Here is a 57,671-nt window from a genome sequence, read left to right as displayed (position 1 = left end):
GTAGCACCACCGCCGGTTTTGTATTAGCTATCAGCTTAAGTGTACCTGCTTAAAAAAACATTTTGTTTGTAACGGAGCGCCGGCTGTCGCCGGCGTTTGTTTTTTGAACCATCATATGCAAAAACGTGTCATCATTTTATGTTATCGTAAAATCATCCATATCCGGTCGATTAAGCAATGGGATAAGCTGGTTTTTGAAAGCACCTACCTGGAATTTAAAATGCAGGCCCAGAACTTTAGCCAGGGAACAGCCTATACTTCCTATGCCGAATTGTTAAGGAATGTGCCCAATGCCCAGCGTTTAACGGGTATGGTTACCCCATCGGTTACCGGTTATATTCAGCAGCTTGGCGGTATTATGCCCGATATTTTAAATAATGTTGGCCGGCGGTTCCTTACATTCAGCAGGTTTCAGCTGGAGATCATCAATTCGGATATTGATGATAAGGATAAACACCAGGTCGCGGTAAATTTTTATTCCGAACCGTTGTTTTGGCATGATACCATAGATAATTACCTGCTCATATCCGCTCAACAGGCCGAAAATCAGTTAAATGTCGAAAATAATTGCATATCTACCAACCTTATGCAATTGCAGCCGTATATAAACATAACTTCATTGCAATATCACAATTAACATGGAAAAGATCTCACCGGGACAAATACATTTAGCCGACCAAAGAGGTTTCACGAAAACCGCAACCCTGCGGCGTTACAGTAGTTTCAATTATGATAACTATTTTAACGAGCATCGTAAACCCTTTGGCCGGTTGGAGGTATGGAATGATGAAATGCTGGCGGGTGGTAGTTCAATTGATGTAGCTGTCGAAAACTCCGGCTGGTTTGTTTTAATGCCGGTAACCGGCGAAGTATTGTTAAAAAGGGCAAATGGAGATATCCGCCTGATTGATGTTGGAGAGGTGTTTGCAGGTTATACAATTGCGGGTGAGCGTCTTGAATTAACTAATCTTTATAAAAGCGATTGGATCAATTACATTTATTTGCAGTTAAAGGATGATGAGGTTATAAATCTACCCCACGACGCAGTTTTTAAATTTGATATTACCAACAGACAAAATGAACTGATCGACCTGGTCCCCACCAGCGGAATGCATCCGTTTCGATTGCATGCAGGGGTATTTGGCGGGAGGGCTGATGCGCTTTATCAACTTCAAAACAATAGATCGTTGTTTTACGCATTTGTGCTTGCCGGGGCTTTTGAGCTGCAGGGCCGCCTGATGCATGAGCGCGACGGATTGGCGTTATGGCAGTTGGAAGAGGCTGACATGGAAGCATTAAGCAACAACGCGGTGATTGTGATATTGGAAGTATTAAAATAAATCGCCTGTTGTAGAGACGCATTATAGGCGCCTTCCGTAATAATATACAGCCGGCTCCGTGCAAAAGGGGTACCTCATTAATTTTAACGAGGTACCTGACTAATCAAGATGTTTCTCGTTTAAATTGCCATACCACCCGATGCTTCAATACGCTGGCCATTAACCCAACGCGCATCTTCGGTGCAAAGGAAAGCTACTACGCCGCCGATATCTTCCGCAACGCCCGGTCTGCCTAAGGCTGTGATACTGCTTACCATTTTTTGGGTTTCTTCGCTGTTGCGCAAATGGCCGCCGCCAAAATCAGTCATGATGGCGCCTGGGGCAACCACATTGGCCCTGATACCTCTTCCGCCAAGTTCTTTAGCCAGGTAACGGGTGAAAATTTCTACCGCGCCTTTCATAGATGCATAGGCCGAAGAACGAGGAACCGATACCCTCGTCAATCCGGATGATACGTTGACAATCCCACCGCCATCGGCCATCAACGGGATCAGTTTTTGAGTTAAAAAGTATACGCCTTTAAAGTGCACGTTCAACAAATCATCAAAAAATTCCTCGGTAACATCGCTAATGGCGCTGTAACCGCCTTGCCCGGCATTATTAATTAAAAAGTCGATATGATCGGTGCCAAATTTATCCGTCAAAACTTCACGCAGTTTTTCGGTAAATGCATCAAAGCTTTTAATTACTCCGGTATTGAGTTGCAATGCTGCTGCCTTTGCGCCGCTTTGTTCTACAAGGTTAACTACCTTAGCCGCCTCCTCTGCATTAGTATTGTAGGTTATAATAACATCTATTCCTTTTTTGGCAAGCCTTAAGGCCATGTCCCTGCCTAAGCCACGGCTGCCGCCGGTTACCACGGCAATTTTATTTCTGTTTTCCATTTTCTTTTTTGTTTTGATACAAAAGTAAAACAGATTGGAGGGGAGGCGTTTTAATAAATCAATCCATTATTTACAAAATTCAAATAATGGTTAAAATATCGGCGCTTTTAATAATCGTACAACAGTGGTTTAAATCTTTTAGCCAGGTATCCGGTAGCTTTTTGCGGGTCAATATCGGCTATAATTACACCGGTTGTTCCATAAGCCTGGTAAACCACGCACGTACCATCCGGCGCTATAACTGAGCTTGCCGATTCCGGGTAAAGCGAACCATAATTAGAACTGGCAAAATAGATGGTATTTTCCAGCGCCCGCATCATCATGGCTTTTTCGTAATAAGGGTTTGCCATACTGCCCCATTCGGTAAGCAATACCCCTTCAGTATTACTGCCCGAAAAATGAGGGTGGAAAACAATGTGCGCGCCATTGCGCGCCGCCCATCTTACCGATTCGGGATAGCGAAAACCCTCGTGGCAAATGGTAATGCCAAATTTTAAGCCATTTACTTCAAAAATATTTCGTTGGGTGCCCGGCACCCAAATGGCGTCTTCGGAAGGGTCTAACTGGTTTTTAGTTTGATATCCAAGTACCTTGCCGGTTTGGGATATTACATGTGCAATGTTTAAAAGCCCGTCTTCGCTGTACCAATCCATAGGCATAATTACCGCTATATTATTTTCGGCGGCAATCTTGCATACCTCATCCAGTGCCGATTGCAGTATCTCCGGCGATGTTGGTTCCGGATCGGTTATCATACCCGGATATCCAGGTATATATGATTCAGGGAAACAGATAACCTCTGCCTGTTGTGATGCTGCATCTTTAATCAACTTTTCGGCTTGTTGCAGACCATCATTAATTGATTTCGGAAAAGGCGGGGTGGCAATTGCTATTTTCATGCGGTGTTAATCTGTATGCTAAATTAAATGATTGCTTTTATCTGTGGTTAATATTTATCCCCTCATGTGTCACTTTTTTATTTCAACCCATGCTTGGCCGATATTTATAAAATTATCATTGTACATTTGTAAAGGAGATCCTCTCCAAACTCAATAAATCATCATTCACACTACTTAACGTTTACTACTATGATTGAAACTAAAGCGTATGCCGCGCAAGATGAAAATACACCGCTTGCCCCCTGGACTTTTGAGAGGCGCGAAGTGGGTGCTCATGACGTGCAGTTTGATATTTTATACTGCGGCGTTTGCCACTCCGATTTGCACCAGATCAAAAACGACTGGTTCCCCGGTATTTTTCCTATGGTTCCCGGACATGAAATTGTTGGCCGCGTAGTTAAAGTTGGCGAGCATGTAAAAGGTTTTAAAGTTGGCGACCTTGCCGCTACCGGCTGTTTGGTTGACTCATGTCGTACATGCGAAAACTGTAAACGCGACCTTGAGCAATATTGCCTTAATGGCAACTCACAAACTTATAATGGCCTTGAACAGGATCATAAAACACCTACTTATGGTGGTTACTCAAACACCATTGTTGTTAATGAGGATTTTGTGCTGCACCTTAAGGAAGGAGTTGACCTCGCCGCCGTTGCCCCGTTGTTATGCGCCGGCATCACAACCTACTCGCCGCTAAGACACTGGAAAGTAGGCAAAGGCCATAAGCTTGCCGTGCTTGGCTTAGGCGGCTTAGGCCATATGGCGGTTAAATTTGGTGTTGCCTTTGGCGCCGATGTTACGGTATTAAGTACATCGCCTAAGAAAGAAGAAGACGCTAAAAAATTAGGTGCTCACCACTTTGTGGTAACTACCGATCCAAAACAGGTTGAAGCAGCTAAAAACTCCTTCGATTTTATTTTGGATACCGTATCGGCCGAGCATGACTTTAACATGTACCTGTCGTTATTACGTACCGATGGTGTTCATATCTGCGTAGGTGTTCCCCCTAAACCGGCTGAGATTGCTGCGTTCAGTTTATTGGGTGGCCGTAAAAGTTTAGCCGGTTCGGGTATTGGTGGTATCAAAGAAACCCAGGAAATGCTTGATTTCTGTGCCGAAAATAACATCGTTTCGGATATTGAAATGATCGATATCAAGGATATTCACACTGCTTATGACCGTATGGAAAAAGGCGATGTGCGTTACAGGTTTGTAATTGATATGGCTACGTTGTAAAGTAATTTATAATTGATAACAGAAGGCCGTGCGGGAGCATGGCCTTTTTACTATAGTCATATTTACACCCTTCAAAAGTCGCTTTAGCCCCCTGCATACGAACGAGCACCGGTTTAATTTTGATATAAAAAATATAACCACTGATATTATGAGAAACTTAGTATTGTTTATGCACATTTCACTCGACGGTATGGTTGCCCGCACTGATGGCGCTATGGACTGGATCAAAGTGAGCAATGAGCTGTTTGAGTATGCCAACGCCCGCACACAGGTAGCTGACACCGCCCTGTATGGCCGTAAAACTTTTGAAATGATGGATGCCTACTGGCCAACAGCAGCCGATGGGCCAAACCCCTCAAAACATGATATTGAACACGCTACATGGTATAATAATACACTTAAGTATGTAGTGTCTGAAAATGCTGCCGGGCAAAATACCGATAAGATTAGATTTATCAGTGACGATGTAAAGGCGCGGATTTCAGACCTCAAAAAACAGGAAGGCGGCGAGATCATCATGTTCGGCAGCCCCGGCCTTGCCCGTTATTTGATGCAGGAAGGGTTGATTGATGAATTTTGGCTGTTTATAAACCCGATAGTGCTTGGCGCCGGTGTTCCGTTGTTTCCTAATGCGGAAATAAAACTTAAACTGGAAAAAAGCACAACTTTTGCCGATGGTGTTCTCGGGGTGCATTATATAAAAGAGTAGTGTTTTGCAGGTAGATATCTTACAGTTATAAAAAAAACTGCAACCCGAGGCAACGCCTTTGCTAAAATGGTAGTAATCATTATGTACACAAACATATTACTACATGAAATTACTATCAAAGCTAACAGCAGCGGCCCTTGTGACAGGAGCACTGTTTTTTTCAAATACGGTAAAAGCGCAAACCACTCCTGCAAATGCGTTCCGTTTAGGTTTAGGAATTGAAACCGGCTTGCCTACAGGTGTAGCAAAAATTGGCACTACTTTTACATTAGGTGGTACAGCCCGTTTGCAATATGGTATAAGCAATAGTTTTGCGCTTACTTATACTATGGGCGGGTATCATTTTTTTCAGAAAGAAAATCCTGCTACGGGTAAACGCTATCCAAGCTATGGCGAAATTCCTATTAAATTTGGTTTCAAAGAGTTTTTTGTACCAAGTGTATATGTTGCCGGCGAAGCTGGTATCGCTTACGAAAAACTGGAGCATGGCTGGGGCCCGCACAGGCTTGATCTTTCGCCTGGTATAGGCTGGGCCAATAAAACCTGGGATGTAAGTGTACGCTATGAAAACTTTTCGGGTGCTAACCAGGATCATTTTGGTATGGTTGGCCTGCGTTTAGCCTACGGGTTTGCTTTATAATTTCGCACTTAATGTAACGATTAACTAATATGAACTAACAAACACCCGGGTTACCCAGGTTATGTTAGGTTGACTGGCCCTCTTTCGGTTATTACCGGAGGAGGGTTTTTGTTTATTTTCGGGTTGACAGCTAATTATTTTATCCTGATTTTAGGAACGAGAAACCTAACCCGTTTTTTTACTAAATATCACAAGTTTTGCAGCTAACAGAAGATCAGATATACACTCTCGCACCTGATGAAGCTTCAAAAAAAGCAGGTCGTGATTTGGCTAACCCGATCAAATGGGTAAGCAAAGGGATTAGTGAAGAAGCCCTTTGGGGCGAATGCCAGGGCAGCGGCAGCAAACCTTACCAAACTCAAGTTGATCTTGGCGCTATCGCCTTTAAATGTTCATGCCCCAGTCGTAAATTTCCATGTAAGCATGGCTTAGGCTTAATGCTTTTATGTGCGAGGCAACCAGGCTTATTTGCCAAATCAACAATGCCTGCCTGGGTAAGCGACTGGATAAACAAACGAGCCGAAAAAGAAGAAAAAAAAGTTGAAAAGGCGGCCGAAAAACCTGTAGATGAAAACGCGCAGGCTAAACGTGTACAGGCACGGAAACAAAAAGTAAGCGCAGGGATAGCCGAACTAATGGTTTGGATTAAAGATATTGTACGCGGCGGAATTTTAACCGTCCCCGAAAAAACGCCGGCTTACTGGGATAATATGGCCCGCCGTATGGTTGATGCCCAGGCATCGGGATTGGCTGGTATGGTAAGGAACCTTGGTGCTACCAACTTTTGGAACGACGGCTGGCAAAGTGGCTTTATAGATAAATTACTCCAATTATATTTAGTTGCAGCGGGGTACAATAACATTCAAAATATTGACCCGGATTTGCAGCAGGATTTATGCACTGTCATAGGTTTCACCACCAACCAGGAAGAGCTGCGGGCGCAAACAGGTGTAAGAGATACCTGGCTTGTTATTGGAAAGGAAAGTCACGATGAGCAGCAACTGACCATTGAACAAAACTGGCTTTACGGTTTAAAAACCAACAGTTATGCGCTGGTGCTGCAATTTACGGTTAAAGGGCAGTTCCCGCCGCTTAACTTTTCGCCGGGGATGTACCTGGATGCTACCCTGGTGTATTTCCCGTCGGCCCTGCCGTATCGTGCTATCGTTAAGGATTATAATATCATAAGGCAAATCGATAACGTTAATATAAAAACATTTACAGGCTGGCAGCAAGTTGCCGGTTATGAAACCATACTAAACAGTCGTTTGCCATTTCGCAATGAAATGCCCGTTGTTATAGCATCGCTAACACCGGTTGTTTACCAAAAGCAATGGTGGCTGCAGGATAGCGAAGGCTGCCTCTGTAAAATATCGGCAAGTTATACCAACATCTGGCAACTGATTGCCATAAGCGGAGGCGACCCGGTAAACATGGCCGTCATCGGTAGAGAAAATGAATATCGCCCGATTGGCGTTTGGCATCAAAATAATTACAAAAGTATCTGATGAAGGCCTGGGAAAGTATCATAAACACCGCAATGCTGGGTACTGATAAACCTACACCTGCTATTGCTGATTTGCCGGAAGAAGTAGCCCTGATCGCTAATGCGATAGAGGCCTCAGCAGGCTTAGATAAAGAAGAACGCTACCTGCAAAAGGCTGCTGTGATCTATAATTACAGGCAATCGGGTTTTGTGCCCTTTCAAAAAAATGATCTGCCGGCTAATAAAGCGCTTGCAGAAACAAAACCGTACTGTGCACCCGAAGCTGCCGGGGTTTTGAACGCCATATTGGGCGAGGAGAACGATCAATTACTACAATTGTGGTTAATGCAATGCTGCAAATCAGGGCAATTACTATTGCTTGATGTGTTGCCGGTCGTATTTGAAAAAGCACAAAAGGAGATGGCATTACGCAAAGTTGTTATTGAATGCAGCGGTAACAGGGGAGTTTGGCTTAGCAAAATGAACCCTGCGTGGAACTGGTTTACTACTATAGCCGATGAGGAACTATGGCAAATGGGTACGCCAGCCCAGCGTTCAGAAATATTGAAAAGCTTAAGACTGAGTGAGCCCGCCAAAGCTTTAGAATGGCTGCAGCAAACGTGGGAGCAGGAGAATGCAGCCGGTAAATTGGAATTGCTTAAAGCCATGAAAGTGAATAGTAATGTTAATGACCTGCCATGGTTGGAGGGCTTGCTCAACGAAAAAGGGCAAAAGGTTAAAGATGAAGCTTTGGCCCTGCTCAAAAGTATTTCTGGTTCGTCGGTTGTTAAACAGTATCAGCAGTTGCTACGTGAATCTGTATCGCTAAAAAAAGAAAAGGCCTTATTAGGTTTAACTACTAAAACTTCCATCCAAATAAAACTTCCCGCCGTAGTTGACGAAAGCATCTACAAATCGGGCATCGAAAAATTATCGGGGCCTAAAAGTACGGTAACTGACGAAAACTATGTTATTTATCAGCTCATCAGCAGCGTGCCGCCGGCGTTTTGGGAAGATCAGTTTGAAGCAACGCCCATTCAGATAGTTGAATATTTTGAACAATATGCACCTGCTATGGTACCGGCTTTGGCCAATGCGGTAGCAAAGTTTAGGCAAAAGAATTGGGTGCCGTTTTTTCTCGGGCAAAGTATGTTCTACCCGGATTTTGTTGAAATGCTAAGCGGCAGGGAACAGGAAAAATACCTGCTGAAAGCCTTGAGCAGTGATCCGCAAAATACAATTGCTCATGCCATCCGCATTAGTGATGAATGGGGCACCGAGTTTGCGGTTTCGGCCTTGCTAAAAATGGCTAACTGGCCTTACGAATATAATCGTGGTTTTTTTACCCGGCATATCAGCCTGATCCCTGTCGGGGCTTTGAAACATGTCGAAAACATAACATCGCAGCAGGTTAACCTCCAGCCAACCTGGGACAAAACCCGCAATCACTTAATTAATTTACTCAACTTAAAACAGCAAACGCTTAAAGCCTTTAACGCATAAAAACTTTAACATGTCACAGATATTACGTCAGCATGCAGAGCAATTATTTGCACACGAACTGGAAGAATTGAAAAAGCAGGACGGTGATAAGCGTCCGGCCAACTGGATACTTTCTCCTCAATTAGTAGTAACCTACCTGGTTGGCGGAAAGCTGAAGAATGGCTTTGAGGTTTCGCCAAAATATATTGGCAACCGCCGCTTAATGGAAATAGCGGTAGCTACGCTCACAACAGATCGTGCCCTGTTATTATACGGTTTGCCCGGTACAGCAAAAAGCTGGGTGAGTGAGCATTTGGCGGCGGCTGTAAGTGGCGATTCAACCATGATTATCCAGGGAACAGCCGGTACAAGTGAAGAGGCCATTCGCTATGGCTGGAACTATGCCCGCCTGATAGCACAAGGCCCATCGCCAGATGCGCTGGTAGAAACGCCTGTAATGCGCGGGATGAAAGATGGTAAAATAGTTCGTTTAGAAGAGCTTACTCGTATTGGCGCCGATGTGCAGGATACACTGATCACCATTCTTTCTGAAAAGATGCTGCCCGTGCCTGAGCTTAATATCGAAGTGCAGGCCGTTAAAGGTTTTAATATCATAGCCACAGCCAATAATCGTGATAAAGGTGTAAATGAATTATCAAGCGCGTTAAAGCGCCGTTTCAATACCGTCATCCTTCCCTTGCCTGATTCGGTGGAAGAGGAGATAGACATCGTACGCCGCCGGGTTGAAAGCTTTGAAAAAGTAATGGAACTGCCGGCCGAACCGCCGGCATTGCAGGAGATCCGCCGGATAGTGACCATCTTCCGCGAACTTCGTGCAGGCGTTACGCTTGATGGCAAAACCAAGATCAAAGTGCCGTCAGGTACCTTAAGCACTGCCGAAGCTATCTCCGTTGTGAACAGCGGTTTATCAATGGCTGCCTACTTTGGCGATGGACAATTGAAGGCAGCTGATCTTGCCGCGGGCATCATTGGTTCGGTAATTAAAGACCCGGTGCAGGATAAACTGGTTTGGCAGGAATACCTGGAAACTGTAGTAAAACCACGTGCCGATTGGGGCGACATTTACCGTGCCTGCCGCGATCTGTAATCAAAAAACCTTAAGCCAATGGCAGTACATATTTTAGGCATAAGGCACCACGGGCCGGGTTCGGCGCGTAACGTGAAAGCTTTTCTGGAAACGGTTAGGCCCGATATTGTTTTGGTTGAGGGGCCGCCGGAAGCTGATGCCATGCTGCAATGGGTAAGCAACGAAGGTTTGAAACCACCTGTAGCGCTGCTTTGCTATCAGCCGGATGACCCGCAACGCTCGGTGTTTTATCCCTTTGCCGATTTCTCGCCCGAATGGCAGGCAATTCTTTATGCCCGCAGGCAAAATATCCATGTGCGTTTTATGGATCTTCCTGCCGGTAACCAGATGCTTGTTGAAAAGGAGCTAAAGGTTGTTGAACAACAACAAGAGCCGGATACAGTTCACATCAACGGCGAGGCACAAAGCCTTGAGCAACTCTATAAAAGTCCGATAAGTTACCTGGCAGATGCTGCCGGCTTTGCCGACGATGAAAAATGGTGGGAGCATACGTTTGAGTACCGCCATAATAACGATGAGGTTTTTGATGCGGTATCTGAAGCTATGCAGGCACTCCGCGAGAGTTTTCCCAAAAAGGACAAAAAGCTTGAACAGATGCGCGAAGCATACATGCGCCGCACCATTCGCCAGGCCGAAAAAGAGATGTTTCATACCATAGCGGTAATCTGTGGTGCCTGGCATGCGCCTGCCTTGCAAGGGAAATCATCGCAAAAAGATGATAATGAAATCCTGAAAGGGCTGCCAAAGGTAAAAACAGAATGCACCTGGATTCCATGGACTTTTAACCGTTTAAGCTTCCGTAGCGGTTACGGTGCCGGTATCAATTCGCCGGGGTGGTACAACCACATCTGGAACCATCCGCATGATGATGGTACCTTGTGGATGGCCAAGGTGGCACAACTTTTCCGTAAGCAGCAGATGGATACCTCCGTTGCTCATATTATTGAAGCGGTAAGGTTGGCCGGTGCGCTCGCTTCACTGCGGGGTTTGCCCAAAGTAGGGTTAGAGGAACTGAATGAGGCCACACTGAGCGTGCTTTGTAACGGCGAGAGCATTTTGCTAAAACTGGTACATGACGAATTAATAGTTGGCCACCAGATAGGCGAGGTGCCGGTTGAGATTCCCAAACCGCCGTTGCAACTCGATATCGAAAAACAACAAAAGAAATTAAGGCTGCCCGCAACAGCCAATTACAAAGATTATACACTCGACCTGAGGAAAGATACCGACCTGGAGCGGAGTATCTTCCTGCACCGCCTGCAATTACTGGGCATTAATTGGGGCAGGCAGCAATACACCAGCGGTAAGGGTACTTTTAAAGAGCAATGGCGCCTGCAATGGGACCCCGGCTATTCGGTGGAGATTATTGAACGCGGTAATTTGGGCAATACCGTAGCTGAAGCGGCCGCAAATAGCGTCCTCAACCAGGCAAAAGAAGCAAGGGAACTGAAAGTTATAGGCGATCTGCTTGAAAAAACGATTCCTGCAGAATTGCCGGGGGCCATTGAAGCGCTGATCAGTCAGCTTAATAATTTGGCCGCGGCCTCTGCCGATGTTATCGAACTGATGGAAGTAGTGCCCGGCCTGATAACCGTGGCAAGGTATGGCAATGTACGCAAAACAGATGCCGAATTGGTGATCAGCATTATCAATAGCATTATTACCCGCGTTTGTATCAGTTTGCCCAATGCCTGTATCGCTATTGATGAAGATGCCTCTCAAAAGCTGCTGGAACTGTTTTTTAAACTGAACGATGGCATTAACCTATTGCAGGATACGGGCATAATTAACATGTGGCAGCAAACGCTGTTGACTATAGCAGCTAATAAAAACACCTCGCCGGTTATAGGAGGATATAGTACCCGTTTGCTGCATGACGCCCGCAAATTGGAGGGCGACCAACTGATGCAGTATTTCAGTTTTGCTATGTCATCGGCCACGGCTCCGGTCATCGCCGCAGCCTGGCTCGAAGGGTTTTTGAAAGGCAGCGGTACTTTATTGTTGCTTGATCAGGACCTTTGGCAATTGATCGACAATTGGGTAGCCAGTCTTGCCGATGAGGTCTTTATGCAAGTGCTGCCTTTACTGCGCCGCACCTTTGCCAATTTTACCAATCCTGAAAGGAGAAAGCTTGGCGAAAAGGCCAGATCCGGCGGTGGGACGGGGCATCAGCATACAAACATCAGCGCTAATTTTGATGCCGAAAGAGCTAAGCAAGGTTTGCCGGTTATTATGCAATTATTGGGTTTAACCATAAATATTAACGACACAAATGGAAATTGAACCGGAGCATCTGCGCAAATGGCGGTTAATACTGGGCGGTAATCAAAATGAAGGTACCGGATTTAGCCTTGATGATGCCGACCTTAAAGTTGACCGCACACTTGAAGCTTTATATGACAGCGACAGAACCGGAGGCCTCGGTGCATCATCACCGAATGTAAGCCGTTGGCTGGGGGATATCCGTACCTTCTTCCCATCAAGCGTAGTACAGGTAATGCAGCAGGATGCATTAAAGCGCTTGAACCTGACCCAAATGCTGTTTGAAAAGGAGATGTTGGAAAATGTAGAGCCAGATGTTCACCTGGTAGCAACTTTGATGACATTGAGCCGCGTTATTCCCGATAAAACAAAAGATACCGCCAGGCAGGTGGTACGTAAGGTTGTTGACCAACTGATAAAAAAGTTAGCTGAGCCCACACGTCAGGCCATAACCGGTAGTTTAAATCGTAGTGCCCGCAATACAAGGCCGCGGCATAATGAAATAAACTGGGGGGCAACTATTCTTAAAAACCTTAAGCATTATCAACCCGAATATCAAACCATTATTCCCGAAACAAGGATTGGTTACGGTCGTAAGCGTTCATCATTAAAAGATGTGATCCTCTGTCTTGACCAAAGCGGGTCGATGGGTTCATCAGTGGTTTATTCGGGGATTTTTGGAAGCGTTATGGCTTCTATCCCAGCCATAAAAACTAAAATGGTGGTTTTTGATACTGCTGTAGCCGATTTAACCGAAGAGCTAACCGATCCGGTAGAACTATTGTTCGGTGTGCAATTAGGTGGGGGAACTGATATTAACGCGGCTTTAACCTATTGCCAGCAGATAGCTCCACGGCCTGCGGATACAGTGTTGGTGCTCATTACCGATCTTTACGAAGGAGGTAACGTTGCCGAAATGCGCCGTCGTGCGGTAGAACTGGTTGCGGCAGGTGTGCAATTGGTAGTATTGCTTGCTTTAAGCGATGACGGCTCTCCATCGTACGATCATGGCAATGCGCAGTTCCTGGCCGATATGGGTGTGCCCGTTTTTGCCTGTACACCCGATAAATTTCCCGATCTGATGGCCGCCGCGCTCACTAAACAGGATATTGGTATGTGGGCGGCCAGGGAAGACCTTATTATAAAAAAGTAAAGGATTGGCGATTTTACCGATAACCAACCCACCTATACGCTCGATACTTTATCAAAAGTATTACGGTTAGGCAGGCTGGAACAATTTTATAGTTTGATAGATGAGTTTATCTCACCAGCTAAGCTTTAAAAGAGCCACCCCTTGCCTTGGTAACAATACAGTGGCACTTGCCAGCCCTGATTTAGCCTGCAGCGTAACCTGTTTGCCGAACTGTTGTAATTGCCCTGCTTTTTCAAGTTCCTTAATTTGCGCAGCTGTAGGTTTTTGCGGTGAACCCATCTTTTTCCACACTTCGTAGGCATTGCTATGCTCTTCATCAATGCGGTATTGAGTTAGTTTTACAAAGGTGGGAGGTAGGTTTTTTATCCTGATCTTTACGGTTTTCCCTGCATCGTGCAGGTCATCATCATGATAGTTCCACAGCAATACGGTCATTTCTTTTTTATCTACGGCTGCCAAAGCACCGATATCTGTATTATTTCCCCTGATGCTTGAATCGGCCACGGTTTTAAGCGAATACATCTGGTCGCCGGTTACTTTCAGGCGTTTGCCTTTCATTATGCCCAGCATCCGGAAAACGTTAAGTACCGGCTTATCAACTCCGTTTGTAGCCAAATCCCGAAAACCATAAAACCAGGGCTGATTTTCAAACTCGAACGACCATGATACGGAGCCCATAAAATTTACACCTAATGAGTCGGCCAGTTGGTATTCGCGGGCTATGGAAGCCGCAGTATAACTCGAATACATAGTACCATTACGGTACGCATTTGAGGGATTCGTAGCCATACCGCAGGCGGCGCAACCTTCCGGGTCCGATTCGCCTATTACTATCGGGGTGTTTTTAGTTTCGGGATAAGATGCTACAATTTTAAAGCCTTCCCTGATATCGCGAATCTGGGGCGCCATATTCATGCGTACCTTACCATTAACCAGTGTAGGTTGCCCTTTGGCATGAAACGAGATTACATCAATAGGCGAACCTATTTTGCCTGTCGCGTAATTGGTGTCGGCAATGCAATGTTTAATGAATGCGTTCAGGAATTTCATACCGCCGGGACTTGAGCCGCCTGCAACTTCCGGTCCGCCCACGTGCGCGGTAGGGAGGGCGCGTTTTACACCATGGGCGGCATAATCATACAGTTTAAAAAACTCTTTCATGGTACCTTTCCAGTAGCCTATGTTTGGTTCGTTCCACACTTCCCAGTACCAGCTTTCAACCTCAGCTTGGCCGTAGCGCTGCACACAATGCTTTACCCATTGATAAATAAGCTCTTCCCATTTATTATGATCTTTGGGAGGATAAGCCCAGCCGGAATAAACATCATCATAGTTATCGCCGGGTTTCCAGTAATGGCGATAAGGTTTGGGGTGGGTTGACAAGGCCTCGGGCATAAAACCTATCTGGGCATAAGGTTTCATGCCCAGTTTAATGTAAGTGTCAAAAATGCTGTCAACCAGGTGCCAGTTATAAATAGGTTTGCCGCTGGCATCCTCAGTATATGCGTTGGTGGACCCCCACTTTAGGGCTGCCGTGCCATCACCACTGGTAAGCAGGTTGTGAACCCGCATACGTACAGGTATCGGGCTCAAAGCGGCCAACTCCGACAAGAGTTTACGGCCATCCTTCATGTAGGTATAGTTAGGCTCATCGTGACCAAACCATGCCCAAAAGGGGTACATATCGCCAATTTTATCATTTAGGCTGATAGTGATATTGGCCTGGTTCTGGGCAAAAATACTGCCGCTGATAAATAATAAAAGGAAGGGGATAAGTTTGATGGTCTTCATTCAGGTAGTTTGGTGATTTATAAGGAGTACAGATCAAACATAGGTAATTTTATTTATTGTAAAAAGAACAATTAAAATAAGGGGGGCTGGCCTTTCAATCAATTTTAAATCACATACAACATATTTAACCTAATTTACGTTAACAGCGTGTTAATTTATTGTTTACGCGCTTCAGAAATTCTACAGAATTAAATTGTATAATTGTGCTTACCAGCGCTTAATAAGGGGGATTCTTTGCAAAAGTTTAGGTTTTATTTTATTTCGATGCTATTGGCAGCTTCGTTCTCGCTGTCATCATATGCCCAGGTTAAGGATACATTACAAAAAGATGCTGTAAAAAAGGATTCTTTGCAGAAAGATTCGGCCAGGAATATCCTGACATTGCCCGATACGGTTAAGCACCTTCAAAGTAAGTTTCCGTCATACATACCGCCCGCGGCTTTTATCACTTATGGCCTGCTATCGTTTAAAGTAGGATTTATACGTAATATTGATTATCGCGTACGGAATGATATGAACAAAGATCATCCCGGCTTCCATACCAAGGTTGATAATTATATGCAATACGCGCCTATCGTGTCCGTTTATGCGCTTAACCTGGCTGGTGTTCATGGTAAAAATACATTTATCGACCGTACTATGCTGCTCGTGCTTTCTGAAGCCATATTTGCCGGTACCACTTTTGGCTTAAAACGTGTTACCCACCGTGAGCGGCCCGATGGCTCAGATAAGTTTTCGTTTCCTTCAGGCCATACCGGTAACGCTTTTGTTTCTGCAGAGTTTATGGCCCAGGAATATGGCGACCGCTCGCCCATATACGGTGGTGTGGGCTATGCGTTTGCAACTACCACTGCTATTTTGCGTGTATATAACAACAAGCATTGGTTTAGCGACATCATAGCAGGAGCCGGTTTTGGGATCCTGTCAACCAAAGCGGCTTATTACCTGTACCCGCTTATCCGTAATGGCGTATTCCGTGGGGGGAATGAGAAAGGGAAAAACAATAACTCCTTATTGTTGCCAACTTACCAGGACGGAAGGGTTGGATTAACCTTCGCCAAGAGTTTTTAAACGACTGATCTTATATTTATAATTTACAACCACCTTAATATTAGGGTGGTTGTTTTGTTTTAGAGGAATTTTTTTTCAAGAAAAACAACTTAGCTATTGTAACGTACGTTTTTAATGCATACCTTTGGTTTATGAGTTTGTTTAAAAAGGATATTACTGCTGATTTAACGCCAACCAAAACAGAAATGGACGTTTTGCAGGTGTTGTGGCAGCATGGCCCGTCTACAGTGAGGTTTGTGCATGATAAGCTTAACGAGCAAAAGGAAGCGGTAATTTATACCAGCACCCTTAAGCTGATGCAGGTAATGAAAGAGAAGGGGATGCTTAATCGCGATGAAACCAATATGAAGCACATTTACAGCGCCGCGGTTGAGGAAAGCAAGGTGAAAGGTAATATGCTTGGCCGTTTTGTTGATTCGATGTATAATGGTTCGCCGAGCGATTTGATGGTAGCCCTGTTGGGTAACGACAAAACATCGGCCGAAGAACTCAGAAAAATAAAAGAACTGCTCAAAAACATGGACGATAATTAAACTTTACAGATATGTACCTGCTCCTTAACACCAACACCGTTTCCCACAGCCTGATACAGGCTTTTAGCTGGATGCTGATCCATTCACTATGGCAGGGGCTGTCGTTGTCGGTTATGAGCGCGGTGGTGATGTTCCTCACCAAAAAAGCAAGCGCGGCAGTAAGGTACAACCTGGTGCTTGTACTGTTTTTACTGTTTATAGGGAGCTGTCTGTTCACTTTTGTTTGGGAATGGAACAGGCAACCTGTAACTGCTGAGTTTGGTAATGCTATAGGTAACCGTGCATCGCAGCTATTAAACCTTAATGCTGATGGGATCCGGAATTTTGCCAATACCTGTATCGGTTATTTTACAGCCAATGCACCAATGGTTGTACTGCTGTGGTTTGTGTTTTTCCTGTTCCGGTCTGTACAGATGATGCGCGGGCTTATGTTTATCCATACCGCAAAACACAGGCAGATATCCGAACCTGTTGGGTATTGGAAAAACAGGGTTGAGCTGCTTTGCGAAAAACTGCAATTGAAGCGGGCTGTTCGGCTGCTTGAATCGGGTTATGTGAAAATACCCATGGTTGTCGGGCACCTGAAACCTGTAATCCTGATCCCAGCGGGTTTATTGGCAGGGCTGCCGCCCGAACAGGTTGAAGCGGTGTTGCTGCATGAACTGGCCCACATCCGCAGGCACGATTATATCGTTAACTTTTTACAAACCATTGCCGAAACCGTATTTTTCTTTAATCCCGGCTTATTGTGGATCTCGTCCCTGCTTCGGGATGAGCGGGAAAACTGCTGTGATGATATCGCCCTCGCCCAAACAAAAAACAAACGCGATTTTATACAGGCATTGATCAGCTTTAAAGAACATTCGCTTTACGGTGCAAATTATGCGGTTGCATTCCCTGGTAAAAAGAACCAACTATTGCAAAGGGTAAGCCGCATCCTGGGTAATAGAAACAAAACGGTAACCTCGGGCGAAAAGGTATTTTTGATAAGCGGCGTTATTATCCTTTCGGCTATAATAGCAACCGCAGCCATTGCACAGATCCGGAAAGTGAATTATCCTGAAAACGGCAATAATCATACGTATAAACAGGAACAACGCGTAACATCATTTGCCGATACCCAATCTGCAGCGATTGTTAGTCAAGGAGATAAGCCGAAACATTTAAAACATAAATATCTTGCTGCTGCCCGGAAACCCGTTCATGCAAATGGAAACACAGTTATGGCTAATGATGAAACCGTGTCTCCGCAGGAGCAGCTTGAGCGCGATGCATTGGCAGCAAAGCAGCGGGCCGAACAGGATAATCAGCAGTCGGTAAATAATAAAGCCGCACTTAACCCCGAACAGGAACAAGCCCGCCGTGCACAGGATCAGGCCAAACGTGACCTGGAGCAGGCGCGGCGCGATCAGGAACAAGCCGTGCGTGATCAGACGCAGGCTAAACACGACCAGGAACAGGCCGAAAGAGATCAGGCACAAGCAAAGCGCGATCAGGAGCAGGCAAAACGTGATCAGGCACAGGCTAACAAACTAAAAACGGAACCGATAAAAAGTAAAACAAGCGTTCAGGATTAAGTAAAACCTTTCTTATTTAGTCTGTAAAGCAGGGATACATACTACTTTATAAGCTATAGTAATCAGTCATTTCAATAATCAATTTTAAACTGCCAAATGGGCGGAAATGGAAAACTATTGCCCAATTTTTAACCTTTAAATCAACAGAAAAATGAAAACCAATTATTTAAGAAGTGCTCTGTTGCTGATAGCGGCAACGGCATTAACAACTGCTGCAAATGCACAGAAGCCTGGGAAAAAAACGGCCTTCAACTCTTATAAAAATCACGACACTTTTGATGGTAAGGGGCGGGAACGCATCCAAACTGACTGGCAGGGGAAAACTTACCAAATGGAATTGGCAAACAACAAGCTGGTGGCTTTGGCCGTTGACGGCGAAATTATCCCGTCGACCAAATGGGGTGAATACAGCACAGTTATAGCTGCCATTCGCGAGCAGATCAGGAAGGACAAGATCCAGGCAAAAAAGGATCAGGCACAAGCTAAGCGTGATCAGGAACAAGCCCGGCGCGATCAGCAACAAGCCAAACGTGATCAGGAACAAGCCGCCCGCGACCAGCAGCATGCAAAAGCTGAACAGGAAGAGGCTGAACGCGGCCAGCAACAAGCCAAACGTGATCAGGAACAAGCAGCCAAAGATCAGTTACAGGCCAAACGCGACCAGGAGCAGGCTGCCCGTGATCAGGAACAGGCCAAACGTGACCAGGAACAGGCGCACTTGGATCAAATCCAGGCAAAAAGAGACCAGGAACATGCGGCTGAAGATCAGCGGCTGCTAAAACAGATGACCAGTGATTTGGTGGCAGATCATATTATTCCGAATGAAGAGGTCTTACACGAGCTTTCATTTAACGGTGAAGAACTGATTGTAAACGGTGAAAAGCAGCCCGACAGCGTGTTTAAAAAATATAGCAAAAAATATCCCCGCTTTGCCCAGGGCAATACAAGTTATGAAAATGGCAAAAAGCAGTTTAACGGCTTGCATATTCATAGGAATTAATTGATAGCATGTGTGTTAAGAAAGCATTAACGTCAAATAAAAGCGTCATTGCGAGCGCAGCGTGGCAATCCCCGATTACAGGTGCGCCCTGTAGAGTTTGGGATTGCTTCGTGCCTCGCAATGACGATCTAATATGTCAGCGTGTGAAGGATAGATTGTGAACGTTTTACTTCTTCAAACTCCTCGTCCTCAGCTTACTCAAAAACTCGGGCGAGATTCCTAAATATGAAGCTATATAATGCTGGGGTACCCTTTGAGGAATGCTGGGATAACGGTTGATAAATTCCGTATATTTTTCCATGGCTGTGGTTGCTATGGTTTTAAACAGCCGTTTTTGAACTACCGTTAAATGCCTTTGCAGCATGAGCCTGAACATGCGCTCAAGCTTGGGTATTTCATTAAGTAAGCGTTCTTTTGAGACGCGGGTGAGGATGAGCAATTCGCAATCTTCTAAGGTTTCGATGTACATGCTGCATGGGGTTTGATCCTCGAAACTGGCAAGGTCGCTTACCCACCAGTCTTCAACCGCGAATTGTAGGGTCACTTCTGCGCCGTTTTTGTCGATGATATACTCGCGGATGCAGCCTTTGTTTACGTAGGCTTCAAAATTGCAGATGTTGCCGGCAGTAAGCAGGCGGGTTTTTTTAGGGATTTTCCGATATTCCAATATCTCATTAAAAAGGGCTGTTTCCTCTGCAGTTAAACTTACCGACCGTGCCGCGTAATTATTGATGTTTTGAAACATGGCTCAAATATAAGCGCGGTTAGGGTTACAACCGCAAACATCAGGCCGCTAAATAATTTCATTTCTTGTCCCAGTTCAATGGATTTTTAAGATAGATAAGTCAATTTTGCCTCATATAATTCTTATTAATCAAATATGACCTATCTACCCAATCAAAACCGTTACCAGGATATGGAGTACCGCCGTTGCGGTTACAGTGGTTTGAAACTGCCGGCAGTATCGCTTGGCTTATGGCATAACTTCGGCGGTATCGACAGCCTGGAGAATGCCCGTAACATTTTACGTTTAGCCTTTGATAAAGGCATCACCCATTTTGACCTGGCCAACAACTACGGCCCGCCGCCGGGCTCGGCCGAGGAAACTTTTGGTCGTGTTTTTAAAGATGATTTCAAAAACTATCGCGATGAACTCATTATTTCAAGCAAAGCCGGATGGGGTATGTGGGAAGGCCCGTATGGCGACTGGGGCTCAAAAAAATATTTGGTAGCCAGTTTAGATCAAAGCCTTAAACGCATGGGGCTTGATTATGTAGATATTTTCTATCATCACCGTCCTGACCCTGAAACCCCCATCGAAGAAACTATGGGCGCGTTGGATCTGATAGTACGCCAGGGCAAAGCTTTATATGTTGGGATTTCAAGCTATAGCGCTTCCGAAACAGAAAAAGCTGTCGCGGTGTTGAAAGAGCTGGGTACGCCATGCCTCATCCATCAGCCTAAATATTCCATGTTCGACAGATGGGTTGAAGGTGGTTTACTTGATGTGCTGGAAGATAAAGGTGTTGGCTGTATTCCGTTTTCGCCACTGGCCCAGGGTTTATTAACCAATAAATACCTGAAAGGTATCCCCGAAGGCTCACGGGCTGCGGCTCATCGTGGTAATGGTGCTATTGATGAAAATGCTATAACCGAACAAAATATAGCCAAAGCAGCAAAGCTGAATGAAATTGCATTGCAGCGCGGTCAAAACCTGGCACAAATGGCCTTATCGTGGATCCTGAAAGATAAACGCATCACTTCGGTATTGATTGGTGCAAGTAAGCCGGAGCAGGTTACAGATTCTATCGGTTGTTTGGCCAATACATCATTTAGTGATGATGAGTTAAAGCTGATCAATAATATACTGGCGTATTAGTGTCAAGTTCTGAGCCTTAAGTCTTCAGTTCAAAGTACAAAAAAGAAAAGTCTGACTAAAGACTTATAGCTAAAAAACGCAGGCCCCGCCGAAAGCCGGGGTTTTTTTGTTGCAAGTTTTTGCAAAATCTATTCGGGCCTTATATTAATTATTGTTTAAATGACACTTTATTGATAAGTTAATATGCCTTGAAAGAGCGAGAAGAGTAACTAATTTTAAAGTTGAATTCTTAACAGATGCTTTCGTTAGTTATCTTTTGTAAAATAATTTAGCAGGGTGTTTTTTGGGTATTTGATTTTTTACTAAAAATATTTTAATTGTTTTTTGAACAATTAAAATAAATATTATACCTTAGATTTTCATTAGCGTGATAACCTCGCTTTAATGAAGCCAATTATATTAATTTAAACCATACTTAACCCGTGCCGGGTTTTGATCAAAGTAATTACAACCGATAAGGAGATGCTGGACACCGAGATTAGGTACTTGCTTAATGACATTGCTTTAAACAGCAGCAGGGCTTCCTTTAAAAGGCTTTACTTATTTTACTATGGTAAATTGTTTAGCCTCGCAAAATCGCTGGTTAAACAGGATGAACTGGCTGAAGAGATCACCAACGACGTTTTTATGAATCTGTGGACACGCCGTGCCTCGTTGCCTGAAATCAATAACTTTACTTATTACTGCTATACTTCGGTTAAAAACAAATCGCTTACCTGCCTCGCAAAAAATCAGCTTAAGAGCGTAAATATTGATGATGTGAATGTGGATGTTGCTGATTCTGGCGCTACCGGTGAAGATAAACTGGTTTGCGAGGACCTTACCAAACTCATCAGTACTACATTAAGTAAACTATCCGACCAATGCCGCCTTGTTTTTAAGCTGATAAAGGAAGACGGCCTGAAATACCGCGAAGTAGCCGATTTACTTGATATTTCCATAAAAACGGTTGAATACCATATGGGCAACGCGTTAAAAACCCTTGCACAGGGGTTAAAAGACACTCAAAAAACGGCAATATCAGCCAGTCCCGAAAAAATTTCAAAAAATATTTAATTCTCCACTGGGGTATCCCGATTATTTACAGTCTTTATATATAGAGCCGTAAATAATGATCAACAACATCTGGATACTTATTGGTAAAAAGTTAAATGGTGAAGCTTCGCCCGAAGAGTTACTTGAACTTGAACAACTGTTACAGCAACAGGGGGATGCCATTATGTACCCGATGGATAAGCTGGAGGAGATTTGGAAAAACGACCAGCAAATTGCCGAGGATGAAAAACTGCTGAGCAAGTGGGCTGCTTTTGACGCCGAACTTGATGCTGTTGAAGAAAAGGAAGCTGAAGAGGCTGCGCAGGTTATCGCTGTTCAAACCAAAAAGGAAAAAGCCAGGATCATTAAACTGGGCTCATTGCTGGCCGCGGCCTGTTTAATGTTGGGCGTTTTCTGGTTTACCCGTAAAGAAACCATAGTGCCGGGAAAGCCCAATGAAATAACTGCCCCTAAAAATGGGATCAGTAAAATTCAGTTGCCCGATGGTAGCCGTGTTTGGCTCAATATGGGCAGCAAGCTTACTTATAATAATGATTTTGGTACCGAGCAAAGAAAGGTATCCCTGGTGGGTGAAGCCTTTTTTGATGTAGTTAAAGATCCGCAGCGCCCTTTTGTAGTTACTACCACAACCATTAGCATCAGGGTGTTAGGTACTAAATTCAATGTGCGTTCATATAATAATGACAAAACATCCGAAGCCGCACTCATTCGCGGTAAAATTGAACTTACCATTTTAAAAAATCCCGAAAAAAAGATCATCCTTAACCCATCAGAAAAAATTACGGTAATCAACAACCAGGAACCGCAACTTAAAAGTAATACCCCAACATATAAGATAGCCGAAGAAACTCCGCTTATAGCACTGAGCCGTATCCACCAGGCCAAAGAGGACACCTTGCCATCAGAAGCCTTATGGCTTGAAAATAAACTGGCCTTTGACGCTGAAGACTTTGAAAATATCGCCCAAAAAATGGAGCGCAGATATAATGTGAACATCGTTTTTGAAAATGAGGATATAAAAAAGCTGCGCTTTACCGGTAAGTTTGAAAAAGAATCGATTAATAAGGCTTTATTGAGCCTGCAGAAAACGGCGGCGTTTCATTATAAAATTGACACTAACCAAATTGTAATTTATTAATTAATAAACCTTTATGAAATAGCCTATGCGTAAATAAGTATCAAATCTTAAACCATAAAAAATGGGAAGATGTTCCCGCATCCCCCCATTATAATGTGGTACAAGTTAACTACCAGTCCTTCTATAAACCAAATAGTTAAAATAACCTTAATGCTAAATTATGAAAAAAAATGCACACCGCATTAACCCATTGCGGCTGAACCAATTTTTGAAAGTACTTCTTATGTTTAAATTTATCTGTATCCTGGTGCTCGTCTCCTCATTGCAGGCGTTTTCAAAGGGATATGGTCAGACCAAGATCAACGTAAATTTCCAAAATGTGTCCCTGAAGAAGGCACTTAAGGAGATAGAAAAGAAGTCTGATTATCGCTTTTTGTATAACGACGATATGTTGTTGAAAAACGATATGCCCGCCAGTTTAAATACAAAAGATGCATCGCTTGAAGAGGTGATGAAAATTGTACTTAGCAACACTAACCTTAATTATACGCTGAGCGATAATAACCTCGTTATCCTTACCGAAAAAGGCAAGGCAATGGCTCCCGGCACTATTAACGGTAAAGTTACCGACGAGACTGACTTGCCCATGCCTGGTGTCACAGTAAAGGTAAAGGGCACCAATGTAAGCGCCCAAACTGATTTACAGGGGCGTTATACATTAAATATTCCCGATAACAATACAGGTAGTGTAGTACTTGTTTTTTCGTTTGTTGGCTATGCCTCGCAGGAAATAACAGTTACTGGTAACTCCTTGATCAATGTACAGTTAAAAGCAGCATCCAACTCGTTGAACGAAGTAATTGTGGTTGGGTATGGTACACAGAAAAAAGAGAACCTTACAGGTTCGGTTGCTGTGGTAAACCTTAAAGATGCCAATAAACGTGTAACACCTGATGTTGCCAGGGCTTTGCAAGGCCAGGTTGCAGGTGTGCAGGTAAATGGTTCGGGTGTACCGGGCGAAGGTGTTTCTATACGCATTCGTGGTGTAAGCTCACTTAACAGCAATAACCCGCTGTTTATAATTGACGGAGTTCCAACATTTGAGCCTTTTGACTTCCCGAATACTGATATTGAAAGTTTGCAGGTTATAAAGGATGCTTCGGCAGGCGCAATTTATGGGTTCAGAGGTGCTAATGGCGTAGTTATAATCACCACCAAAAAAGGTAAAAACGGCCCCATGAAAATTAATTATAACGGTTATGCGGGCTTTCAGAAAAACCCTAAAACGTTATCTGTTACCGATAGGGTTGGCTATCAAAAAATCGCTAATGCAGCTGAAACTAATGCAGGTTTGTCTTTAGCACCAGGTAATGATCCGTCATCAAGCAAATTTATTAGCAATGTAAATACCGACTGGCAAAAATCGGGCTTCAGAACAGGCTATACACAAAGCCATGACCTTGGTTTATCCGGAGGTAACGATAACATGAGCTATAACGTTGCTTTTGATTACTTTAATCAAACTGGTACAACGGTATCCGGGCCCTCATATACCCGGTATAACCTGAGCGGCAATATCCAGGGCAAAAAAGGTATCGTATCTTTCGGTACTAAATTTGCCTATACCGAAGGTGATTATAATAACCTGGCATATCCGCACCTGCACGGTACAGGTAACCAAATAGTCGACTTGGTTACTGCAATTCCTACCATGCCTATTTATGATCCTAATCGCGTTGGCGGTTATGGGGGCGTTGATCAAAATACACAAAGGGCTATCTCGCTCAATATTATAGGTGTCAATAATTTATTGAACAGCACAGGCCAGCGTAACCGTATGATGGCATCGGCCTGGATGGAGGTAGATATACTTAAGAACCTAAAATACCGCATCAGCGGAAGTTATGACCGCAACGATTTCAGAAACACTTATTTTGATCCTATTTATGATTTGGGCTGGTTTTATCCTAATACAACTGCTTACTACAGTGATGCCAGAGGCAACTATTATACCCAATTGATAGAAAACACGCTGAGCTATAAACTGAATGTTAAAAAGCATAATTTTGAGATTTTGGCAGGTACCGCATATCAGAAAAATGCTACCAGCAATTTAACAGGTGTAGCATTAAACTTGCCCCAGCCTTATTTATTCTCACTTGACAACGTAAGTAACCCGGCTAATAAAACCGCTTACAGCAACAGCTTTATTACCAAATTTTATTCGCCAATATTTGCGCGTATCAATTACAATTATGATGACAGGTACCTGTTAACCTTTAATTATAGGCGCGATGGCAGTTCGCAACTTACGCAACAACACCGTTATGGGAATTTTCCGGGAGCATCAATCGGTTGGAACATCAATAAAGAAAAATTTATACACCTGCCAGAGGCTATTACGCAATTAAAACTTAAAGCCGGGTACGGAATATTGGGTAACATAAACGCTTTATCTAATCCATATCCTTACCAAACCATTGTAAATGGAAATGCAAGCTATGTGTTTGGTAATACACTTGCTACAGGAACGACCCAAACCCAGGTGTTTGACCAAACCAATAAATGGGAAGGTAAAAAAACAACCAACATCGGCCTTGATTTAAGCTTGTTTCATGATCAGCTTGCATTTTCATCAGAGTATTATATCAATAAAATTACCGGTGTATTGTTAGGAGTGCCTATTCCGCCTTCGGTAGGGGCAATTAATACGCCGCTGGTTAATGCCGCCTCGTTTACCAATAAAGGTATCGAGTTTACGGTAACTTATCGCAGCAGGGATACCGGTCCGTTCAATTACACCATTAGCGCAAATGCTTCAACCGTTAAAAATAAAGTAACATCATTAGGTAATGGTGGTAACCCGATATATGGCGCGTACAGCAAAACAGCAGTAGGCGGCGAGGTAGGCCAGCTATACGCTTTTAAAACTGAAGGCATTTTTAAAGATGCAGCCGATGTAGCCGCCCACGCCACCCAAACCGGCGCGGCCCCGGGCGATGTTAAGTTTGTTGATACCAATAAAGATGGCTTAATCAATGATGCCGACCGTGTTTACTTAGGCTCGGCCATCCCTAAATTATACTATGGTTTTAACTTCAGTGCCAATTACAAAAACTTTGACGCGTCAGTATTTATACAAGGCAATTATGGCAGTAAAATAGCCAACGGGGTGTACCAGGCATTAATGACAGGCCAATATACTAATGCCAGCACCGATGAGCTGAACTTTTGGACACCAAATAATACTAATACCACCGTGCCGCGTCCAATAATCGGCGATCCTAATGCCAATAACCGCAATTCCGACAGGTTTATTCAAAGCGGCTCATATGCCCGTTTGCAAACCGCGCAATTGGGTTATACCTTGCCGGTATCAGTATTAAACCGCACACACGTTTTCCGGAGCGTAAGAATTTACTTGTCGGGCCAAAACCTTTATACCATAACCAAATACAAAGGTTACGATCCTGATTTTATTAATGATGGTACCATTAACCGCGGTTTTGACTACGGTTCGTTCCCTAACCCCCGCACTTTATTGGTTGGTTTACAGGTAGGCTTATAATTATTGATAAACATTAAACATTGGTATAATGAAAAATATATTTAAAAAGACCGTAGTTACAGCTTTAGTACTATCGGTTTTTGTAATGGGTTGCAAAAAAGGCGATTTAGATACAGTAAATCCTAATGCACAAACTACTCAAACATTTTGGAAAACTGCCGACGATGCCGTTAAAGGCATCAATGCTGTATACGGCAGCTTAATTATTGATGGTTCATACATGCGTTTTTCACCGATAGTGGAAAATACCAGGGGCGATGATGCTACGAGCTATAGCCCCTGGGACCAGATCTATAATATGGGCAAGTTTAACATGCAGAGTACCGGAGATGGCGTACTGTTTTCATGGACCGCTTACTACCAGGGTGTTTTACGGGCCAATGAGGTGCTGAAATATGTCCCTGATATTAACATGGATGCCGAACTGAAGAAACGTGTATTGGGTCAGGCCTATTTCCTGCGTGCCCTGTACTATTTTCACCTGGCCGATTTTTATAAAAACGTGCCGATGCCGTTGGTTCCCGCCAGCTCAAGTGCCGATTATTTTCAAAAACAACAGCCCCAGGATGTAGTTTGGGCGCAGGTGATCAGCGATTTTAAAGCTGCCGAAGGTATGCTGCCAACAACTTACAGTGGCTTATCGCCCGATGGACAGATTGGTCGCGCTACAAAGGGTGCGGCAGCTGCATATCTGGGTAAAACGTACCTGTTTACAAAAAAATATACTGAGGCTGCTGCCGAGTTTAAATCGGTAATTGATATGGGACTTTACAGCCTTGTGCCTAATTACTACGATAACTTTTTTGCGAACAATGAAAATAACGCCGAATCAATTTTTGAGGTTCAGTTTTCAAGGGATGCTGGTGGTACCGATCTGGGTTGGGGAGGAGATCCGTCATCAGGATGGGGCCGTACATCTGCCCGTGCCATCACCTTTGGCGCAGCGAGTTTTGGTTTTACAGATGTGCAGCCAACGCCTGCATTATACAATGAATATCTGCAGGAAAAAACAACCAGTGGGGGCATTGACCCACGTTTGGATGTAACGATGTACTATAATAAACCCGGCGAAAAATTATATAACCAGGATTTTGCCGCCCGCTACGCTGGCAGCTCCTCATTAAATGCCCTGTTTTGCCATAAGTATGAAAACGGCGACAGCGGCCAGGCCGATGAGTATGACTGGAGATCAGGTATCAACGAAAGATTGATGCGTTATGCTGATGTACTGCTGATGTACGCTGAGTGTTTGAACGAATTGGGCCAGACAAACGATGCTTATCAATACATCCAGCGGGTGCGCAGCCGGGTTGGTTTGCCAAACTTAGCTACGGTAAAACCGGGCATGAGCCAGGCTGAGATGCGCGATCAGATAGGTCACGAACGTTTCCTGGAGTTTTCGTTGGAAGGCCACCGTTTTGATGATATCCGCCGCTGGGGCTGGTTACAGGATGCAGCTAAACTGGCCTGGCTAAAATCCCGCGACCCGGAATTTAATACCTATACCGCAGGTAAGGAGTATTTGCCGATACCGCTGAGCGAAGTGCAAACCAATGTTGGTTTGGTACAAAATACGGGGTATTAGGAAAAAAGGGCGGGGGAGGTGCGATTCCTTCCCTGGGGAAGGAGGAGGAAGGGGTTTATGAATCATGGCAAATATACTGCTTGTATAAACCCCTCCCTGCCACTTCACAGTCCACCACACCCCTCCCGCGGGAGGGAATTAAAAAATTAAGTGAAAGAGACGAACACGATGATGAATACAGCGAAAAATCTATATTTAATAACCGCATTGGCAACAGTGCTGTTTTCCTGCTCAAAAAAGGAGACACCTGCGCCAGCTAAAACGGATACTACCACAACTCCACCGGTAACAACAGCGTTTGATATCAACAGTATCAGTGATACTTACGCGGATATTGCGGCATTTACCTATTATCCTAAGTGGACAGTGTATAACGTGCATGACCCATCCATTAAAAAGTTTGGTGATTATTATTATTGCTATAGTACCGATGTGGCTTTTGGTACTGATGTAAGGCCGGGCTTGCAAATCCGCAGGTCGAAGGATTTGGTGCAGTGGGAGTATGTAGGCTGGGTATTTTCGTCATTGCCGGCACAGGGATCGGCCTATATTACGGGTAAAGGCGGTACGCCTTACAACGCCTTATGGGCACCTTACGTAATGAAGGTGGGTTCGGAGTACAGATTGTATTATTCGCTTTCATCGCCTGTAGCACGCCTGAGTGTTATCGGTATGGCAACGGCTTCATCGCCTGACGGCCCCTGGACGGAGAAAGGCCTCGTTGTAACATCAGCCAATGATGCCAGTATCCAAACCAACGCTATCGACCCAACGGTAATAACTACAACAACCGGCGAACAATATATGTATTATGGCTCGGCCTGGGACGGGATCTATATCCTTAAACTTGATCCTTCAACTGGCCTGGCGGCCAGCTCGGGCGATAAGGGCAAGCGCATAGCTAACCGCGGTTTTACCGGCGGCAAATACAATGGTAACATTGAAGGCGCGGAAGTGATCTACAACCCCGATCTGAAAAAGTATTTCCTGTTTATCAGTTATGACTGGCTGCAAACCAAGTATAATGTTAGGGTAGGGCGGGGCGATAGCCCGACCGGTCCGTTTTATGATTATAACGGGCATGACATCAATACCGATGAGGATCATGGCCCCATGATACTTGCGCCATACCAGTTCAGCAACCAAAGCGGCTGGCAGGGCACAGGGCATTGTGCAGTGTTTGACAACGGTAGCGGGCAATATTACATGGCGCACCAGGGCAGGCCGGGTATTAACTCGTACTTTATGGACCTGCACGTTCGTAAAATATCATGGACAACCGACGGCTGGCCAATAGTATCGCCTGAACGATATGCCAATGTTGCTCAAACAACTATAGCATCAACCGATGTGGCAGGGACCTATGAAAAAATCACGCTGAATTATCATGTTGTACCGGGTTATGGTACCGAGCAAACCAATCCGGACTTCCAGGTTTCAACAACCTTTAAACTGGATGCTGCCGGTACTATTGATGGTAACGCTGCTGATAAATGGACATTTACCGCTCCGTGGCTTGAGCTTAAATACAGCAACGGCGATAGTTACAAGCTAAAAGTTGAACGTGAGCGCGACTGGGAAAACAAAATAACATCAACCCTGATATTTACCGGGTTGGATAACTATGGCACCGCCATTTGGGGAAAGAGAAAACAATAGGTTTGTTTTTATATAGGTTGGTAGCCCTTCGGTTTAATTACCGGGGGCTTTTTTAATAAAATAAATTGAGATTATTGGTGAAGCTATTTTGTCAGCGCCTTTTATTATTGGGGTAACTTATTTAAAAAATTACGATAAAAACAAAAAAAACAGCTTGAATAAACATGGCGTCTAATCTTCTGTAAAACACGTATTGTTTTATTCCTGTTAGTTTTATTTTCTGATTATCAGTTAGTTGAATGTGTTTCATTGAATGAGTTAATTATTTGATTATCAATTTGTTTCGATTTTATACTGTCCCGTGTTTCAAGGCTCAAAAAATGGAACATTTATTTTTCTGCAAAAAAGACAGACCACATTTTTTAATTTTTTTTTCGGGAATCAAAAAAATGGGACACCCGTTTTGTTACAATATAAGGATTGGTTTAACTGCATGGCCGAACGGTTTTTTTAGCCTGAATAGATTTTGTTTTCCACAATCCATTGTTTTTCTGTTACTTATTCGTATCTTGAATTTACCAAATTAACCTGAGTATTTATGAAAAGTGTAAAGCATATCCTGGCCCGTAAGGGGAACAACGTTACTGCAGTACCTGCCGATACCACCGTGTTTAACGTGTTGAAACTGATGGCCGAAAAAAACATCGGCTCGGTAGTGGTAACTGAAAATGGCAGGTATATGGGCCTGATGACGGAGAGGGATTACTCCCGTAAAATCATTTTAATGGGTAAACACTCCGACGAAACCACCGCCGGCGAGATCATAAGTACCAATTTCTCGAGGATCACCCCCGAATCATCAGTTGATGAATGCATGCTGATCATGAGCGAAAATAATATCAGGTATTTACCGGTGTTTGATGTGGCCGATCAGTTATGCGGTATTATTTCAATGAGTGATGTGGTGTACGAAACTATCCATTCGCAAAGGGAAACTATTGAGCAATTGCACAGCTACATTCAGTCAACTTAAGCAAAAATGCTTTTGGATTACTGATAATGGTTAACAGGAGATTTGTTTTTGCATAAATTAATCAAAGCAAATATTTAGGTTTGTTAACCATTCCGTTGTTATGAGGCGACCTCTTGTTTTTTTGTTTTTTATTTTAACTTCTTCTTTTGCTTTTAGTCAGCAAACGTTTGATGCTTTTTGCAATGATTTTGTAACCGGTTACACTAAATTGCATTTGCCCCAACTGGAACTAAGCTACACAAGCGGATTGGAACATATCGGCACCGCCGCTGATGTGCAAAAACAGTTAGCTTTTTTTGAAAAAGTTAAGACTGATTTATCAGCCTTCAAAGCAGGTCAGCTCAGCGAACCGGAAAAAGTAGATTATCAGCTGATCAGCTATGAAACCGCCCTTAATTTAGAGCGGATTAAACTTGAGCAGGATTGGTTAAAAAATAAACCTGCTGTAATCCCCACAGGCGGCATTATCACTATCCCCAACGGCAAAGCCTGGTATGCCTATCTGCTAAAACGCTGGACCAGCACCCGCGCCACTCCTGATAAGATCTACCAGTTTGGCCTTAGCGAAGTGGCCCGCGTTCAAAAGCATATCGAAGCTATCCGCCAGCAAACCGGGTTAAACGAAGATGATTTTTATAAGCACCTCAATGATCCGTCCTTTTTTATCAGCGACCCGAAGTTAGTTCAGCAAGCCTTCGAAAATACCAAAGCGGTCATTTATGCCAACATGCCCAAACTGTTTAGTAATACCAACATAGCCCCGCTAAAAATTGTAAAAGGTGAAAACACGCAACTGGCACAAACGCCCGGCTATTACGATAATAATGCGTTTTACTATAATCTTTTTGATAAGCCTTACAATAAGCGGCAGGTCGACTGGCTTTTTATGCACGAGGGCGTTCCCGGTCACCATTACCAGGCGAGTACGGAGGCGCAAACCAAAACATCTGCCGTGCAGCAGTTGTTTTATTATATGGGTTTTGCCGAGGGTTGGGCGGCATATACCGAAGAGTTGGGCAAACAACTTGGCATATACCAAACGCCTTACGATGAGCTTGGCAAATGGGAGTGGGATATTGTACGGTCGGTACGTGTGCCTTTGGATGTAGCACTTAATTATTACGGCTGGACGGATGAACAGGCACTGGCATTTTGGAAAAAGAATATCCGGGGGCAGGATGATATTGCCATGCGCGAAATTGCCCGCATGCGCCGCTGGCCGGCACAGGTAGTTACCTACAAGTATGGCGCATTACAAATACTGCACTGGAAAGAGGAATTGCAGCAAAAGCAGGGTGCCCAATTTAACATCAGGGATTTTCATTCACGCGTGCTTGATCATGGCTCGCTGCCGTTGTTTATGGTTAAGGAAAATGTGTTTAAGAAAAGTTAAACTTTTTATCTTGTAAATCAATAGATGGAAAGATAGCACCAGAGGTGCTAAAGGTTTGCAGAATAATTATTAAAGGGTTTTAGCGTGCCAGAGGTACGCAACTTCTGCGCGTTTTACGGTAGCCTAAAACCCTTTGTTCAGCAGCTCCTGGTAACAATCAATATACTGGCCCACGTGGATGCCATCAATCAATGCATGATTTACATGGATGGATACCGGCATAGTGCGCTTACCATGATGTTCGGTCATTTTACCAAACGAAACCTTAGGGCAGCTATCCATAAATGAAAACATGCGTGCATGTGACAGTGAGGTGAAATTGATCCAGGGTAGCGAAGAAAAACGGATTACATTGTTTAAAGCCTTGCGTTCAAGCAGGTTGTTACTTTGTACCCGTTCAATTTCCTTGTTGGCGTCGCGGGCAAAATCTTCGAACAACGGATGAAAGGGCCATTCGCCAAAACCAAATGTGCCATTAGCCCGCGGAACGGTTGAGCTGGCATCAATCTGGTCGTAAAAAAAAACATCATTGCCCTCCATACGATATTTGAAAGGCTCAATAATTTGCGAGGCAGCTAAAGACTGATACATGGTATAAAGGAAAAATGAGATCCCGTTATCCTTCACAAACTTATAGGCCGCCGTTACATCAACGTTTACGTTTACGCCGTAATAGGGCTCCTCAAACTGTTTAAAAAAGTTGTAATGCTCTTTCCTGATCCAGTTTTCAATATCTATTTTTTGTTTCATAACCATTGCAACTACAATAATAGGGATATTAAGCCAAAAGTTCGAAGTCGTAAGTATTAAGTCAAAAAGCAAATTTCTGACTTAAGACTCGTGACTGCAGGCTAACTTTTGTTTAATTTCGATAAACACTAATCTACCTTCAAATGTCATCAGCAATAAACAATTCCCAATATCAAAAAGCCGAAGTTTTTAAAGCACTGCATGAGCGCGATGATTTGTTCATTATCCCCAACCCCTGGGACGCTGGTTCTGCCAAAATTTTAACCGGTTTAGGTTTTGAAGCGTTTACTACTACCAGTGCCGGGTTGGCTTATGCACTGGGCCGGCCGGATGGGTATGCTCTGATCAGTCGCGATGAAACGCTTGATAATGCAAGGGCTATCATCAATGCAACCCATTTACCGGTAGCTGCCGATTTGGAGAATGGTTTTGGCGATACGCCGGAGATTTGTGCCGAAACTATCTTAGTCGCAGCGGGAGTGGGACTGGTTGGCGGTTCGATAGAGGATGCTACGGGGAATGATAAAGATCCCATTTACAATTTCGACCTTTCGGTTGCACGGGTAAAGGCTGCTGTTGAAGCGGCGCGGAGTTTACCGTTTCATTTTATGCTAACCGCCAGGGCCGAAAATATGATCCACAGGAAAATAGACCTGCAGGACACCATAAAACGCCTTATTGCTTATGCCGATGCAGGTGCCGATGTGCTTTTTGCGCCCGGACTTAAAACAAGGGAACAGATAAGCGAGGTGGTAAAAGCCGTTGCTCCCAAACCTGTAAACATTGTGCTTGGCGCAGCAGGTTTTGATATCAGCTTTAATGAACTGGCAGATCTGGGCGTAAAAAGGGTAAGCCTTGGTTCGGCATTGGCAAGGGCTGCTTTGGGCGCTTTTCAGCGGGCCGCTGTTGAACTTTCACAGGGAAGTTATGGTTTTGTAAATGATGCTGTTCCTTATTCGGAATTAAATAAGATTTTTGGGAAATAATCAAATCTCTTCCTTGATTTAACCATGATGGTTTTTGAACTATTTTAACTTTTGGTCATGCCATAACCTGGTAATTTTCAGCGTGTAAAACCGATACATGTTGAATTGTCAAAATACCATTTGGTATATTGTTATATCTTTGCGCCGATTTTAATAAAACCATCATGTTAAACAGAGTAGTTATAACAGGTCTGGGCGCTTTAACACCGCTTGGAAATAATGTAAAAACTTATTGGCAAAATTTAATTGCCGGTAAAAGCGGCGCTGCAACCATCACCCGTTTTGATGCATCATTATTCCGTACGCAATTTGCCTGCGAACTGAAAGATTTCAATATCACAGATCACCTGGATAAAGCCGAATTAAAACGTACCGATACCTTCACCCAGTATGCGCTTGTTGCAGCCGATGAAGCTATCAAAGATTCGGGTTTTGATTTGAGCAAAATGGATCCGTTTGATGTTGGTATAATTTGGGGCAGCGGACAAGGCGGTATGGAAACTTTTGAGGAGCAGGTAACTGAGTATGCCAGGGGTAACGGACAGCCCAGGTTTAGCCCGTTCTTTGTACCTAAGTTCATTTCTAATATGGCTTCGGGAATGATCTCTATCCGTAACGGTTTTATGGGGATTAACTACACTACGGTTTCGGCCTGTGCTACATCCAATACCGCTATTATGGATGCCTTTAACTACATCCGTTTAGGTAAGGCTAAGATCATAGTTACTGGTGGTTCTGAAGCGCCTATAACCCCGGCTTCAATTGGGGGTTTTAGTTCGATGAAAGCTATGTCTGCCCGTAATAATGATCCGCAACACGCTTCAAGGCCATTTGATATTGATCGTGACGGTTTTGTTATGGGTGAAGGCGCCGGTGCCTTAGTACTTGAAGACTATGATCATGCAGTTGCCCGCGGCGCACATATTTACGCAGAGGTGACCGGGGCATCTATGACTGCTGATGCATACCACATGACAGCCACTCACCCGGAAGGATTAGGTGCTGCCCGTGCCATGCAGCAGGCCCTTACCGAATCGGGTTTAAGTATTGAAGATGTCGACTACCTGAACATGCATGCTACCTCAACTCCGGTTGGTGATCTTTCAGAGATCAACGCCCTGCTTGCGGTTACAAAAGGCAAAGTAACAGATACTATTATAGGTTCAACCAAATCCATGACTGGCCACCTGCTGGGGGCCGCCGGAGCTATTGAAGCTATCGCAGCCATAAAATCAATTGAAAACCAGGTGATACCACCAACAATTAATACCACAACCCTGGATCCTGCTATTCCTGACAATTTAAAATTTGTATTAAATGACGCCATTAACCATAAAGTAAAAGTAGCCATGAGCAATACTTTTGGCTTTGGCGGGCATAACGGAATAGTGGTATTTAAAGCAGTATAAAAGCCATTGAAGCCTTACGAAGTTTTAAGAAACTTCGTAAGGCTGAATTTTTTAGACCGCTACGGCAGCAGTTTCCATGTTTTAAGTTCTTCTTTGATCACTACCATTATTTTGTTGGTTACCATACGGTTCAGGATCACTTTAGCGCCTATCCATAATAAGCTTTTGGTGAGCCAGCCAAGGTCTGCCACATTAAGCATAATGGTTTGGATACGATCTTTCAAGCCGCTGCTAAATCTGTCGATATCTTTTTCTTTAAGCGTGGGCCAGTTGGTACCCGAACTGAATTTAATATCGGGGAATTTGATATCTTGTTCAAATACCGGGATGATTTGGTAGCTATCGTTTTGTGTCGATTTAAATCTGGCCAGATCTGCATTAGCATAGCCATCTTTAAAAATGGGGTTAGTGGTAAGTGCTTTGGCTGGTATGGTAAAGTAATCACGCAAAAAGATCTTACAATTGTGCCGGCCTAAAAAGAAATCATGTACCCTGAATTCTTTATTTAAAAATCCGCTAAAACCGCTCAACGCACCACAGGCAATGGCTTGTTCGCCGGTTAGGTCTGTCGATTTGCCATCGGGCGTATCTACACGGCGCGATGGCGTGATCAGGTACTGACCTGCGCAATCATCATCCATTGCGTCTTTAATATTAACCGCTTTTGAGCGCATTTGCGATAGCATGGATGATAGCGTTAAACCTATCACATTTAATATAGCCCGTGATTGCGAAATTGGTTTTGGCGGTTGGGTAGGAAAAGGTTCAATCATCAGTACGGTTGAAACAAATTTGTTAAAGTTGTTATAATCAACGCTCGGTTGGGCTGTAAGGTCGTCTAAAACACTGCGTACTTTATCAAACGGCTCGTTGTTGATCATACCACCGTCGACGTTCAGGGTTTGATAACCGCCTGCATCAATTGGAGCATTGGTTAAGTAGTTGCTTAACCATGGGTTATTGTTAACATATTGGGCGTCGCGTTTAACTATCCTTGATTGCAACCCAACCGGAAAGGCGCCGGTAGCCATTGCTGCGTCGGCGGCTATATCCGTGTTAATATTATTTTTCAGGTCAAGCGGCATCCATCCGTTATTATGCCCGGCAATGGCGTTTTCGGTAAGCTCAAAGCATGCGTAATCATTGTGGATGCGCATATTATATTTGGTACGCTGTGAAGATGACGAATTGAACGGAACATTGTAGGCGTAGCCCTGCAAGTTTGTAAGCGTGGTAAAGATCTTTAAACCGGGTTTAATATATGTGGGCAGCGGTTGCCATTGTTTTGGATCGGCAGCAACTACCCGTTTGGCAACATCATTAATAAAATCAGAATTCAGTGCCGATATTACACCCGAGCTTTTAATGTCGCTGGTATCCAGCATTTTTGTGAACATATCAGCCTGAATAAGGTCGACCCAGGAGTGGTAGAGCTTGTTTTCGGGATGCTCGGCTAAAAGATCTCCTGATGGCTTGTCGATATGGGTTATCGGGTTGTTAAGGGAGGATGCGGCCATGATACTGGTCATACCGCCTGCCGACGCACCGCCCATTACCGGGATCTGCACTTTGTGCGATGGTACGCCTGGCTCATTGCGGTGCTTGTCCCATTCGGCCAATGCCTGAAGCAGGTAATCAATAACGCCTGCTGTGTAAGCCCCGGCAGACACGGCGCCGGCCATACAAAGTCCTACATAAAATACTTGCTGATCTGAAGTTTTATCTGCTTCCATGAGATAGATATTAGGTTGGGTTGCTAAATTTAAAAAAATGACCGCACAAAATGATACGTGAAACTACGTGAGTTGATAGCGGGTTTTACCCGATCACATTGCTTTATCGGCTTTTTGCGGTTTGGGATGTTCCCTTGGTTTAAGTTCCCGGTCAATAATTTGTTGTTCAAAGTTTTTCTCGTCTTTGCGGTCGGTTTTTACTATCCATACTATTAATGTTATTAACAAGGTTATTACAATGCCTACTGTAAAATAATTGATTTGCATGTTTATATATTTGGTTAGCTAAATTTACCCCGGCTGTATTAACTGAGAATTAAATTTACGCATGAAAATCAGCCACGGACCCTGATTTCGTGGATGGATAGGGTCCAATAAAAAAATGCTATGCAGGCCCTCGTAACCGCCATTACTCTTGCAGTTAAAGATCTTTGAGGCAGGCAGGAGTACAAATCCTGAAGCATCCGGCTGAACCTTTCTGGGGCGGTTATGCAGGTTTTATTGCCCATCCTGAAGGCAATTCCTGGGAAATCTGTTATAATTCGTATGTTGAAAAATGATGAATGCTTTAAACCTATAGTTGGACATGAATATGGTCGTCATGTCTTACTGCACGGCATCCGTGAAATCGTAGCTTGGGTGTTTTGATGCCCAGACGGTTTTTTAAATGAGGTTCGATAAATATTTTATTGATGACATTTTGCGATGCAAAGAGGGTTACAAGTCAGGGCCGACGCATTAGAAATTTTTGTTAGCTATAAGTGTTAGGAGAAACTTGTGATTCCACCCAGCCATTTTTCTTTTGGCCTTTATGCTGGCTTTGCTGGTTTTGTCAGCCTTTAGAATATTTAAAGCTATCTTTCTGACTACAGCAAGATTTTGTGCAGCCTGACTATTTCGTGTGGTATTATAATCTTCGGCAAAACCAACATCCAGTTGCCAGTGCAACTGGTTTTCTATTCCCCAATGTGTGCGGATGGCTTTGTTAAAATAGGCAGCGTCTGCCTGAAGGCTGGAGATGTAATAACGATTTTGTGTAGTACGGCTGTCCCCAATTATGCGTTCGGAGGTGATTTTGATAATACTCTTTATTCCTTTCCAATTTTCCTTTTCGTCAATCCAGTTAAGTTCATGTATGACCTTGCAGGTTCTGATCTCAGACCGCCCGTGCCCTTTATCCAGATGCTGGCTGTAACTGTCTTCCCTGAAGTTAAACTGGTTGGTTACCTGGTCATAAAACGTTTCATGGTTTTGCTTCAGGGCCAGGATATAATCCCCCTGACTTTCGATAATCTTTTCAGCGATTGCTTTTTGGGTGCCCATCGCATCGATGCTGACTACTGCCCCCTTAATGTTCAATAAAGATAGTAATGCCGGGATGGCACTAATCTCATTACTCTTGTCAGCCACCTTTTGTTGCCCAAGTACCAACTGATTACGGCCTGACCAGGCACTTACCAAATGTAATGCCCCCAATCCCTGATGCTTGCAGGCGCTATTGCAGACGCTCTTTCCATCGATAGCAATCAGTTCCCTTTCGCCAGATGTACCTGTTGTTTGAAGGCTCTGGCCAAGTTCCGCCGTCCAGGCGCGGAAACAGCGTTCAAAAACATCCGCATCGATCATCATAAAAACGCGATTGATCGTATCATGACTCGGTATGCCATTTTCAAGCGGTAGCAACTGTTTTAAAAAGTCTTCTTTTTCCTTGCCAAACTCCTCCATTTCGTACCAGCTTTCCGCACCGCATACAACCGCCAATACCGATAGGATTATTACTTCCAGTAAATTATGTTTCTTATTATTGCCCGTGCGCGGATCGGGTATCCATCTGAAATGATCATGGAGTGAGGTTGTCATATTCTTTTTACAAAGAAAAAACTCTAAAAGCCTTTACCCCCCCCCGAACATTTAAACTTATTCCCTCTTTACCAACATTTTGTTGGTAACACTACTCATTTTTACCGTTTCTTATACGTCAGCCCTGGGTTACAAGTGCCTTTGTTCGTAAACTGTCAAAAGTAAAATTAACTTTATTGCCCTGGGGAACAATTTTAGTCAAAAAGCTATACTGCCAATAACCCTTTATCAGGCAAGCCTGTGTTGTGTTGATTTCCCCGGCGCGCGGCTCTTCACTAATTCCGTATCCGATTGGCGAAGGTGTTTTATCGGTTTCCAAGCCTGTTTTATTATCAATATAAAAAAATGCGAGATCGAGTTTCTTACCATCGTTATGACTCAGGTGGGGCATAAGCGGAAACCCATTAATGAACGGAAAGCTCGCGTCAAGATAATTCAGGGTACTTCCCGGATATTTATGGTTCATTTCGGCAGCTACGGCAAATGCAGCCTGCTTAAGTTGTGGGCGAACATAATTACGATTGAACAGGCAGGTTAGCCGGTTTAGCGGCTTTAAATGATTGATTTGGGAGAAGGGGAGCGGCACCCTTCCCGAAAGTCTGGCAAGCGGAGGTACAATTAAAAAAGTGGTAAGGCAATATAACACCATAAAAACTACAGCCTTGGTGATTTGGCGGTAATATTTATTATTTACTGTTTTGTTGATTAGCCTGTGCAGGCTAATTGAAATGAGATAAACCAACCCACCAATTTGTGTAAAAACAGTGAGCAGGCAAAACAATAGAACGATGATTATGGGTTTTACTATTTTCAATCGGGATTTAAATTTCAATTTAACGGTATCGTAAACCAAAAAGTGCTGCCTTTATCTACTTCACTTTCAACCCCCATTTCGCCGCCGTGAAGCTCAATGATCTCGGCGCTGATATATAAGCCAAGTCCAAGCCCTGAATATTGAATACCCGAAGTATCAACCCGGTAGTAGCGTTCAAATAAATGCGGGATGTTTTCCGGCGGGATTCCCCTGCCGAAATCCTGTACCGATATTTTGGCCATGTTGTCCTGTTTACTGATATTGATGACAATCCGGTTGCTGTCGGGCGCATATTTAACCGCATTGTTTACAAAATTAACAACAACCTGGTCTATCCGTTGCCTGTCTGCGTATAGTTCCAGATCGGTGTCGCCTGTAAGCTCAAGTTCATGCGTACCTGCAAGCCTCACGTGGTCGCAGCATTCATTGATCATTTGGGCTGCCAAAAAACGTGTTTTATGAAGTGCAAGCTGCCCCGCGGTAATTTTTGAAACATTAAGCAAGCTATCAACCAGTTGCTGCATTTTATTCAGGCTGCTATTGCCGCGGTTAATAAACTGAGGGATCTTATCAGATGAGGGATCAACCTTGATCAACCTGTCGAGCAATTGCATGGACGCCTTGATCGATGTCATCGGTGTTTTTAGCTCATGACTGGCAACGCTTATAAAATCATCTTTTTGTTGTTGCAGGTGTTTAAATTCGGTTATATCAAGCAAGGTGCCCAGAATACGCAACGGTTTATTTATTGAACCATAATAAACTTTGCCTTGCGCCCTGATCCAGCGTAAAGAGCCATTTGGCCAGATAATTCTTGCCTCATAAAAAAGTTTTCCGGTAGTAAGCGCGGTTTTATGAGCATTATTGCGTAGCTCAAGGTCATCGGGATGCAGCGCTTTCAAAAATAAATCGCGGGGGGCATCTCGGCCAACTCCAAAAATAATGTTAAACCTTTCAGATGTAAGTATCTCTTCGGTAACCAGGTCAAGATCAAAGGTGCCTATTTCAGCAGCTTCAACGGCCAGCCTGGCCCTTTCTTCAGCTTCCTCAATTTTGCGGCGTGCAAAAACTTTTTCAGTTACATCAATGGCAATTACCATAATGGCGCTTATCTCGCCGTCAAAACCTTTAACAGGTTCATAAACAAAATCAATAAATACCATTTCGGGTACGCCATTGCGTACAAGCAGCAGTTTATGCTCCTTGGCGGTAATCGGTTGCCCTGTTTCAATAACATTATCCATTACGGGGGCATACAATTCGGCCGTTTCAGGGATGGCTTCCCAAACGCCCCGGTTTTCCATTTCTGCACGTTTACGGCCTACCAGCTCAAGATACGAGTCATTCACTACTTCAATTACCAGGTTATCGCTGTTTATAATGCAAATGCCCACGGGTGCTTGCCTCACCATGTTATACAAGGTATGCCTGCTCTCTTCCATAGCCTGTCGGGCATGTTCAATTTCGGTAACATCTGTCGAGAAACAAATAACGCCAACTATTTTACCGCGCGAGTTACGTACAGCCTGATAGGTAAACTTGTAATAATTAATTTGCCGTTTGCCGTTAATTATAAATTCGGCAGGTGCATTGTTGCCGTGATAAGTTTCGCCGGTACGGTATACTTCGCTTATGAGGCTGCTGAACGGCTGGCCCTGAAGGTCGGGTAGCGCCTCGTCAAAAGGTTTTCCAATTATCGACTTATCTTTCCCCCATGCCTTTAAGGTAGCATCATTGGCTATGGCAATGAGCTTATCCGGGCCCATACACATATACACCGGAAAAGGCGAGGCCTCAATAATGCTTCGGAAAAAGTTTTCAGTAGGTTCCAAGTTATGGCGTGGTTTTATTCGGTAAAAGATGCTCCCAAAAATAAAAATATTTTCGTACAGATTTAAATATGCAGGGCAGGTTCTGTTATGGTTTATTGATAATTAAAGAATTATCTGCACAGATTTTCAGATTAATTGCAGATCTGCTCAAAAAGTGCAAAAAATGATCTTTATAGGCGAAAGACACCGGCTTGCTGTATGGCCGGGTACGGTTGCATTGCTTAGGTGTGATAGGCATATTTTTTTGATCAAAGCCTGCCCACATTTGATCAAAAAAATATCACAAATGAAAAATAAATTTTTATTGGCATGTATAGTAGGGTTATTATCTGCCAGCACCATGTATGGCCGTACGGCCGCCGAAACAGGATACGCCGGCGTGATCCGCGATTTCATTGACAGCCACATGACCTCCAACTTTAAAAAATTGAAATCAATAATGAGTGACAATTCTGTGTTGAAGTTACCCCGCGGCGAAAAGGTACTTGTACAGGAAAAAGACGACCTGGTAAGCATGATGAAAAAGGATGCCGGTACCCAGCAAAATTGCCAGTCGGGTTACGAAGTGCTTGCCAAAAGCGATGCCATGGTGATTGCACGGGTTGATTTTAACTACGAAAACTGCGCACAGCATGATTACCTGATCATCGAGAAAAATGAGCGGCAGGACTGGAAAATTACCCAGGTTTGCAAAATGTTTGAGGACATAAAAACACCTTTAAATAGCGACAATTCTGTGGTAGCCAAAAACTAAATTTTACTTCCTTAACCGACAATAATTAATCACCCTATTGGGGTGATTTTTTTTATTTTAATTAGCTTTAATTTAACTTTTTAATTGTACCCCCATACAGGTAATTTAATTTATGTTTTTAATTGAATAAGCTATCGCGTTTCCCCGTTTATCTGGTTTTGTGTTTCCTGGCAGGTATGCTATTGTTTACAGGCCGGGCCCATGCACAGAAATACATTTTTGCGCACTATGATATTGAGGATGGGCTCATCCAGTCGCAAATAAACAAGCTATCCATGGATACCGATCATCGTTTGTGGATAGGTACATTTGGTGGCGCCTGCCGTTTTGATGGAAAGGATTTTACGGCTTATACCCGCTTAACAGGTTTACCTGATAACTATGTTGCAACCATTTTTTCGGATAAGGGGGGCTGTACCTGGTTCGGTACAATGAACGGGCTTGCAAGGCTTTATAATGGGCGGATTATAAAGTATAAACCGGATATACCGGTTAAACGCTCTTTTGTCGGTAACATAACCCAGGATGGAGAGGGAACTATCTGGGTTACAGCTGCAGGGATGCTGTTTAGGGTAAAAAATGATAAGATGCAGCATGTCCCTATTAATGATGATCCTGATATTTTTATCACCAGTTTGGCTGTTAATAGTGCAGGTTCGTTATATGTGTCTGTTTACAAAAAGGGTATATATCGCCTTAAAGGGCAAAAATGGGAGCATGTAATTGATATTGATTCCCAATATAGTGAGCAAATTATCAAAAGGATTTTTTTCGACCGTTTTGATAAAAGCAAAACTTATCTTCTAACCCGCTCAGGTTTGTTATGCGCCAGGAATGGTATGGCTAAACCACTGGATGCAAAAAATATTACCGGAAAAATAAAAGGTCAGTTATTGTGCATTGAACAGGACGCTGATGCCAATATTTGGCTGGGTACCGATAATGGAGCCTATTGTATTATGAATGATGGTGTGATCCACTATAACTCATCAAACGGACTTACCGATAACTCTGTCCCTGATATTTATTTTGATGCAGATAAAAACTTGTGGCTGGGCAGCCTTGGCAATGGCCTTTACCGCTGCGAAGGCGACAGATATACCGTTTTTGATCGTACACAGGGTATCCCCGAATCAAAAATAGTAATGTCGGTGACTGAAGACTGGAACAAAAATGTTTTAATGGGGATAGATGGAGCCGGTCTTTTGCGATATGACGGAAAAAAAACCAGCGAAGTACCTGTACCAACCGGTTCGCCATATTTAAAGGGTGTGCAGAGTTTATATACGGATAAAAACGGCACTGTTTGGATTGGTACCGGGCAAACCGGTTTATGGCAGTATGATAAAAAGGGTTTCAGGCAGGTAAAAAACAGTTCATCTTTTGCCTGTAATTTTATTACTGCCGATGATAATGGTACTATATGGCTGGGCACGTCAATGGGCAGCTTCTACTACCAAAACGGCGGGCTGAAACAATTAGAAGGTATTCCTCCTTATTCGTCCGCAATGCTTAGCCTGGGGCGCGATTCTATTTTGATAGGCACCCAAAACGGTGTTATGCTTGCTGTAAATAAAAAGATAGTTTCGGGGTTTAAACTTAAATCTTTCCCGGCAACGGCTGTTTACAGCATGATCCGATATCGCGACCTGCTGCTGGTTGGTACAGATGATAGCGGTTTATACACCTGGGATATGACAACCGGGGCGGTAAATATTTATAATGTTGATGACGGGCTCAAAGCCAATAGTATTTACAGCCTTGCTGCTGATGAACGCGGCCGCCTTTGGATGGGTACCGGTAAGGGAATTAACCGGATGCAATATGACCCTGCAAAGAAAACTTTTTGGGTAATTGATAACATAGGCTCAAAGGAGCCAGTGGTAGAGGCCAACCAAAACGCTATTATGCACCGTGGGCACGAGGTTTGGATAAGTACCACCAAGGCTGTTATGGTGTATAATACCATGACAAAAATGGTTCCCGCGCCGCCACCGCATGTGTTCATCAAATCGGTACAGTTGATGAAGGAGGATGGCGAAAAACGCTCTTCAATTGACCTTAATGACTGGGCCGAGCTTAAACATAATCAAAATCATTTATCGATATCTTTTCTTGGTGTTTACCTCAAAAATCCAGACGCGGTATCTTACCAGTATAAGCTGGTGGGGCTGGATAGTGCTTTTAGTTCGCCCATGCGCAATAATGTGGTCAATTATCCTTCGTTGCCGCCCGGTACATATACTTTCAAGGTAAAAGCCATAAGCCCCGACGGGCAGGTATCGCCGAAGATGGCCAGTTTCAGTTTTGTGATCATTCCGCCTTTTTATCAAACTTTTACCTTCAGGTTATTAGCCATTATATTTTTAGTTCTGCTGGGTTTCGGGGTACAAAATTTAGTTCATCAGCGTAAAATAAAACGTCAAAAGGCAATTGAAGCCATGAAGCGGGAAGAGAAATTAAAGATCCGCCAGCAAACAGCCGAAGATTTTCATGACGATCTGGGTAACAAATTAACCCGGATCACCGTCTTATCAGAAATACTAAATGCCAAAATAGATAAAGAGCAAGCGGATCAGCGCGGAATTGTGGATCAAATAAAGCAAAACGCGGCATCACTATACAACGGTACAAAGGATATCCTGTGGGCGCTCGACCCTAAAAGTGATAACTTATATGAAACCCTGAACCATATCCGCGAAATAGGGATAGAGGTTTTTCATGATGTACCGGTTGATTTTGAGTTTGCTACCGTTGATGAAGATATACAGCTGGTAAAACTGCCTATGGAATACAGCCGTAATATCACCATGATATTTAAGGAACTGTTAAATAACATCCTTAAACATGCCGATGCCGGACAGGTAGTTTTTGAGCTTGATCAGAGCGATAAAAGCGCGATAGCACTCCGGGTTACCGATGATGGTAAAGGGTTTGATAGCAGCGCAGCTCATCGCGGCCGGGGGATCAATAACATTAATGCCCGCGCAAAACGGATCAACGCATCACTGCTCATTAATTCGGAAACAGGCAGAGGCACATCAGTAACATTAAAGTTTAGTAAAAATCAGTTAAGCAATTAAGCATGGCCCGTAACATTAAGGTAAGTATTATTGAGGATGATGAAACCCTGCGCGATGGCTATGCCTTTTTAATTGGTGCTACCGAGGGCTATGATGTGATCAGTACCTATTGTTCATATGACGAGGCTGCTAAAAAAATAGCTGCGGATAAACCCGATGTAATCCTGCTGGATATAGAGCTGCCCGGAGTTAACGGCATTGACGCTATACCCAAATTAAAAAAGCTTTTGCCAAACTGCTATATCCTAATTCTAACTGTTTACGAATCTGAAAAGCAGATTTTTAATGCGCTGGCCAATGGCGCATCGGGCTATCTTACAAAAAACACCCCGTCAACCAAGATCATCGAATCGATAAAAGAAGTACGTGAAGGCGGCGGCCCTATGAGTATCAACATTGCACGCCTGGTAATCCGCTCATTTCAAAAAAATCAGGAATCGCCCTTATCTAAGCGAGAAACCCAGATCCTGGAATTAATTGGCGAGGGCAAAAGCCGTGGTCAGATTGCCAATGAATTGTTCATCGACCTGGAAACAGTACGTAGCCATATCAAGAATATCTACCTAAAGCTTGATGTAAATTCCCGCGCTGATGCTATAAAGCTGGCAAGGCAGAATAAGCTGATATAGGCTTAGAGGCGTTCGTGGGGACACGAACGCAGGGATGAATAATTATTTTCCTTCCCGATCCGTGTCCTCACGGATCGCTTTGAAAATCCAGCCCTACTAATTCACAAATCCCCAAATAGGGGATACTATCCCCCGCAGGTAAAGTACCTTTGATATGTTAAGTAGTTTTAACTGACCGGCTACTGTAAACCCGCTTCAAAAATTATCCTGTTTGCTGCCCCTGGCTAACAGGTTGGTTTCCATCATTAAAATCTGGTTTCCGTTAGCTACTGTAAAATGAAATTGAAATATATACCTGTGTATACAGCCGACTTTGAGGGGCAAATTGATTTTTATACTCAAAAATTAGGTTTCAAAATAACAGGTACAATGACATTTTACGAAGGCAGGGAAAGCACGGTGATTCAGTCGGATAAATTAAATGTGGCGTTGCTTGTAACTAATAATGACAGCAACAGTGATAAGAGTAATATTATCATTAACACTCCCGACTGTTTAAACGATTATCATGTGCTTCGTACGGCTGGCGTATTTTTTTGCAAATCGCCTGCGTATTTACCGGCCGGACTGGCAGCCGAATTTTTAGACCCGGCGGGGAACAAATTTATGTTACTGGAAGAAAGAAATTATAACGAACAATAAAATCATATCACAATGGACTATTCAAAAGTATTACGCAACAACAACAAGATTGTAAGCCGCACCGGCGGCCAGAGGCAGGGGCCGCAGTATACTTCAGATTTAAGCCTTCGCTTTGTATTAAGCGGTAATGAACGTTATGATATTGGCCGCAGGCATTTGTCCATATATCCCGATTCGTTCCTGATCCTGAACAGGGGTACACAATATTCAACCGATACCGATCTGGGGCAGCAGGTACAATCATTTGCCATCAATTTTGATCAGCAGTTTTTGCAGGATTTTAAAGATTGCTGGACCTTTGACAATGACACTTTGTTAACTAAAGGCTATGATAACGGCAAAATACAGCCCGAGTTTAATGAAACTATATATCCGTTTGCGGGCGATATCAAATACAACGTATTTCACCTGAAACAACACTTAGACAATGGTATGCAGGATGAAATGCTGATCAACGAATACCTGCACCATACGCTTATCAATTATTTTCATATTTATAATGATGAGATCTGTAAAAAAGCAGAAAAACTCGACTTTTTAAACCAGGGTACCAGGGTTGAGATCCTACGGCGCCTTAACCTGGCTAAAGAGTACTTGTACAGTAATTATAACCAAAACATTAGCCTTGAAGATCTTGCCGAACATGCCTGCCTTTCGGTTAATCACTTGTTGCGCACTTTTAAGCAGGCTTTTGGTTTAACCCCGCACCAGTTTTTGATCCAGCTGCGTTTAAAACGTTCATTAATGCTCCTGAAGGATACCCGTTATCCTGTAAATGAAGTGGTTGGCATGGTAGGTTTTGAATGCCCAAGTTCGTTCATTAGGTTATTTCGCACGCATTATAAGATAACACCATTAAAATACAGACAATCAGCATGATAAGAGTTTTCTTTTTGTGTTAAGATGGTGCTTTTCACACATGTAGCACGTATTTAACACACTATGTTTGCAATACCAGATAGTTTTTTGTTAAGGATATTTGGTCAGTTAATAGTTAATGAAAAAGTCAGTAACGCGAGGTCACTGACTTTTTGTTTTTGAGGGTAGGAGGATGAGGACAACATAAAAATGATGTCATTGCCGTAGCGCGGTAATCGCATGTTATACAGGGCGGATATGCTTCCGTGCGGTTGCCGCGCTACGCTCGCAATGACATTGAATGATGGTCCTGTTAAAAAAATATGCGAAAATCAACATTTGCCTTCCTTACTGTAACATTCGCAAAAAAACATCGTCTTCTAAGTTAAAACCTACTGCTATGAAATTTTTTACCATACTGGCCGTTACCGGCGGATTGTTTTTTACTTCGCTCCAGATAGAAAAGACTAACATTGCGGGCGTTAAACACAAAAACAAATGCTGCATGAACGCCAAAAAATCAAAATGCCCGCTTGCATGCAAACGGGCAAAATCGGTTAAATTGAACAGTTAAAAACGATACAGGGTTTCATCCCCTCAAAAGGCGTCCGGCGATTAAAGGGGAATCTGTTGCCGGCGCCTTTGCAGTGTTTATTAGTTCAATTCAAATTTTAATAATTCAGCATCTCCTGCTTTTACTAAAACGCTTTTTGTGTTTACGTTAGTACCTTGCAGTAACGATTTCGCATTTGCTGCTTTTCCGGCCTCCATACCAATCCTTTTCGGGTCGATAGTATAAACTTTATCAGTTTCACCATAATTAAACAGGGCCAGGTAAAAGCTGTTGCCAATTTTTTGCGTAAACTGCTCGGTTGTACCTGTTTCGGTGTTACCCTCAACCGGTCTGAAAGCTTTTCCGTTTTGTACAACTTTTAAAATTTCAGGGTTTTGATACATAGCTTTCGCCCGGTCGCTCCACCGGCCATGGGTAGAGAAGTCATCGCCTGTTATGAACGTTCCTGTAACAACTGCCGAGAGCATCCTTGCCCTGTTAGCGCCTTCGCTTTCGGTTGAAAGTACAACATGATCGGCATCGATGTAATTATATAAGTAAGTTTGCCACCAGCCGTAATTTACGCTGTTGAGGGTATAGCGGGTATCTTTTACAGTTTTAAAAGCATCGCAGGCAATGCGCCTCATATGCGCGTAACGCCCAGTTGCCAGGCTGGGGGAAATGGCCGCATAAACCAGCATCTGATCACCCAACTGGTCAACCAGGTGTTCCATTCCTTTTTTATAGGCCTGCATGCCGGTAGTGATTTTAGGGTCATAAAAATGGCTTGATTCGGCTGCTGCATGGCCTAAAAAATCTATCTTGATCATTTTAAAACCACATGCCTTTAGTTTGCCAATTACATAATCGATATGTTGTAAGGTGCCAGGATGAGTTGGATCTGTGGCGCGGGCACCATCAATATCGTGATAGCCGTCACCAACCTTAGTCCAGGTTTCGCCGTAGGTGTAGTTGCTGCCTAAAACTTTGCGGTCGGGGCCGCCTTTCCAGCCCCAGTCGGTAAATGGTGCCCAGTACACACCGGGTTGCAAACCCTTCGATTTACAGTAATCGGCAAAAGACTTCAGCTTACCAAAGTCACCTTCCCAGCCACCACTAATCATATTATCCAAAACGAATCGAGATCAATAAACGCGGTATTGCCGTTGCGAAATGCAGGGATGCTATCGGCAAAAAAATCCGCTACTTTGATAGCTTTATCGTAGTTGAGTTTTTCCTGCATAACGCCCCAGCTGTTCCAGCCAACAGGGGTAGGCTTTGTCCAGTTAAAAATGTAAGGTGGTTCGGCAATACGGTTGGCTTTACCAAACTCTTCCATACCATTGCGCCAGTCGGCAAACCAGCCAACAAATACTTTAGGCGATTTAACTGTATTGCCACTGATGTAGCCGTGAGTAATTTTATCGCGGTTTACAGCTTCATCAGTATAGCCACCCCATACTTCAAAGGTGTTAGCGCTATCTTTTTTGGCGATGGTACGCACACCTGTTTTCCAGATTTCATGCTCTACAGATCCAAACACCAGGCCTTTGCGACTATTGTTATCAAAAACAGTCCCTACTTCGGCGCTGGTGTTAATTAAGGGTGCTTTAAACACTTTGGAATCATAGCTAATGAAGGTATCATTATCAAAAGGCACAAATACCGAACGGGCATCGCCGGGTATTGCTGCCATATTACCAGCTATTGGCTCCATGTAATTTGTTTTCAGGTTTTTGCCTTCAATATAAAGCTCCACAAAAAAGTAGCCTTTATGCGATGGGTAAGTATAAAACACCTGCACCATATTTGGCAAATTATTACCAGTTAGGGTGAAAGTATGTTGTACACCTCTGCCAAAGCCGTCGGTTATTAAGGTTTTGGCATAAGCAGTGGTTTTGTATGCTGTTGAAGTAATAAATTTTCCGTTGACGTTTGCCTTGCTATAGCAATTGCTCAGTACAGTTTTTCCGTTTTCGATAACAGAAAAAGTGCCGTTTTTTTGGTCATAGCTGATGTTGCTGGCCGGGCTATATGAAAATGATATGATGCCTTGTTGGGCCGGCTGAACAGTGCCTGTTTTGGTTGATGCCGAAACAATTGCCGGCTGCCAAACGCAAAGCAAGCCGGACAACTGCACAGCAATTATAAAGCGGTTAAAGAAATTTCGCATGAATTTTAGGTTATTTGATTTCTAAGTCATCTTGTATTTAAAACGCACAATTGTTTTGTTCAAAATCATAAAGTACGCTTTGAAAACAATGTGGCATCCGGGAAGTAGATACCTTATATTATGAATAAAATTGTCTATGCTTTAATGGCCATAACGCTCTTAATTTGTCCGTTAATTTTCACCTTAACCAGGCGCGGAGTAGGGGAAGTTACTTTGTAAGAGATTATTTTACCATCTTTCCATTTCATATCGACGGTAAAATTGCCACGGGCTTTAAGGCCTTTAACCTCGCCCTGTGCTTTCCATGCATCAGGGATAGAAGGAATAAAATCAATAAACCCTGCATGGCTCTGGATCAGCATTTCAGCAATACCGGCTGTTGCTCCAAAGTTACCGTCGATCTGGAACGGCGGACCGGCCGATAGCAGGTTAGGGTATACGCCGCCGCCTGCACCGTAGTTAATATCGGTTTTGATGGTTGGCTTCATCAACTCTTTAAATAGTTTGTAAGTGCGGTTTCCGTCATGCAAACGTGCCCACCATAGTATTTTGTAAGCGATAGACCAGCTTGGGCCGTCGTCGCCACGTACTTCCAATGTTTTCTTAGCGGCTTCGGCAAGGCCGGGAGTAGCTTCCGGAGTTATTTCAGATGCAGGGAATAAACCATACAAGTGGGATACGTGGCGGTGTTGCGGTTCGGTTTCTTTGTAATCTTCCAGCCATTCCTGGATGCGGCCGTCTTTGGCTATAATACCCGGAGGGGGCAGTTTTTTTACTTTGTCAGCCAATGTTTTGCTGAAAACTTCATCCTTACCCAGCACTTTACTTGCGGTGATCACATTGTTGAACAACTGGCGGATGATCTGATTATCGATAGTTGGACCTACGCAGATGCTGGCATGTGTGCCATCGGGCAGATAAAAACTATTTTCGGGCGATGATGAAGGTGAGGTGACCAACCAACCTGTTTTGGCATCACTGATCAGCATACTGTTGTAAAATTGGGCGGCACCTTTCAGTATCGGATAAATTTGTTTCAGGTAGTTTTTGTCACCGGTGAAATCATAGTGCTGCCACAGATTGTCGCATAACCAGCCCGAACCAACTTTACAAACACCCCATGAAGCACTTTCGCCAGGCTCGGTAAAGCCCCAGGGGTTGGTAATTACGTGTGCTACCCAGCCATCGGCATTGTAATAAGCTTTGGCAGTTTTTTCGCCATGTGGTACCATCCCTTTAACCAGGTCGGCAAGGGGCAGGTTCAGTTCTGACAGGTTGGAAACTTCAACCGGCCACTGGTTCATTTCAATGTTAATATCCAGGTGATAATCGCCGTTCCATGGGGTATGTACTTCGTTAGCCCATAAACCCTGTAAGTTTGGTGGTAGCAAGCCAACCCGAGTGCTGCAAATACTCAAATAGCGGCCAAACTGGTAAAATAAAACAGGGAGGCCTTTATCCGCATCAGGGTTGGTATGAAAAGCAATAAGCCTTTGATCGGTAGTTAGTTTACCTGCTTCTGAAGCACCAAGATCAACTTTTACGCGGTTAAAGAGTTTCTGAAAGTTGGCGATATGCTGCTCTTTTTCCAAAGCATAAGGCTTTTTCATAGCGGCCTTCAGTGCGCCGTCCATTTTGCTGAGATATTGCGGATTCTTAAAATCTGTACCCGCCGATATATAAAGGATCACCTCGGTTGCGTCTTTAATAACCAGCGAAGTAGGGGTGCTGCTTAATGAACCGCCGGTTAGTTGCGCCCTTACCCTTGCTTTGTAAGCTACGCCTTTGCCGTCGGTACCATTATCCAACTGACCGGTAAGATCAAGCTCATTACCTTCTACTGAAGTAACGCCGCGCTCCGGGCGACTGATATTGATGCTCAGATTAAGCATTCCCGGTTTATCGGCACTTAGTTTAATCACGTCTACATCATCGCCAAAACTGGTAAAGTACTCACGTTTGTAAGTAACGCCATTTACCTGGTAAGTGGTTTTGGCCAGCGCGTTGTTTAATGATAGCTCACGCTCGTAGTTATCGTATTTTACGTCTTTACCCTCAATGCCTTTGTATTGGTAGTTTAGGTTCAAGTCGCCCAGCACCTGGAAGCAACCGAAAGGCACTCCGCCCGATCCTTTGCCGGTACAAACGAATGATTTATCGATGATAGCCTGCGCCTCCACGTTTTTACCGGCTGCAAGCAAATTCCTGATCTCAGGCAATTTTTTATAAGCTTCGTAATTGTTGGCATCCTGCGATGAGCCTGACCACATGGTGATATCATTCAATACTACTTTTTCGGCAGTAACACCGCCATCAGGCATCATCCCCAGGCGACCATTGCCAAGGGCAACAGTTTCTTCCCAGCGTTGCGCCGGCTGCTTGTACCAAAGTTTTAATTGTTTTGTTTGTGCGTGAGTAAACGTTGTAATACCTGTTATCATTACAGTTATTAGCAGGGGCGTTCTTTTTAGCATGTTTATGTTAATTAGGTTTTCTGTTCTAATTTTATTTACCTGCGGCAATTACGGGGATCTCTTCGGCGTTTTTGTTCAGTTCCAATACTATAACATTGCTGTTTGCATCGGGTAAGGTTTGCGGCAAATCAATGATATAGCCTGTGGCATCCGGTTTATAATTTACTTTGGTCCCGCCCAGTACGTAGGCATTGGTTATGTTAACACCCGGCAGGTTAGGCAGCACAATTTTATCACCTTTTTTCTGAAATACGTGCAAATAGATCTTGTTTCCCTTGCGTGTAACAGCATAGTTATCATTGGGAGCAATGGGCCCGCCTTTAGTGTCATAAATGCTTTCACCGTATTTTTTTAACCATAAGCCCATTTGCTGTAGGGTTTCAACCTGGCGCGCTTCAATTCGGCCATCGGGCATTGGCCCAACGTTAAACAGCAGGTTGCCATTACCGGCGGCTGTTTTTACCAGTGTTTGGATACACTCCTGCACGGTTTTCATTTTATCATTAGGTTTCCACGCCCATTGCTGGCAAATGGTGATGCAGCTTTCCCATGGCTCATTCATATTCAGCTGACCGATACGCTGTTCAGGGGTGAGATAATCACCTACTGATTGATCGTTCAGTTTTTCGCTTTCTTTGCCTAATCGGTTGTTCACAATAACGTTTGGATCAACACTTTTGATGAATTTGTAAATTTCCTGACCGTCGGTGTTGGTCCAGGGTTTTTCCCAGTAGCCATCAAACCAAAGCAGGTAGGGGTGGTATTTGGTGATGAGTTCTTTCAACTCATTCTTCATTTGCGTTTTAAAAGCTACCATATCGCCTTTTACATTCTTTGTCGAATCGTAAGGGTTGTGGATAGGATAGTTAGGGTCGTGCCAGTCGAGCACAGTATGATAGATACAAAAAAACATGCCCTGCTTTTTGGAGGCTGTGGCCAGTTCTGCCACCATATCGCGTTTATACGGCGTTTTGCTGATGTTATAGTCGGTAAATGCTGATGGCCATAAGGCAAAGCCATCATGATGTTTGGCAGTGATTACCAGGTATTTCATGCCTGCATCTTTGGCTGCTTTTACTATAGCATCGGCATTAAATAAAACCGGATTAAACTCCATGTACAGGTTATCATAATCATCCTGCGCTACTTCTTTGTTGCGGCTCCAGCCAATTTCGGTACCGCGTAAGGTTACCGGTCCGAAGTGTATAAACATGCCGAAGCGTTTGGTCATAAAATCATCCAAAACCGCTTTGGGTGTTTTCACAGTAACAGCCTGCTGAGCAAAGCTGAGTTTGATTATAGAAAACAGGTACAGGAGAATAATTGCCGGTTTTTTCATTGCGGAATTTTTGGGGTGAACATTATAGAAGTCTTCGTCTTTATGCTTTTTAAAATATGACCAGGCCGCAAGGCAGCCCGGTCATTGGGGTGTTATTATAGTAGTGCGTTATTCCAGAAGGTAAGTTCGCTCATATTGGTGTAATTACCCTCGTTGTTTGAGTTGTGTTTGATCCTGATGCGGATGTAACGTACCGCCGGAGGATTAGGATCGAAGTTTACCTTTAATGGCGCGCTGCCGTCGTCGGTTCTTTTAATCTCTTTAAGCAGTTTCCAGCCTTTGGAAATAGATTCGGCAGTCCAGCCAGCATCATTAGCTTTTAGGGTGGTAGCTGCATTGGTAATGTCAGCTATGCCCCATACCTCAAAATCATCAGGGTTGTGGCAGCAGTTACGGCCGGTTTCTTCAATAGCTACCAGGCCTTTGTACAGTGCGCCCATATCAAAAGTGATAACTACAGGCAGCGGACCGTTGCCATCGCTATGGAAAATGTTAGGGAAGCCCTGCGGTCCTGTACTGCCGTCCCAAAGCCTGTCAATGTCGGTATCTCCCTCATAAGGCTTAGCGTCATTGGCTAAATAAACTTTTTTGAATAGTTTTTTATCGCAAACAGCAACAGAATTAATGGTTGGGAAATCCTCATAGTTAGCTACATAAAAAGTATCCAGTGCATTTACCGTTGGTTTAAAGGCTGATAAGAACTGGATCTTCGTATCCGCCTTATAGTCTGCAAGGGTAACCGACATGCTATCAGCACTAAGTTTTCCGAAACTTTCTTTCCCGGCTTTGTTAGTGTATTTTATGTTTGTGAACACATTATGAGCACTGGTATCAACCTTTAAGAAATTAAGTGTGAGCTTTCCATCGGCACTAATTCCATATGGATTGGTAACATTATACCCCCTGTTTGATAAGCCCGATTGGTAAATAGGCCCATAAACTCTTACATTGTTGATATCAAGCGGAATAGAGCGGTTGCCTTTGGAGTCGTAGGAGAAAACTGTGAACGAATAAATGTATTCGTTCAGGTTTGGTATAACAACGGTTAAACTATCCGACGTATTATGGTTGGTGGAATTGTAAATGATTGAATCAGCCTTATTGTTCCAGTATATCACGTAACGGGTTATGCTGGGATCGGAGCTTGGGTTCCAGGTAAGGGCGGCACGTAAATTTCCGGGGCGGGAGTGGGCATTGGCCACTGTGCCCGGATACTTAACTTCATGGCCGTTTAAGTATGATTCAAACTGTGTGTCTTGCTTGCTGCAACCATACAACAGGTATCCAAGCAAACAGAAAGCAGCTATTCTGACAATATTTTTCATGTTCGTTTAATCTAAATGAGTTAATACCTATTGTGGGTTACCATAAATTGAAAGTTCCATCATGTGGGCAAAGTCGCCGTTTGACCATGTGTCATGCACCATGAAGCGGAAGTACTTAATAGGTGTTGAACCCGGAGGGATATTAAAGTTAACCCCTGCTGCAACAAAGTCAGCATCGGCAGCATTGGTGAAGCCAGGTGTAAGGCCCGATGGCGGGTTTGGATAATGGTAGTTACCGATATTAACCCAGTCGCCAACTACAGTTCCTACAGGAGCATAATCAGGGAGCCTTATATCCTGCGGTGCATTAACGTTTGATCCCCAAATGCTGAAATCTTTAGGGTTACCATGCGCGTAGGCATACTGATTTGGCCTTTCCCATAATACAAAGCGGCTTAATTGTGCCGATACACCCAGGCTAAAGGTAACCTGTATTGGAGCGGGCGCTCCCGGAGCAGTGTGCCAACCGTTTGAGTAGCCGTCGGTTTTGTTATCCCATAGGTAAGGCACTTCCCAACCATAAGCTGTAGGGCTATCAGTAGGGGTTTTGTATACCGAAAACTTGCTCTTATCCAGCAGCGTTTCAAATATTGGGGTGATGTTTACAACAGTAGTATCAGAGATATTGCCAAATTTATCGGTAACATATACCCCAAATTGTTGCGGTACAGCAGGGTAGCCCCTTATGGAGTAATTAATAGTGTCAACTTTGGTATAATGCTGATCAACAACCTCCAATGCCTGCGTTGATTTATCAAAAGCCAATAAAATTACGCCAATGTCCTTTTGGTTGGGGTTCATAGCTTTGATGTTTACGCCGCCAAAATCAGATGTGATAGTTAATGTTGGTTTGATAAGCTTGTAAAAAGGTGTATCAGGGTGTACTTTAACTACAAGCGGATCTGACTTTACGTTAGCCCGGCTCACCGAGTACAGTGTTACCTCATATTCCTGGCTTTTGGCAAAGCCATCAACCGTAACGGTATCTGAGTAATAGCTCGATTTAGTTTGGCGTGTAGTTTTATCATTGATGCGATACTCGGCCTGCACGTATAGCAGGTTGTCTGAGTTTGGCAAATCGTATGTAATATAAGCACCGCCGTTAAAGTTCTTAACTTTTACGTTGGTAACCACGGCAGGCTTGCTCATATCGGTCGAAACCTCTTTAACGTACCCGTCGTTTTTTTTGCATGAATTTAAGCACGCTATAAACAACGCGACTGCAAGCACCAGCGTTGTTATCGTATAATTTTTAATGCGTTTCATAATTCTTATTTATGTTGAATTAATTCATTTGTAAATGGGGAGGACGCCTACCAGTAGGTGGTTTGTACCAGGTTGTTGTTAACTATCAGGTCATTATCCTTTATAGGCCAGAAATAATTTTTTAGCCCGAAAACCGGCGTTAACACGGTGTGTGGCCTGTAGTAGTTACCAGCTTCAGACTCATAAATATTCCAACCCTGCAGTGGTACGCTCAATACATTTTGTATTTCTTTCCAGCGGCGAAGGTCCCACCCGCTTTGCGCCTCAAAACATAGTTCAATACGACGTTCACGGTGTATGATATCCCGTAATCCTTCCTTAGTTGTTGGTTTGCCCGGAGTTTTTGAATAGGTTGACCATGACTCTAACACACCTTTTAAACCTGCTCTTGCCCTTACCTTGTCAATGTAGTTGTAGACATCGGCAGTTGGGCCATTTGCCTCGTTCAGGCTTTCGGCATATAAGAGATATAAACCGGCAAGTCTCATCAGCGGTAGGTGAAATTCAATAGGCTGAAATCCATCATCATAAACTGAAAGGTAATTGGCCAGCTTTTTAGGCCAATAGCCGGTGATGTTTAGCGTGTTCAAATCTTTTGGGCCGGCCAGTGATCCCGAACCGCGTGCTTCAACATGGTAAGCCTGGTCCTGGTTGTAAATGCCGTTACCATACCAGATGCTGCCATCAAAAGCAATATTAGCGTAAAAGCGACTTTCGCGGCCATAATGCTCGTTGATAGTTGTATATCCTTGAGCTATATAGTATTTATCGGCGTCGCCTGCTGTTTTCAGGGCGAAGCGGTTGGCATAATCATAATCTTTATCCTCTGTTA

48 protein-coding genes (2 of these 48 running past the window's edge) are annotated in these 57,671 nt (G+C 43.8%); 31 read left to right on the top strand and 17 right to left on the bottom strand.

Translation table 11 applies throughout. The features are described from left to right. The 3 genes from DIU38_RS15130 to DIU38_RS15120 all read left to right on the top strand — a co-directional run. A protein-coding gene (locus tag DIU38_RS15130) for a dioxygenase family protein (RefSeq protein WP_112651945.1) crosses the window boundary here: on the top strand, positions 1 to 53 show its end. Its footprint begins 676 nt before the window's first position; 53 of the gene's 729 nt are visible here — the last part of the coding sequence; its start codon lies off the left edge, out of view; it ends in the stop codon at positions 51 to 53. A 62-nt stretch (positions 54 to 115) separates the two neighbouring features. Next, positions 116 to 637: a hypothetical protein gene (locus tag DIU38_RS15125; RefSeq protein WP_112651947.1), complete on the top strand. Its 522-nt coding sequence runs from the start codon at positions 116 to 118 to the stop codon at positions 635 to 637. A 1-nt stretch (position 638) separates the two neighbouring features. Further along, on the top strand, positions 639 to 1,340 hold the full coding sequence (locus tag DIU38_RS15120) for a pirin family protein (protein ID WP_112651949.1): 702 nt from the start codon (positions 639 to 641) through the stop codon (positions 1,338 to 1,340). A gap of 119 nt (positions 1,341 to 1,459) precedes the next feature. On the opposite strand, the gene DIU38_RS15115 is transcribed toward DIU38_RS15120, so the two are convergent. Both DIU38_RS15115 and DIU38_RS15110 read right to left on the bottom strand, forming a co-directional pair. Beyond that, positions 1,460 to 2,224 carry an SDR family NAD(P)-dependent oxidoreductase gene (locus DIU38_RS15115; RefSeq protein WP_112651951.1) on the bottom strand — a complete coding sequence of 255 codons (765 nt, stop codon included), beginning with the start codon at positions 2,222 to 2,224 and terminating at the stop codon, positions 1,460 to 1,462. Between the two features lie 107 nt (positions 2,225 to 2,331). Beyond that, the gene (locus DIU38_RS15110) at positions 2,332 to 3,123 is read right to left on the bottom strand and encodes a carbon-nitrogen hydrolase family protein (protein ID WP_112651953.1); all 792 of its coding nucleotides are present in this window, start codon (positions 3,121 to 3,123) and stop codon (positions 2,332 to 2,334) included. Positions 3,124 to 3,312: 189 nt separating this feature from the next. Between DIU38_RS15110 and DIU38_RS15105 the strand changes: the two genes are divergently transcribed. From DIU38_RS15105 to DIU38_RS15070, 8 genes are all read left to right on the top strand, one after another. Next, positions 3,313 to 4,356 carry an NAD(P)-dependent alcohol dehydrogenase gene (locus DIU38_RS15105; protein ID WP_091163319.1) on the top strand — a complete coding sequence of 348 codons (1,044 nt, stop codon included), beginning with the start codon at positions 3,313 to 3,315 and terminating at the stop codon, positions 4,354 to 4,356. A gap of 148 nt (positions 4,357 to 4,504) precedes the next feature. Further along, entirely contained in the window at positions 4,505 to 5,065 is a 561-nt protein-coding gene (locus DIU38_RS15100; protein WP_112652015.1) for a dihydrofolate reductase family protein, read from the top strand. Between the two features lie 103 nt (positions 5,066 to 5,168). Continuing rightward, on the top strand, positions 5,169 to 5,705 hold the full coding sequence (locus tag DIU38_RS15095; protein WP_112651955.1) for a hypothetical protein: 537 nt from the start codon (positions 5,169 to 5,171) through the stop codon (positions 5,703 to 5,705). Between the two features lie 197 nt (positions 5,706 to 5,902). Beyond that, positions 5,903 to 7,213 (top strand): SWIM zinc finger family protein, encoded by a 1,311-nt coding sequence (locus DIU38_RS15090; protein WP_112651957.1) that lies wholly within the window; start codon positions 5,903 to 5,905, stop codon positions 7,211 to 7,213. Then, positions 7,213 to 8,694, top strand: coding sequence for a DUF5691 domain-containing protein (locus DIU38_RS15085; RefSeq protein ID WP_112651959.1), 1,482 nt, complete (start codon positions 7,213 to 7,215; stop codon positions 8,692 to 8,694). Before DIU38_RS15090 ends, DIU38_RS15085 begins: the two co-directional genes overlap by 1 nt. Positions 8,695 to 8,704: 10 nt before the next feature. Continuing rightward, the gene (locus tag DIU38_RS15080; RefSeq protein ID WP_112651961.1) at positions 8,705 to 9,781 is read left to right on the top strand and encodes an ATP-binding protein; all 1,077 of its coding nucleotides are present in this window, start codon (positions 8,705 to 8,707) and stop codon (positions 9,779 to 9,781) included. Between the two features lie 18 nt (positions 9,782 to 9,799). Next, on the top strand, positions 9,800 to 12,064 hold the full coding sequence (locus DIU38_RS15075) for a DUF5682 family protein (RefSeq protein ID WP_112651963.1): 2,265 nt from the start codon (positions 9,800 to 9,802) through the stop codon (positions 12,062 to 12,064). Continuing rightward, a complete protein-coding gene (locus tag DIU38_RS15070) occupies positions 12,054 to 13,196 on the top strand; it encodes a VWA domain-containing protein (protein ID WP_112651965.1) in 1,143 nt (380 codons plus the stop codon). Before DIU38_RS15075 ends, DIU38_RS15070 begins: the two co-directional genes overlap by 11 nt. A gap of 111 nt (positions 13,197 to 13,307) precedes the next feature. Here DIU38_RS15070 and DIU38_RS15065 read toward each other — a convergent pair whose 3' ends face one another. After that, positions 13,308 to 14,987: a GH39 family glycosyl hydrolase gene (locus DIU38_RS15065; RefSeq protein ID WP_112651967.1), complete on the bottom strand. Its 1,680-nt coding sequence runs from the start codon at positions 14,985 to 14,987 to the stop codon at positions 13,308 to 13,310. A 264-nt stretch (positions 14,988 to 15,251) separates the two neighbouring features. On the opposite strand from DIU38_RS15065, the gene DIU38_RS15060 reads away from it, so the two are divergent. From DIU38_RS15060 to DIU38_RS15045, 4 genes are all read left to right on the top strand, one after another. After that, complete coding sequence (locus DIU38_RS15060) at positions 15,252 to 16,058, top strand: phosphatase PAP2 family protein (protein WP_112651969.1); 807 nt, start codon at positions 15,252 to 15,254, stop codon at positions 16,056 to 16,058. Between the two features lie 131 nt (positions 16,059 to 16,189). Further along, positions 16,190 to 16,591 carry a BlaI/MecI/CopY family transcriptional regulator gene (locus DIU38_RS15055; protein ID WP_112651971.1) on the top strand — a complete coding sequence of 134 codons (402 nt, stop codon included), beginning with the start codon at positions 16,190 to 16,192 and terminating at the stop codon, positions 16,589 to 16,591. An 11-nt stretch (positions 16,592 to 16,602) separates the two neighbouring features. Beyond that, positions 16,603 to 18,168, top strand: coding sequence for a M56 family metallopeptidase (locus DIU38_RS15050; RefSeq protein WP_112651973.1), 1,566 nt, complete (start codon positions 16,603 to 16,605; stop codon positions 18,166 to 18,168). 151 nt (positions 18,169 to 18,319) lie between these two features. Continuing rightward, the gene (locus DIU38_RS15045; RefSeq protein ID WP_112651975.1) at positions 18,320 to 19,168 is read left to right on the top strand and encodes a hypothetical protein; all 849 of its coding nucleotides are present in this window, start codon (positions 18,320 to 18,322) and stop codon (positions 19,166 to 19,168) included. A 166-nt stretch (positions 19,169 to 19,334) separates the two neighbouring features. On the opposite strand, the gene DIU38_RS15040 is transcribed toward DIU38_RS15045, so the two are convergent. Beyond that, positions 19,335 to 19,913, bottom strand: coding sequence for a Crp/Fnr family transcriptional regulator (locus DIU38_RS15040; RefSeq protein ID WP_112651977.1), 579 nt, complete (start codon positions 19,911 to 19,913; stop codon positions 19,335 to 19,337). Positions 19,914 to 20,048: 135 nt separating this feature from the next. On the opposite strand from DIU38_RS15040, the gene mgrA reads away from it, so the two are divergent. The 8 genes from mgrA to DIU38_RS15000 all read left to right on the top strand — a co-directional run bounded on the left by mgrA (position 20,049) and on the right by DIU38_RS15000 (position 32,359). After that, positions 20,049 to 21,047: an L-glyceraldehyde 3-phosphate reductase gene (gene mgrA, locus DIU38_RS15035; RefSeq protein WP_112651979.1), complete on the top strand. Its 999-nt coding sequence runs from the start codon at positions 20,049 to 20,051 to the stop codon at positions 21,045 to 21,047. 432 nt (positions 21,048 to 21,479) lie between these two features. Next, entirely contained in the window at positions 21,480 to 22,103 is a 624-nt protein-coding gene (locus DIU38_RS15030) for an RNA polymerase sigma-70 factor (RefSeq protein WP_112651981.1), read from the top strand. A gap of 55 nt (positions 22,104 to 22,158) precedes the next feature. Further along, positions 22,159 to 23,241, top strand: a complete 1,083-nt coding sequence (locus DIU38_RS15025; RefSeq protein WP_112651983.1) for a FecR family protein — start codon at positions 22,159 to 22,161, stop codon at positions 23,239 to 23,241. A gap of 160 nt (positions 23,242 to 23,401) precedes the next feature. Continuing rightward, positions 23,402 to 26,749: a SusC/RagA family TonB-linked outer membrane protein gene (locus DIU38_RS15020; RefSeq protein ID WP_112651985.1), complete on the top strand. Its 3,348-nt coding sequence runs from the start codon at positions 23,402 to 23,404 to the stop codon at positions 26,747 to 26,749. A gap of 28 nt (positions 26,750 to 26,777) precedes the next feature. After that, complete coding sequence (locus DIU38_RS15015) at positions 26,778 to 28,334, top strand: RagB/SusD family nutrient uptake outer membrane protein (protein ID WP_112651987.1); 1,557 nt, start codon at positions 26,778 to 26,780, stop codon at positions 28,332 to 28,334. A gap of 150 nt (positions 28,335 to 28,484) precedes the next feature. Then, the gene (locus DIU38_RS15010) at positions 28,485 to 29,993 is read left to right on the top strand and encodes an arabinan endo-1,5-alpha-L-arabinosidase (protein ID WP_208057806.1); all 1,509 of its coding nucleotides are present in this window, start codon (positions 28,485 to 28,487) and stop codon (positions 29,991 to 29,993) included. A gap of 538 nt (positions 29,994 to 30,531) precedes the next feature. Further along, complete coding sequence (locus DIU38_RS15005; RefSeq protein WP_112651991.1) at positions 30,532 to 30,966, top strand: CBS domain-containing protein; 435 nt, start codon at positions 30,532 to 30,534, stop codon at positions 30,964 to 30,966. Between the two features lie 100 nt (positions 30,967 to 31,066). Continuing rightward, on the top strand, positions 31,067 to 32,359 hold the full coding sequence (locus tag DIU38_RS15000) for a DUF885 domain-containing protein (protein WP_112651993.1): 1,293 nt from the start codon (positions 31,067 to 31,069) through the stop codon (positions 32,357 to 32,359). A gap of 123 nt (positions 32,360 to 32,482) precedes the next feature. On the opposite strand, the gene DIU38_RS14995 is transcribed toward DIU38_RS15000, so the two are convergent. Then, positions 32,483 to 33,109: a CatA-like O-acetyltransferase gene (locus DIU38_RS14995; protein WP_112652017.1), complete on the bottom strand. Its 627-nt coding sequence runs from the start codon at positions 33,107 to 33,109 to the stop codon at positions 32,483 to 32,485. 143 nt (positions 33,110 to 33,252) lie between these two features. Between DIU38_RS14995 and DIU38_RS14990 the strand changes: the two genes are divergently transcribed. Beyond that, a complete protein-coding gene (locus tag DIU38_RS14990) occupies positions 33,253 to 34,095 on the top strand; it encodes an isocitrate lyase/PEP mutase family protein (protein ID WP_112651995.1) in 843 nt (280 codons plus the stop codon). A gap of 164 nt (positions 34,096 to 34,259) precedes the next feature. Then, positions 34,260 to 35,504: a beta-ketoacyl-ACP synthase II gene (gene fabF / locus DIU38_RS14985; protein ID WP_112651997.1), complete on the top strand. Its 1,245-nt coding sequence runs from the start codon at positions 34,260 to 34,262 to the stop codon at positions 35,502 to 35,504. Between the two features lie 59 nt (positions 35,505 to 35,563). Here fabF and DIU38_RS14980 read toward each other — a convergent pair whose 3' ends face one another. The 5 genes from DIU38_RS14980 to DIU38_RS14965 all read right to left on the bottom strand — a co-directional run bounded on the left by DIU38_RS14980 (position 35,564) and on the right by DIU38_RS14965 (position 41,743). Then, on the bottom strand, positions 35,564 to 37,237 hold the full coding sequence (locus DIU38_RS14980) for a patatin-like phospholipase family protein (RefSeq protein ID WP_112651999.1): 1,674 nt from the start codon (positions 37,235 to 37,237) through the stop codon (positions 35,564 to 35,566). A 93-nt stretch (positions 37,238 to 37,330) separates the two neighbouring features. After that, on the bottom strand, positions 37,331 to 37,504 hold the full coding sequence (locus DIU38_RS33105) for a hypothetical protein (protein WP_167516191.1): 174 nt from the start codon (positions 37,502 to 37,504) through the stop codon (positions 37,331 to 37,333). A 471-nt stretch (positions 37,505 to 37,975) separates the two neighbouring features. Beyond that, complete coding sequence (locus tag DIU38_RS14975) at positions 37,976 to 39,097, bottom strand: ISAs1 family transposase (protein WP_112658656.1); 1,122 nt, start codon at positions 39,095 to 39,097, stop codon at positions 37,976 to 37,978. A gap of 118 nt (positions 39,098 to 39,215) precedes the next feature. After that, positions 39,216 to 39,911 carry a hypothetical protein gene (locus tag DIU38_RS14970; RefSeq protein WP_146750437.1) on the bottom strand — a complete coding sequence of 232 codons (696 nt, stop codon included), beginning with the start codon at positions 39,909 to 39,911 and terminating at the stop codon, positions 39,216 to 39,218. 14 nt (positions 39,912 to 39,925) lie between these two features. Then, the gene (locus DIU38_RS14965; RefSeq protein WP_112655449.1) at positions 39,926 to 41,743 is read right to left on the bottom strand and encodes a PAS domain-containing sensor histidine kinase; all 1,818 of its coding nucleotides are present in this window, start codon (positions 41,741 to 41,743) and stop codon (positions 39,926 to 39,928) included. 286 nt (positions 41,744 to 42,029) lie between these two features. On the opposite strand from DIU38_RS14965, the gene DIU38_RS14960 reads away from it, so the two are divergent. From DIU38_RS14960 to DIU38_RS33100, 6 genes are all read left to right on the top strand, one after another. Next, positions 42,030 to 42,497, top strand: a complete 468-nt coding sequence (locus tag DIU38_RS14960; RefSeq protein ID WP_146750438.1) for a hypothetical protein — start codon at positions 42,030 to 42,032, stop codon at positions 42,495 to 42,497. Between the two features lie 122 nt (positions 42,498 to 42,619). Continuing rightward, positions 42,620 to 45,580 carry a ligand-binding sensor domain-containing protein gene (locus DIU38_RS14955; RefSeq protein ID WP_146750439.1) on the top strand — a complete coding sequence of 987 codons (2,961 nt, stop codon included), beginning with the start codon at positions 42,620 to 42,622 and terminating at the stop codon, positions 45,578 to 45,580. A 2-nt stretch (positions 45,581 to 45,582) separates the two neighbouring features. Beyond that, positions 45,583 to 46,209: a response regulator transcription factor gene (locus tag DIU38_RS14950; protein WP_090524105.1), complete on the top strand. Its 627-nt coding sequence runs from the start codon at positions 45,583 to 45,585 to the stop codon at positions 46,207 to 46,209. Positions 46,210 to 46,485: 276 nt separating this feature from the next. Then, positions 46,486 to 46,851 (top strand): VOC family protein, encoded by a 366-nt coding sequence (locus tag DIU38_RS14945; RefSeq protein ID WP_112655443.1) that lies wholly within the window; start codon positions 46,486 to 46,488, stop codon positions 46,849 to 46,851. A 12-nt stretch (positions 46,852 to 46,863) separates the two neighbouring features. Continuing rightward, positions 46,864 to 47,730, top strand: a complete 867-nt coding sequence (locus tag DIU38_RS14940; protein ID WP_112655441.1) for a helix-turn-helix transcriptional regulator — start codon at positions 46,864 to 46,866, stop codon at positions 47,728 to 47,730. 379 nt (positions 47,731 to 48,109) lie between these two features. Next, the gene (locus DIU38_RS33100) at positions 48,110 to 48,283 is read left to right on the top strand and encodes a hypothetical protein (RefSeq protein WP_167516190.1); all 174 of its coding nucleotides are present in this window, start codon (positions 48,110 to 48,112) and stop codon (positions 48,281 to 48,283) included. Between the two features lie 80 nt (positions 48,284 to 48,363). On the opposite strand, the gene DIU38_RS14935 is transcribed toward DIU38_RS33100, so the two are convergent. From DIU38_RS14935 to DIU38_RS14905, 7 genes are all read right to left on the bottom strand, one after another. Next, complete coding sequence (locus tag DIU38_RS14935) at positions 48,364 to 49,395, bottom strand: hypothetical protein (RefSeq protein ID WP_149354108.1); 1,032 nt, start codon at positions 49,393 to 49,395, stop codon at positions 48,364 to 48,366. Next, entirely contained in the window at positions 49,383 to 50,435 is a 1,053-nt protein-coding gene (locus DIU38_RS14930) for a hypothetical protein (protein WP_149354107.1), read from the bottom strand. Before DIU38_RS14930 ends, DIU38_RS14935 begins: the two co-directional genes overlap by 13 nt. A gap of 134 nt (positions 50,436 to 50,569) precedes the next feature. Continuing rightward, a complete protein-coding gene (locus DIU38_RS14925; RefSeq protein WP_112655435.1) occupies positions 50,570 to 52,909 on the bottom strand; it encodes a glycoside hydrolase family 95 protein in 2,340 nt (779 codons plus the stop codon). A 31-nt stretch (positions 52,910 to 52,940) separates the two neighbouring features. Then, positions 52,941 to 54,248, bottom strand: coding sequence for an alpha-L-fucosidase (locus tag DIU38_RS14920; protein ID WP_112655433.1), 1,308 nt, complete (start codon positions 54,246 to 54,248; stop codon positions 52,941 to 52,943). A 95-nt stretch (positions 54,249 to 54,343) separates the two neighbouring features. Beyond that, positions 54,344 to 55,573 carry a DUF4998 domain-containing protein gene (locus tag DIU38_RS14915; protein ID WP_112655431.1) on the bottom strand — a complete coding sequence of 410 codons (1,230 nt, stop codon included), beginning with the start codon at positions 55,571 to 55,573 and terminating at the stop codon, positions 54,344 to 54,346. Between the two features lie 27 nt (positions 55,574 to 55,600). Continuing rightward, positions 55,601 to 56,839 carry a DUF5000 domain-containing lipoprotein gene (locus DIU38_RS14910; RefSeq protein ID WP_112655429.1) on the bottom strand — a complete coding sequence of 413 codons (1,239 nt, stop codon included), beginning with the start codon at positions 56,837 to 56,839 and terminating at the stop codon, positions 55,601 to 55,603. A 47-nt stretch (positions 56,840 to 56,886) separates the two neighbouring features. Continuing rightward, positions 56,887 to 57,671 carry the end of a RagB/SusD family nutrient uptake outer membrane protein gene (locus DIU38_RS14905; protein ID WP_112655427.1) on the bottom strand. The gene runs 1,126 nt beyond the window's last position, so 785 of the gene's 1,911 nt are visible here — the last part of the coding sequence; its start codon lies beyond the right edge, outside the window; it ends in the stop codon at positions 56,887 to 56,889.

It is taken from the genome of Mucilaginibacter metallidurans, from assembly GCF_003286435.2.
Lineage (GTDB): Bacteria > Bacteroidota > Bacteroidia > Sphingobacteriales > Sphingobacteriaceae > Mucilaginibacter > Mucilaginibacter gossypii.
The sequence above is the reverse complement of the archived record's forward strand: the minus strand, read 5'-3'. Positions and strand labels throughout refer to the sequence as shown.

Bases quoted from the DNA above. Each gene is read 5' to 3' on its own strand.
- DIU38_RS14960 (WP_146750438.1), top strand. From the start codon at position 42,030: ATGAAAAATAAATTTTTATTGGCATGTATAGTAGGGTTATTATCTGCC.
- DIU38_RS15115 (WP_112651951.1), bottom strand. From the start codon at position 2,224: ATGGAAAACAGAAATAAAATTGCCGTGGTAACCGGCGGCAGCCGTGGC.
- DIU38_RS15050 (WP_112651973.1), top strand. From the start codon at position 16,603: ATGTACCTGCTCCTTAACACCAACACCGTTTCCCACAGCCTGATACAG.
- DIU38_RS33105 (WP_167516191.1), bottom strand. From the start codon at position 37,504: ATGCAAATCAATTATTTTACAGTAGGCATTGTAATAACCTTGTTAATA.
- fabF (WP_112651997.1), top strand. From the start codon at position 34,260: ATGTTAAACAGAGTAGTTATAACAGGTCTGGGCGCTTTAACACCGCTT.
- DIU38_RS15040 (WP_112651977.1), bottom strand. From the start codon at position 19,913: ATGTTTCAAAACATCAATAATTACGCGGCACGGTCGGTAAGTTTAACT.
- DIU38_RS15080 (WP_112651961.1), top strand. From the start codon at position 8,705: ATGTCACAGATATTACGTCAGCATGCAGAGCAATTATTTGCACACGAA.
- DIU38_RS14995 (WP_112652017.1), bottom strand. From the start codon at position 33,109: ATGAAACAAAAAATAGATATTGAAAACTGGATCAGGAAAGAGCATTAC.
- DIU38_RS15120 (WP_112651949.1), top strand. From the start codon at position 639: ATGGAAAAGATCTCACCGGGACAAATACATTTAGCCGACCAAAGAGGT.
- DIU38_RS14915 (WP_112655431.1), bottom strand. From the start codon at position 55,573: ATGAAAAATATTGTCAGAATAGCTGCTTTCTGTTTGCTTGGATACCTG.
- DIU38_RS14925 (WP_112655435.1), bottom strand. From the start codon at position 52,909: ATGCTAAAAAGAACGCCCCTGCTAATAACTGTAATGATAACAGGTATT.
- mgrA (WP_112651979.1), top strand. From the start codon at position 20,049: ATGACCTATCTACCCAATCAAAACCGTTACCAGGATATGGAGTACCGC.
- DIU38_RS14920 (WP_112655433.1), bottom strand. From the start codon at position 54,248: ATGAAAAAACCGGCAATTATTCTCCTGTACCTGTTTTCTATAATCAAA.
- DIU38_RS15070 (WP_112651965.1), top strand. From the start codon at position 12,054: ATGGAAATTGAACCGGAGCATCTGCGCAAATGGCGGTTAATACTGGGC.
- DIU38_RS14945 (WP_112655443.1), top strand. From the start codon at position 46,486: ATGAAATTGAAATATATACCTGTGTATACAGCCGACTTTGAGGGGCAA.
- DIU38_RS14940 (WP_112655441.1), top strand. From the start codon at position 46,864: ATGGACTATTCAAAAGTATTACGCAACAACAACAAGATTGTAAGCCGC.
- DIU38_RS15065 (WP_112651967.1), bottom strand. From the start codon at position 14,987: ATGAAGACCATCAAACTTATCCCCTTCCTTTTATTATTTATCAGCGGC.
- DIU38_RS15005 (WP_112651991.1), top strand. From the start codon at position 30,532: ATGAAAAGTGTAAAGCATATCCTGGCCCGTAAGGGGAACAACGTTACT.
- DIU38_RS15000 (WP_112651993.1), top strand. From the start codon at position 31,067: ATGAGGCGACCTCTTGTTTTTTTGTTTTTTATTTTAACTTCTTCTTTT.
- DIU38_RS15075 (WP_112651963.1), top strand. From the start codon at position 9,800: ATGGCAGTACATATTTTAGGCATAAGGCACCACGGGCCGGGTTCGGCG.
- DIU38_RS15095 (WP_112651955.1), top strand. From the start codon at position 5,169: ATGAAATTACTATCAAAGCTAACAGCAGCGGCCCTTGTGACAGGAGCA.
- DIU38_RS14930 (WP_149354107.1), bottom strand. From the start codon at position 50,435: ATGCGAAATTTCTTTAACCGCTTTATAATTGCTGTGCAGTTGTCCGGC.
- DIU38_RS15025 (WP_112651983.1), top strand. From the start codon at position 22,159: ATGATCAACAACATCTGGATACTTATTGGTAAAAAGTTAAATGGTGAA.
- DIU38_RS15045 (WP_112651975.1), top strand. From the start codon at position 18,320: ATGAAAACCAATTATTTAAGAAGTGCTCTGTTGCTGATAGCGGCAACG.
- DIU38_RS15060 (WP_112651969.1), top strand. From the start codon at position 15,252: ATGCTATTGGCAGCTTCGTTCTCGCTGTCATCATATGCCCAGGTTAAG.
- DIU38_RS14950 (WP_090524105.1), top strand. From the start codon at position 45,583: ATGGCCCGTAACATTAAGGTAAGTATTATTGAGGATGATGAAACCCTG.
- DIU38_RS15100 (WP_112652015.1), top strand. From the start codon at position 4,505: ATGAGAAACTTAGTATTGTTTATGCACATTTCACTCGACGGTATGGTT.
- DIU38_RS15020 (WP_112651985.1), top strand. From the start codon at position 23,402: ATGAAAAAAAATGCACACCGCATTAACCCATTGCGGCTGAACCAATTT.
- DIU38_RS15125 (WP_112651947.1), top strand. From the start codon at position 116: ATGCAAAAACGTGTCATCATTTTATGTTATCGTAAAATCATCCATATC.
- DIU38_RS15055 (WP_112651971.1), top strand. From the start codon at position 16,190: ATGAGTTTGTTTAAAAAGGATATTACTGCTGATTTAACGCCAACCAAA.
- DIU38_RS15015 (WP_112651987.1), top strand. From the start codon at position 26,778: ATGAAAAATATATTTAAAAAGACCGTAGTTACAGCTTTAGTACTATCG.
- DIU38_RS14980 (WP_112651999.1), bottom strand. From the start codon at position 37,237: ATGGAAGCAGATAAAACTTCAGATCAGCAAGTATTTTATGTAGGACTT.
- DIU38_RS15085 (WP_112651959.1), top strand. From the start codon at position 7,213: ATGAAGGCCTGGGAAAGTATCATAAACACCGCAATGCTGGGTACTGAT.
- DIU38_RS15105 (WP_091163319.1), top strand. From the start codon at position 3,313: ATGATTGAAACTAAAGCGTATGCCGCGCAAGATGAAAATACACCGCTT.
- DIU38_RS15110 (WP_112651953.1), bottom strand. From the start codon at position 3,123: ATGAAAATAGCAATTGCCACCCCGCCTTTTCCGAAATCAATTAATGAT.
- DIU38_RS14910 (WP_112655429.1), bottom strand. From the start codon at position 56,839: ATGAAACGCATTAAAAATTATACGATAACAACGCTGGTGCTTGCAGTC.
- DIU38_RS14990 (WP_112651995.1), top strand. From the start codon at position 33,253: ATGTCATCAGCAATAAACAATTCCCAATATCAAAAAGCCGAAGTTTTT.
- DIU38_RS33100 (WP_167516190.1), top strand. From the start codon at position 48,110: ATGAAATTTTTTACCATACTGGCCGTTACCGGCGGATTGTTTTTTACT.
- DIU38_RS14975 (WP_112658656.1), bottom strand. From the start codon at position 39,097: ATGACAACCTCACTCCATGATCATTTCAGATGGATACCCGATCCGCGC.